Origin of the sequence: Bradyrhizobium sp. SUTN9-2 (genome assembly GCF_003122645.1) — a bacterium.
Lineage (GTDB): Bacteria > Pseudomonadota > Alphaproteobacteria > Rhizobiales > Xanthobacteraceae > Bradyrhizobium > Bradyrhizobium yuanmingense.
Window position 1 is genome coordinate 5468551 of record NZ_LAXE01000001.1, and the last position, 57270, is coordinate 5525820.

The 57270-nt window shown below is 64.6% G+C and carries 53 protein-coding genes and 1 pseudogene (1 of these 54 only partly in view); 27 read left to right on the forward strand and 27 right to left on the reverse strand.

Features of this window, described 5'->3' with window-relative positions; all coding sequences use genetic code 11:
- Both XF30_RS25370 and XF30_RS25375 read right to left on the reverse strand, forming a co-directional pair.
- Positions 1–673 (reverse strand): acyl-CoA dehydrogenase family protein (locus tag XF30_RS25370; protein WP_192893245.1); only part of this gene is annotated, 673 nt, incomplete at its 3' end.
- Positions 674–689: 16 nt separating this feature from the next.
- Entirely contained in the window at positions 690–3008 is a 2319-nt protein-coding gene (locus XF30_RS25375) for a bifunctional salicylyl-CoA 5-hydroxylase/oxidoreductase (protein ID WP_109144170.1), read from the reverse strand.
- Between the two features lie 281 nt (positions 3009–3289).
- Here XF30_RS25375 and XF30_RS25380 point away from each other — a divergent pair, with 281 nt between their 5' ends.
- On the forward strand, positions 3290–3796 hold the full coding sequence (locus XF30_RS25380; protein ID WP_036013463.1) for a MarR family winged helix-turn-helix transcriptional regulator: 507 nt from the start codon (positions 3290–3292) through the stop codon (positions 3794–3796).
- Positions 3797–3808: 12 nt separating this feature from the next.
- On the opposite strand, the gene XF30_RS25385 is transcribed toward XF30_RS25380, so the two are convergent.
- Genes XF30_RS25385 through XF30_RS25415 form a run of 7 tightly spaced genes read right to left on the reverse strand, consistent with a single transcriptional unit; the run spans position 3809 to position 11194 of the window.
- Positions 3809–5464 carry an ATP-dependent acyl-CoA ligase gene (locus tag XF30_RS25385; protein WP_192893445.1) on the reverse strand — a complete coding sequence of 552 codons (1656 nt, stop codon included), beginning with the start codon at positions 5462–5464 and terminating at the stop codon, positions 3809–3811.
- Between the two features lie 18 nt (positions 5465–5482).
- Complete coding sequence (locus XF30_RS25390) at positions 5483–6640, reverse strand: ABC transporter substrate-binding protein (protein WP_192893446.1); 1158 nt, start codon at positions 6638–6640, stop codon at positions 5483–5485.
- A 57-nt stretch (positions 6641–6697) separates the two neighbouring features.
- Positions 6698–7477, reverse strand: a complete 780-nt coding sequence (locus XF30_RS25395) for a cyclase family protein (RefSeq protein ID WP_109144173.1) — start codon at positions 7475–7477, stop codon at positions 6698–6700.
- A gap of 35 nt (positions 7478–7512) precedes the next feature.
- Complete coding sequence (locus XF30_RS25400) at positions 7513–8754, reverse strand: SDR family NAD(P)-dependent oxidoreductase (RefSeq protein WP_109144174.1); 1242 nt, start codon at positions 8752–8754, stop codon at positions 7513–7515.
- Positions 8751–9929 carry a thiolase family protein gene (locus XF30_RS25405; RefSeq protein WP_109144175.1) on the reverse strand — a complete coding sequence of 393 codons (1179 nt, stop codon included), beginning with the start codon at positions 9927–9929 and terminating at the stop codon, positions 8751–8753. The genes XF30_RS25400 and XF30_RS25405 overlap by 4 nt, the downstream gene beginning before the upstream one ends.
- 22 nt (positions 9930–9951) lie before the next feature.
- Positions 9952–10380 (reverse strand): Ohr family peroxiredoxin, encoded by a 429-nt coding sequence (locus tag XF30_RS25410; RefSeq protein ID WP_109144176.1) that lies wholly within the window; start codon positions 10378–10380, stop codon positions 9952–9954.
- Between the two features lie 31 nt (positions 10381–10411).
- On the reverse strand, positions 10412–11194 hold the full coding sequence (locus XF30_RS25415; RefSeq protein ID WP_057029858.1) for an aspartate/glutamate racemase family protein: 783 nt from the start codon (positions 11192–11194) through the stop codon (positions 10412–10414).
- Between the two features lie 635 nt (positions 11195–11829).
- Here XF30_RS25415 and XF30_RS25420 point away from each other — a divergent pair.
- The 4 genes from XF30_RS25420 to XF30_RS25435 are packed head-to-tail and all read left to right on the forward strand — an operon-like array spanning position 11830 to position 16540.
- The gene (locus tag XF30_RS25420) at positions 11830–12978 is read left to right on the forward strand and encodes an ABC transporter substrate-binding protein (protein WP_036023841.1); all 1149 of its coding nucleotides are present in this window, start codon (positions 11830–11832) and stop codon (positions 12976–12978) included.
- A gap of 42 nt (positions 12979–13020) precedes the next feature.
- Positions 13021–14064, forward strand: a complete 1044-nt coding sequence (locus XF30_RS25425) for a branched-chain amino acid ABC transporter permease (protein ID WP_036013420.1) — start codon at positions 13021–13023, stop codon at positions 14062–14064.
- Positions 14061–15830, forward strand: coding sequence for a branched-chain amino acid ABC transporter ATP-binding protein/permease (locus tag XF30_RS25430; protein ID WP_109144178.1), 1770 nt, complete (start codon positions 14061–14063; stop codon positions 15828–15830). The genes XF30_RS25425 and XF30_RS25430 overlap by 4 nt, the downstream gene beginning before the upstream one ends.
- Positions 15827–16540, forward strand: a complete 714-nt coding sequence (locus XF30_RS25435; protein ID WP_109144179.1) for an ABC transporter ATP-binding protein — start codon at positions 15827–15829, stop codon at positions 16538–16540. Before XF30_RS25430 ends, XF30_RS25435 begins: the two co-directional genes overlap by 4 nt.
- Before the next feature lie 320 nt (positions 16541–16860).
- Here the strand turns inward: XF30_RS25435 and XF30_RS25440 are convergent.
- Positions 16861–17005, reverse strand: a pseudogene (locus tag XF30_RS25440) (IS5/IS1182 family transposase); the annotation flags it as partial.
- A 130-nt stretch (positions 17006–17135) separates the two neighbouring features.
- Between XF30_RS25440 and XF30_RS25445 the strand changes: the two are divergent.
- The gene (locus XF30_RS25445; protein ID WP_146207748.1) at positions 17136–17375 is read left to right on the forward strand and encodes a hypothetical protein; all 240 of its coding nucleotides are present in this window, start codon (positions 17136–17138) and stop codon (positions 17373–17375) included.
- 93 nt (positions 17376–17468) lie between these two features.
- Here the strand turns inward: XF30_RS25445 and XF30_RS25450 are convergent, their stop codons facing one another.
- The 5 genes from XF30_RS25450 to XF30_RS25470 form a co-directional block, all read right to left on the reverse strand.
- Positions 17469–18140, reverse strand: a complete 672-nt coding sequence (locus XF30_RS25450; RefSeq protein ID WP_109144181.1) for an ABC transporter ATP-binding protein — start codon at positions 18138–18140, stop codon at positions 17469–17471.
- On the reverse strand, positions 18137–18880 hold the full coding sequence (locus tag XF30_RS25455; RefSeq protein WP_036013413.1) for an ABC transporter ATP-binding protein: 744 nt from the start codon (positions 18878–18880) through the stop codon (positions 18137–18139). Before XF30_RS25455 ends, XF30_RS25450 begins: the two co-directional genes overlap by 4 nt.
- The gene (locus XF30_RS25460) at positions 18880–19836 is read right to left on the reverse strand and encodes a branched-chain amino acid ABC transporter permease (protein WP_225125911.1); all 957 of its coding nucleotides are present in this window, start codon (positions 19834–19836) and stop codon (positions 18880–18882) included. Before XF30_RS25460 ends, XF30_RS25455 begins: the two co-directional genes overlap by 1 nt.
- Positions 19836–20735: a branched-chain amino acid ABC transporter permease gene (locus tag XF30_RS25465; RefSeq protein WP_036013410.1), complete on the reverse strand. Its 900-nt coding sequence runs from the start codon at positions 20733–20735 to the stop codon at positions 19836–19838. The genes XF30_RS25460 and XF30_RS25465 overlap by 1 nt, the downstream gene beginning before the upstream one ends.
- Positions 20736–20806: 71 nt before the next feature.
- Positions 20807–22501 (reverse strand): ABC transporter substrate-binding protein, encoded by a 1695-nt coding sequence (locus XF30_RS25470; protein WP_244609018.1) that lies wholly within the window; start codon positions 22499–22501, stop codon positions 20807–20809.
- Positions 22502–22613: 112 nt separating this feature from the next.
- On the opposite strand from XF30_RS25470, the gene XF30_RS25475 reads away from it, so the two are divergent.
- A complete protein-coding gene (locus XF30_RS25475; protein WP_158284414.1) occupies positions 22614–23135 on the forward strand; it encodes an HD domain-containing protein in 522 nt (173 codons plus the stop codon).
- A 126-nt stretch (positions 23136–23261) separates the two neighbouring features.
- Here XF30_RS25475 and XF30_RS25480 read toward each other — a convergent pair whose 3' ends face one another.
- From XF30_RS25480 to XF30_RS25505, 6 genes are all read right to left on the reverse strand, one after another.
- Positions 23262–23801 (reverse strand): GNAT family N-acetyltransferase, encoded by a 540-nt coding sequence (locus tag XF30_RS25480; RefSeq protein ID WP_109144185.1) that lies wholly within the window; start codon positions 23799–23801, stop codon positions 23262–23264.
- A 143-nt stretch (positions 23802–23944) separates the two neighbouring features.
- Positions 23945–24652 (reverse strand): hypothetical protein, encoded by a 708-nt coding sequence (locus tag XF30_RS25485; protein WP_109144186.1) that lies wholly within the window; start codon positions 24650–24652, stop codon positions 23945–23947.
- Positions 24649–25086, reverse strand: coding sequence for an acyl-CoA thioesterase (locus XF30_RS25490; protein ID WP_109144187.1), 438 nt, complete (start codon positions 25084–25086; stop codon positions 24649–24651). Before XF30_RS25490 ends, XF30_RS25485 begins: the two co-directional genes overlap by 4 nt.
- The gene (locus tag XF30_RS25495) at positions 25086–25994 is read right to left on the reverse strand and encodes a fumarylacetoacetate hydrolase family protein (protein WP_109144188.1); all 909 of its coding nucleotides are present in this window, start codon (positions 25992–25994) and stop codon (positions 25086–25088) included. The genes XF30_RS25490 and XF30_RS25495 overlap by 1 nt, the downstream gene beginning before the upstream one ends.
- Before the next feature lie 45 nt (positions 25995–26039).
- Positions 26040–27146 (reverse strand): cupin domain-containing protein, encoded by a 1107-nt coding sequence (locus XF30_RS25500; protein WP_109144189.1) that lies wholly within the window; start codon positions 27144–27146, stop codon positions 26040–26042.
- Positions 27147–27199: 53 nt separating this feature from the next.
- Entirely contained in the window at positions 27200–28222 is a 1023-nt protein-coding gene (locus XF30_RS25505; RefSeq protein ID WP_109144190.1) for a carbon-nitrogen hydrolase family protein, read from the reverse strand.
- A 127-nt stretch (positions 28223–28349) separates the two neighbouring features.
- Here XF30_RS25505 and XF30_RS25510 point away from each other — a divergent pair, with 127 nt between their 5' ends.
- From XF30_RS25510 to XF30_RS25525, 4 genes are all read left to right on the forward strand, one after another.
- Complete coding sequence (locus XF30_RS25510; protein ID WP_109144191.1) at positions 28350–30509, forward strand: thiamine pyrophosphate-dependent enzyme; 2160 nt, start codon at positions 28350–28352, stop codon at positions 30507–30509.
- A complete protein-coding gene (locus tag XF30_RS25515) occupies positions 30506–32071 on the forward strand; it encodes an indolepyruvate oxidoreductase subunit beta family protein (RefSeq protein ID WP_109144192.1) in 1566 nt (521 codons plus the stop codon). Before XF30_RS25510 ends, XF30_RS25515 begins: the two co-directional genes overlap by 4 nt.
- 156 nt (positions 32072–32227) lie before the next feature.
- Entirely contained in the window at positions 32228–32722 is a 495-nt protein-coding gene (locus XF30_RS25520; protein WP_036023818.1) for a MarR family winged helix-turn-helix transcriptional regulator, read from the forward strand.
- The gene (locus XF30_RS25525; protein ID WP_057029875.1) at positions 32722–33204 is read left to right on the forward strand and encodes a MarR family winged helix-turn-helix transcriptional regulator; all 483 of its coding nucleotides are present in this window, start codon (positions 32722–32724) and stop codon (positions 33202–33204) included. The genes XF30_RS25520 and XF30_RS25525 overlap by 1 nt, the downstream gene beginning before the upstream one ends.
- Before the next feature lie 10 nt (positions 33205–33214).
- Here the strand turns inward: XF30_RS25525 and XF30_RS25530 are convergent, their stop codons facing one another.
- The 6 genes from XF30_RS25530 to XF30_RS25555 all read right to left on the reverse strand — a co-directional run bounded on the left by XF30_RS25530 (position 33215) and on the right by XF30_RS25555 (position 39721).
- The gene (locus tag XF30_RS25530) at positions 33215–33943 is read right to left on the reverse strand and encodes an SDR family NAD(P)-dependent oxidoreductase (protein WP_109145844.1); all 729 of its coding nucleotides are present in this window, start codon (positions 33941–33943) and stop codon (positions 33215–33217) included.
- A gap of 31 nt (positions 33944–33974) precedes the next feature.
- Complete coding sequence (locus tag XF30_RS25535; protein WP_204524527.1) at positions 33975–35591, reverse strand: ATP-dependent acyl-CoA ligase; 1617 nt, start codon at positions 35589–35591, stop codon at positions 33975–33977.
- Positions 35592–35598: 7 nt separating this feature from the next.
- Positions 35599–36075: an aromatic-ring-hydroxylating dioxygenase subunit beta gene (locus tag XF30_RS25540; RefSeq protein WP_109144193.1), complete on the reverse strand. Its 477-nt coding sequence runs from the start codon at positions 36073–36075 to the stop codon at positions 35599–35601.
- Entirely contained in the window at positions 36072–37412 is a 1341-nt protein-coding gene (locus XF30_RS25545) for an aromatic ring-hydroxylating dioxygenase subunit alpha (RefSeq protein WP_109144194.1), read from the reverse strand. The genes XF30_RS25540 and XF30_RS25545 overlap by 4 nt, the downstream gene beginning before the upstream one ends.
- Positions 37413–37429: 17 nt before the next feature.
- On the reverse strand, positions 37430–38380 hold the full coding sequence (locus XF30_RS25550) for a PDR/VanB family oxidoreductase (RefSeq protein WP_109144195.1): 951 nt from the start codon (positions 38378–38380) through the stop codon (positions 37430–37432).
- Between the two features lie 396 nt (positions 38381–38776).
- Positions 38777–39721: a LysR family transcriptional regulator gene (locus XF30_RS25555; RefSeq protein ID WP_109145846.1), complete on the reverse strand. Its 945-nt coding sequence runs from the start codon at positions 39719–39721 to the stop codon at positions 38777–38779.
- Positions 39722–39950: 229 nt separating this feature from the next.
- Here XF30_RS25555 and XF30_RS25560 point away from each other — a divergent pair, with 229 nt between their 5' ends.
- The 16 genes from XF30_RS25560 to XF30_RS25635 form a co-directional block, all read left to right on the forward strand.
- On the forward strand, positions 39951–40886 hold the full coding sequence (locus XF30_RS25560) for an MBL fold metallo-hydrolase (protein WP_109144196.1): 936 nt from the start codon (positions 39951–39953) through the stop codon (positions 40884–40886).
- A 13-nt stretch (positions 40887–40899) separates the two neighbouring features.
- The gene (locus tag XF30_RS25565; RefSeq protein ID WP_109144197.1) at positions 40900–41895 is read left to right on the forward strand and encodes an alpha/beta hydrolase; all 996 of its coding nucleotides are present in this window, start codon (positions 40900–40902) and stop codon (positions 41893–41895) included.
- A gap of 196 nt (positions 41896–42091) precedes the next feature.
- Complete coding sequence (locus XF30_RS25570; RefSeq protein WP_109144198.1) at positions 42092–43342, forward strand: ABC transporter substrate-binding protein; 1251 nt, start codon at positions 42092–42094, stop codon at positions 43340–43342.
- A 124-nt stretch (positions 43343–43466) separates the two neighbouring features.
- On the forward strand, positions 43467–44294 hold the full coding sequence (locus XF30_RS25575) for a helix-turn-helix domain-containing protein (protein WP_109144199.1): 828 nt from the start codon (positions 43467–43469) through the stop codon (positions 44292–44294).
- A 286-nt stretch (positions 44295–44580) separates the two neighbouring features.
- On the forward strand, positions 44581–45591 hold the full coding sequence (locus XF30_RS25580) for a branched-chain amino acid ABC transporter permease (protein ID WP_036013352.1): 1011 nt from the start codon (positions 44581–44583) through the stop codon (positions 45589–45591).
- 1 nt (position 45592) lies between these two features.
- Positions 45593–46675 (forward strand): branched-chain amino acid ABC transporter permease, encoded by a 1083-nt coding sequence (locus XF30_RS25585; RefSeq protein ID WP_109144200.1) that lies wholly within the window; start codon positions 45593–45595, stop codon positions 46673–46675.
- Positions 46668–47450: an ABC transporter ATP-binding protein gene (locus XF30_RS25590; protein WP_057030084.1), complete on the forward strand. Its 783-nt coding sequence runs from the start codon at positions 46668–46670 to the stop codon at positions 47448–47450. The genes XF30_RS25585 and XF30_RS25590 overlap by 8 nt, the downstream gene beginning before the upstream one ends.
- Positions 47443–49656, forward strand: coding sequence for an ABC transporter permease (locus XF30_RS25595; protein ID WP_109144201.1), 2214 nt, complete (start codon positions 47443–47445; stop codon positions 49654–49656). Before XF30_RS25590 ends, XF30_RS25595 begins: the two co-directional genes overlap by 8 nt.
- 3 nt (positions 49657–49659) lie before the next feature.
- Positions 49660–50493, forward strand: a complete 834-nt coding sequence (locus XF30_RS25600) for a phosphoenolpyruvate hydrolase family protein (RefSeq protein ID WP_109144202.1) — start codon at positions 49660–49662, stop codon at positions 50491–50493.
- A 27-nt stretch (positions 50494–50520) separates the two neighbouring features.
- The gene (locus tag XF30_RS25605; protein WP_109144203.1) at positions 50521–53439 is read left to right on the forward strand and encodes a flotillin family protein; all 2919 of its coding nucleotides are present in this window, start codon (positions 50521–50523) and stop codon (positions 53437–53439) included.
- Positions 53440–53449: 10 nt separating this feature from the next.
- Entirely contained in the window at positions 53450–53887 is a 438-nt protein-coding gene (locus tag XF30_RS25610) for an SRPBCC family protein (protein ID WP_011086163.1), read from the forward strand.
- A 2-nt stretch (positions 53888–53889) separates the two neighbouring features.
- Positions 53890–54333, forward strand: coding sequence for an SRPBCC family protein (locus XF30_RS25615; protein ID WP_109144204.1), 444 nt, complete (start codon positions 53890–53892; stop codon positions 54331–54333).
- A gap of 1 nt (position 54334) precedes the next feature.
- The gene (locus XF30_RS25620; RefSeq protein WP_109144205.1) at positions 54335–55153 is read left to right on the forward strand and encodes an FAD binding domain-containing protein; all 819 of its coding nucleotides are present in this window, start codon (positions 54335–54337) and stop codon (positions 55151–55153) included.
- 6 nt (positions 55154–55159) lie between these two features.
- On the forward strand, positions 55160–55636 hold the full coding sequence (locus tag XF30_RS25625) for a (2Fe-2S)-binding protein (protein ID WP_109144206.1): 477 nt from the start codon (positions 55160–55162) through the stop codon (positions 55634–55636).
- 9 nt (positions 55637–55645) lie between these two features.
- Positions 55646–57238, forward strand: a complete 1593-nt coding sequence (locus XF30_RS25630) for a xanthine dehydrogenase family protein molybdopterin-binding subunit (protein WP_109144207.1) — start codon at positions 55646–55648, stop codon at positions 57236–57238.
- Between the two features lies 1 nt (position 57239).
- Positions 57240–57270: the 5' end (the start) of a xanthine dehydrogenase family protein molybdopterin-binding subunit gene (locus XF30_RS25635; protein WP_109144208.1), read on the forward strand. Its footprint extends 992 nt past the window's final position; 31 of the gene's 1023 nt are visible here — the first part of the coding sequence; it begins with the start codon at positions 57240–57242; its stop codon lies off the right edge, out of view.

The following is a 57270-nucleotide window of genomic DNA, read 5'->3' on the forward strand; positions in this document are numbered from 1 at the left end:
TAAAGCGCAACGTCGCCAGCGGGTGCGGCGCAATGACGTCGATGCGCTCGGCAATGCTAAAACCGGGATCATCCGGAAAGACGACGAAGGCCGAAATGCCGCGGGCGCCCGGCGCCTCGCCCGTTCGCGCAAACAGCGTATAGACGTCGGCAATGCCGCCGTTCGAGATCCAGGTCTTCTCGCCGTCGATGACGTAGGTGTCGCCGTCGGCCCGCGCCGTGCAGGACATCGCCGCGACGTCCGACCCCGCCTCCTTCTCGGAGAGCGCGAAGGCCGCGAGCCATTCGCCGGAACGCACCTTCGGCAGCACGGCCTTGCGCAACTCCGCCGAGCCACCCAGTGCAATCGCTCCGGAGCCAAGCCCCTGCATGGCGAAAGCAAAATCGGCGAGGCCATCGGCATAGGCCAGCGACTCGCGCGACAGGCAGATCGAGCGGGAATCGATCGACGTCGCATCGCCATCGGGCGCCGCGACCGCGCAATCGAGCAACCCCGCCGCGCCCATCGCGCGCACAAGCTTGCGACAGGCACCATCCACATCATTGTGATCGATCTTGTCGAGGGCTCCCGACTGCACGAAGCGATCGAGCGCCTCGCCGATCGCAAGATGGCGGGGCTCGAAGAACGGCCAGTCCAGCCATTCGCGCCGGATCATCTTTACCACGGAGTTCATCCGATCCCTCCTTCGCTCACTGCGCGGCCACGGCAGCGGCACGCGCCAGATTGGTTTCGTATTGTCCCTTGGCGGACAGATACTGCTTCGGCCAGTTGACCGCTGTGATGCCGATGCGCGCGGCTTCGTGCAGCGTCCAGGCCGGGTCGGCGAGATGCGGCCGCGCAATCGCGCAGAGATCCGCGCGGCCAGCCGCGAGAATCGAGTTGGCGTGATCGGCCTCGGAGATCGCACCGACTGCTATCGTCTCGATGCCGACTTCGTTGCGGATCAGATCGGCGAATGGCGTCTGGAACAGGCGGCCGTAGATCGGCCGTTCCTCCTTCCAGACCTGTCCCGAGGAGCAATCGATCACGTCTGCTCCCGCCTCCTTGAACATCGCAGCGAAGATCGCGGCGTCGGCCGGCGTGTTGCCGCCTTCGGTCCAGTCATGGCAGGACAGCCGCACCGACATCGGCCGATCGGATGGCCACGCCGCGCGCATCGCCCTGAAGACCTCCAGCGGAAAGCGCGCACGATTTTCGTGGTTGCCGCCATATTCGTCAGTCCGCCGGTTGGTCAGCGGCGAGAGGAAGCTCGACAGCAAGTAGCCATGGGCGCAATGAAGCTCGAGCCAATCGACACCGGCGCCGGCAGCACGACGCGTTGCGGCAACGAAATCGTCGCGGACGCGGTCCATGTCGCTGCGGTTCATTTCCCGCGGCAACTGGCTGTGCGGCAGATAGGGCAGCGCGGAAGCCGAGATCAGAGGCCAATTGCCTGAAGCCAGCGGTTGGTCAATCCCCTCCCAGGCGAGCCGGGTCGATCCCTTCCGCCCGGCATGGCCGAGCTGGATGCCGACCTTGGCATGTCCGAGGCTATGGACCAGATCGACCAGCCGGCGCCATTGTGCCGCTTGCTCATCATTCCAGAGCCCGAGACAGCCCGGCGTAATCCTGGCATCCGGTGAGACGCAGGTCATCTCGGCAAAGATCAACGCGGCGCCGCCCATGGCGCGCGCTCCGAGGTGGGCGATGTGGAAGTCGTTGATCAGCCCGTCCTTCGCCGAATACATCGCCATCGGCGAGACCATGATGCGGTTCGCCAGCGTGAGGCCGCGCACGCGGTGCGGCGTCAGCATCGGCGGCGGTACCCGTTCGCCGTCCTCGACGGCGATGCCCGAGCGCGCGGCAAACCATCGCTCGAATCCTTCCAACCAGGCACGGTCGCGCAGGCGCAGGTTTTCATGGCTGATGCGCTGGGAACGCGTCAGCATCGAATAGAAGAATTGCGGCGGTTCGAGCGTATCAGCATAGCGCCGGCCGACCACCTCGAACCATTCCATCGCATTGCGCGCGGCGTTCTGGATGCGCGCCACGTCGACGCGGCGTACTTCCTCGTAGGCCTCCAGCACGGTCTGGATGCGGTCGCGCCCGTGACCATGGCGATCGAACTGGTTGGCGAGCTCGATGGCGTCGTCGAGCGCGAGCTTGGTGCCCGACCCGATGGCGAAATGCGCAGTGTGCGCGGCGTCTCCCATCAGCACGACATGGGAGCGGCCGTTGAACACGCTCCATTTGCCGCAGATCAGGCGGCTGAAATTGAGCCAGGCCGAGCCGCGCAGATGGCGGGCGTTGGTCAAGAGCTTCGCACCGTCGAGCGTCTCGGCGAAGATCTTCTCGCAGAAGTCGATTGACCCTTGCTGATCGAGCTCGCCCAGCCCGTGAGCATTGTAGGTCTCTTCCGTGGTCTCGACGATGAAGGTCGAGGTCTCCGCGTCGAACTTGTAAATGTGTGCCTGGAACCAGCCGTGCTCGGTCCTCTGGAAATCGAACGTGAAGGCGTCGAACGCCTTCTTGGTGCCGAGCCAGATGTAGCGGTTCGGCCGGATCACCATGTCCGGCTGGAACTGTTCGGCATAGCGGGCGCGAATCCTGGAATTCACACCGTCGGTGGCCACGATCAGGTCGGCGTCGGGGAATTCAAGATCGGACTCCACCTCACGCTCGAAGGCGAGCTCGACACCCAGAGCCTCGCAGCGCCTCTGGAGAATGTTGAGCAGATGCTTGCGACCAATGCCGATGAAGCCGTGGCCGGTCGTGCGCTGCCGCGTCCCCTTGAAGACCAGCTCGATGTCGTCCCAATGATTGAAGGCGTCCTCGATCTCGGCCGCGCTTTCGGGGTCGGCAAGACGCATCGCAGACATCATGGCATCGGAGAATACCACCCCCCAGCCAAACGTATCGTAGGGCTTGTTGCGCTCGACGACCGTGACGACATGTTCCGGATGTCGACGCTTCATCAGGAGGCCCAGATAGAGGCCGGCCGGCCCGCCGCCGATACAGACTATGCGCATGATCCCTCGCTTTCGCGCGTTGCGCCGAGCTCTCACCCAATTATTTTAAGTATAAAATATTTCCTCGACGCGTGCCTTGTCAAGGCGGTTCTGCAAAGGCCCTGGAGGGCACGCCCCTCGCCGCAGCGTCGATCTGAATTTTAGTGTAAATCGGATGCACGGCGGCGCCGATTCCGGATCCCTCGGACCCAGCCTTGAATTTACTTTTGGCACGAACTATCTTGCCAATGTCCACGAGAGCTGCGCCAGCTTTCGTAAGCCACGAAGCCCGGGAGATTCGATTGGCACTCGCGAAGGAGTCCACCCCTGTTTCGGCCAAGAACGAGACGGATCAGGAGGCTGAGTACAGGGCTCAAACACGCCTTTGGCTCCGACTGCTCGCCTGCACGTCCCTCATCGAAAGCGAGTTGCGGCGCCGGTTTCGCGAAGAGTTCGACTTCACGATGCCCCGCTTCGACGTTCTCGCCCAGCTCGACCGCGAACCAAGCGGACTTGTGCTGGGAGAGCTGCCCAAGCGCCTGATGGTCTCCGCCGGGAACCTCACGCCAATCGTCGACCGCCTGGTCGCAGATGGATACATCACCCGCACGGCGTCGAACCTCGACCGGCGGGTGCAGATCGTCTGTATGACGGTCGAAGGCCGCAAGATCTTCAGGCGAATGGCCAAGAGCCACGGCGCGTGGCTTGCCGAGCTCCTGGCGGATTTCCCGGCAGATCGGTTCGATGGATTGATCGGCGAGCTCGACGAACTCAAGGCCGCCGTCAGGGACGCCTTGCAAAAACCTTGAGCGGATACGACGTCAGCGTCGTACCTTCACTCCGGCCGCTTCGCGATCCCATGTATCCGTCGTGACACCGGCATCGCGCAGCACGCCCTTCTTGATCTTGCCGTTCTCCGTCAGCGGCATCTGACCGAGGATTCGCACATAACGCGGAATAGCGAAATAGGCGATCCGTCCTTCGCAATGCCTGACGATGTCGACGGGCTGTAGCAAGTGGCCCGGTTCCAGCAGAATCGCAGCAGCAACTTCATCCTCACCCAACTCCGACGGCAGCGGGTAGACCGCGCAGGCAGCGACCGCGTGGTGCACCTGGATCGCCTGCTCGACCTCCCACGAGGACACGTTCTCGCCGCGCCTGCGGATGGAATCCTTCATGCGATCGATGAAGCGATAATGCCCGTCGGAATCGCGAACGACCCGATCGCCTGAGTGGAACCACAGATTTCGCCAGGCCTCCACGGTCTTCTCCGGCATGCCGAAATAGCCGGACGCGAACGCAAAGGGTTCTCTCGCGCGAAGCACGAGCTCGCCGGCCTCTCCATCAGGCAGCGCGGAATCATTCTCGTCGACGATCCGCGCCTCAATGCCATCGGCCAGGTACCCCATCGTCCCCGCCCGATCCGACGGAATCGTGCCGGCGAACACGAAATTCGTCTCCGTCGACCCGTAGCCGTCGACCAGCGGTACGCCGAAGCGCTCGCGGAACGGGCCGTGGATTTGCGGCGGCACGCCGCCGCCAAGAGCGACACGAAGACGATGCATTGACTCGTCTGCGCTCTTCGGCTGTGCCAGGAGCATCGACGCCATCGCACCGAGCAGATAGCCGACCGTCGCATTGTGCTGTCGCGCGGCAGCCCAAAAGCCGGAAGCCGAGAACTTCGGCTCGAGCACGTACGTGCATCCGTTCAGCAGCGCCTGATAGAACGCATTCAGCGCGTTGGTGTGGAACAGCGGCAGCGTGGTGAACAGCACATCGCCCTCGCGGATTCCGAGCGCGCGCGCCGAATAGACGCCCCACCAGAACAGCTGCGCCTGCGGACAGCACACACCCTTCGCAGGCCCCGTGGTGCCCGACGTATAGAGGATCGCAACGGTGTCACCGGGACGCACGGCGCCGGCCGGGGCTGCGGCGCCAAGAGGCGGCAGCGGGACCGCGGAAAGCCTGGCACCGATTGCGTCGGCGGCAGCTCCGATGATCCAGGTCCGAGGCGGCAGCTCGACATCCGCCTCGACACTCTCGACCGCGCTGGCGAACTGAGCCTCGATGACGAGCAGCGCGGGACGCGAGTTGCGGAAAATGTGAGACAGCTGGAAGCCGCGCAAGGCGGTATTGATCGGGACCGCAATCGCCCCCAGCCACGCACAGCCGAGATAGACCTGCAAGAACTCCGGACGGTTCGAGCACATCAGCGCGACCCGGTCGCCCGGCTTGATCCCGGCATCGACCAGCGTCTGGGCCGACGCAGCCGCAATCGTCGCAGCCTGCGTAAAGCTCCAACGCGCCTCTCCGGCAACGAGCAGAAGGCGATCGCCGTAACGCTCCGCCTGGCGCGTGAGCATCGTCGAGAGGATGCGCTCAGACGGCGGAAACGACGCCATCGCGCGCGCCCAGGCAGGCGTCACGTCCTCACCGCCGACCACCTCGGTGATGTTCGCCAGCGCATCTTTCTCCATTGCGACCATGCTCGCACCTCAAGGCAACAGCTTGTACTTGCCGTCCTCGATCTGAACCATGATGCGCGAGCGATCGTCGACTCCATGCCGGTCCGCCGGCGTGTAGGTGTAGACGCCCTGCGTCCCGACGACCTCCTTGGTGGTGAACAGTGCCTGGCGAATCGCGGTACGGAACTCAGGTGAGCCTGGTTTGGCACCGGTTGCCAGCGCACGCTTGGCGGCGTCGGCGAAGATCAGCCAGCCGTCGAAGGAATAGGACGAGAATGAATCCGTCGGCGCCTCGCCGTTGGCCTTTTCGAAGGCCGCGCGGAAATCCAGGGCGACCTTCTGGATCGGATTGCTGGCCGGAAGCTGCTCCGCCGCGGTCACAGGTCCCGTCGGGCACATGATGCCGTTGGCGGCTTTGCCGGCCAGACGAAGGAAATCGGCGCTGATCAGCCCGTGATTGCCGTAGAGCGGTCCCTTATATCCCCGCTCGGACAGAGCGATGACCGGCAGCGCGCCTGGCGTGCCGGTGCCGCCGAGCATGATGGCGTCGGGACGCGCGGCGAGTGCGCGCAGCACCTGAGCCGTCACCGAGGAGTCCGACCGGGCATAGCGTTCGTTGGCGACGACCTTGATGCCGGCGGCCTTCGCACTCTGCTCGAGCGAATTGTACATGAGATCGCCGAACGCATCGGAGAAACCGATGAAGGCCACGGTCGTCAGGCTCTTCGCCTTCATGTGGTCCACGATTCCTTGCACCAGAAGCGGCGTCGGCTGCGGCGTCTGCACGACCCAGGGACCGCCGTCGCCTGACGCCACCGGTGCGATCGGCGACACCGCGATCATCGGAATCTTCATTTCGATGGCCGCGGTCGCCATCGCGAGCGTCTGGGGAGCGCCGGACGTGCCGATCAGGATATCGACCTTCTCCTGCTCCACCAGCTTGCGCGCATTGCGTGCCGACGCGGTCGGATCGGAGCCGTCGTCGAGCTGGATGACCCGCAGCTTTTCGCCGCCGATTTCGCCGATATAGGCCTGACCTGCCGCGATCCCCTTCGCGTTGGGAATACCGATCGATGACACCGGCCCACTGAGGCCGGTAACGAATCCAACGAGGATCTCGGCTCGCGCGAATTGCGGAACGGCAAGCAGCAATGCAGTGGAAGCCACCAGGCTCTTGATCAAGTTCATGGCACCTGTGTTTCGGGAGAATTTCTTGGTCTGATTGGCGAGCGCCATGGATTGGGCTCAGGTCGACGACACCAGAGCGATGACTCGAAGCGGGCTGCCAGAACCGTTCTGGATCTTCAGTGGCGAGGCCACGATGACGGCGCCGGTGGCCGGAAGCTGATCCAGGTTACACAGGCATTGCAGGCCGTAGCGGCCCGCGCCGTGCAGGAAGTGATGCGCCGGATAAGGCGGCTCGAAGTGTCCGGCCTGCCCTGCATCCGTGCCGATGGTTTCGGTGCCGAAACCGATGACACCGCGCTCCTCCACCAGCCACTTCATCACCGCCGGGTTCGGGCCCGGCGTATGCGCGCCGTCGTCCCTGAGATTGGAGTAGTCGCGCCACCCCTTCTTCGACCAGTCGGTCCTGAGCAGCACCCAATTCCGCTCGGGGATCCGGCCGTGCCTGGCTTCCCAAGCTTCGACAATCGGGACGGTCAGCAGGAAATCCGGATCCTGCGCCGCCTGCGCCGAGCAGTCGATGACACAGGCCGGCGCGATCATGTCCGTGGTGGGCATCGTGTCGACGGCATTGTTCGGCAGGTTCTTGCCGGTGAACCAGTGAATCGGCGCGTCGAAATGCGTGCCGGTGTGTTCGCCAAACGTAACGTTGTTCCAGTACCAGGCCGGGCCGCGACCATCGTATCGCGATATCTCCTGGATGCGGACAGGCGCAGCCTGACCGAATTCCGGCGGCAGGACGATGACCGGAAAGTCCGGACTGAGTGTGAAGGTCAGATCGACGACGCGCACCGCGCCGGAAGAAATCGCACTCGCTAGCTCCAGGAGATTGCTTTGCATCGTCAAGTCCTCCAGCTCGGTTGAAATCCCGCTTCTTATCGGTCGAGCTCGCGCTCGAGCGCTTTCGGATTGGCCGCGAGACGTTGCCGGATCTCTTCGGCGACATCTCCGACATACATCTCTTCGAGTCCGTTCTTGAGGCCCGACACGACCGCCTGCGCGATCACGCGCGGCGCGACCTTGGGCGGCGGCACGGTCTGGAACCATTCGGTGTCGACAGGGCCGGTGAACAGGTTCATCACCCGGACGCCGCCCGGCCGCAGCTCCGCGCGCAAGCAATGCGACAACGACAGGCAGGCGGCCTGCGAAGCCGAGTAGGCGCCGAAGGCGGGCCAGTTCGCCAGTGCATAGACCGAGAGAATATTGACCCATGCCGCGCTGCTGTTGATGCCGTCGGCACCGCGCATCCGCATGGCGGGGCCAAAGGCTTGAGCGAGATTGATGAAGCCGAGATAGGCCTGATCGATCTCGTCCCGTGCGATGCTCGTGCCCCTGCGGTCGAGCAGGCCGCCCGGCCGGACATACTCCGTCGTGTTGACGAGAATATCGACCTTGCCGCCGATGTCGGCCGCAAGATCGGTCGCCGATTTTTCGTCAGCCGCATCGAGAGTCACGATCTCGATCCCGTCCTGACCGCGCAGCCGCTCCTCGCCGGCGAACGGTCGCCATGGTTCGGCAATGCCGACGAACACCGTCTTGGCACCCGCCGCCTTCAATGCGGCGACGGCTTCCTGACCGATGACGCTGCGGCCATTGGTGACGAGCACGCGACGGAATTTCGGATCGGCCGTCATTTCCCGCCACTGCTTGTCGTCTGCCATGTTGGGAGTCTCCGCTTCGGGACGGGCAAAGGCCACCGCCTGGCCGCTCGTGTCGAGTTGCAACGACATGCCGACGGCCTCGCCCTCTGCGCAATCGGCATGAAGATGTGCGACGATCGTCGGACCGCAATCCATCTTGATGAGGCCGATCCGCCACGGCGCCCGTTCGCGGAAATAGACGTCGCTCGGCACCCGTGCCGTTGTCTCGGCAAGCAGTACACCTCGCCGCGGCGCATCGACGAAAACGAGGTCGGCCGAAAGACAGGACGGGCAGGCTTCGCGCGCCGGATAAGCAAAGGTGCCGCAAGCCTCGCAGCGCTGCAGCATAAAGCGGCCTTCGGCGGCCGCGCGCGTGAACCCGTGCGACATCCTGCTGCGCGGTCGCGGTGGCGAGGCCGGTAGCCGCGTCCGCAGCAGCGGGTTCTTGCGCCGGGGCGGCTTGATCTGCTCTATCATCGCGACGGTCCAGCAAGGATCGCGGCACCCGAGGCGAGACCACGATCATAGTTGATCATACCGAACCCCGAGGCCAGAGCGAGGCTCGCATTCCTGACCTGCGTGGGACCGGCACTGCCCAGAACCTGCCGCAACCCTTCAACGAGGCCGAGATAGGCGCCGGCGGCACCGGCCTGCCCGACCGAGAGCTGTCCGCCCGAGGTGTTGTGCGGGAAGTCGCCATCGATGGTGAGATCGTGTTGGCGCACGAACTCAGCGCCCTCGCCCTTCTTGCAGAATCCGAGATCCTCGAACTGCATCATCGTGATGACGGGATAGTCGTCATAGGTCTGCACGACATCGAGATCGTCAGGCTTGACGCCGGCCATCGCATAGAGCTCGTCGACATCCATCGCCCAGCCGCCGCGCACCTGCATCGGATCGTCGGCAAAGGCATTGTGCCGCTCGATCGTCGAAAGGAGTCGCGCGGCGGGCAGCTTCAGGGATGAAGCCGTCTCATCGCGCATCACGAGGAAAGCTTCCGCGCCCGCACAGGGCATCACGCAATCAAACAGGTGGATCGGATCGGAAATCGGCCGGGCCGCCAGGTATTGCTCGAGCGTGAGCGGAGCCTTCATGAGCGCATGCGGGTTGCGCAGGGCATTGGCGCGTTGGGCGACAGCGATCTTGCCGACGTCCTCGCGCGCGACGCCGAACATTCGCATATAGTTGCGCGCAATCAGCGCAAAGCTGGCATTGGCGCCGCCCGCGCCGTAAGGATAGACGGCGTCCTGATTGAACCGCGAGAAATTCTCCAGCGTCAGCCTGAACGAATCGACGTGATTGGTGTCGCCAGCGACGCACGCCACGATGTCGGCATCGCGCGCCTGAACCGCGCGCGCCGCCTTGCGCAGCGCCGCAATAGCGCTGGCGCCGCCGAGCGGGATCGTATCCAACCACCGGACGCAGAGCCCGAAATGCTGTGTCAATCCGATGCCACTGTCCGTGCCCATGGTGAAACTGGAGACGCACAGGCCGTCGATGTCGGAGGCCTTGATGCCGGCCTGCGCGACGAGCGCGCTCAGCGCCCGCCCGATCCACCACTGCGCGCTCTCGATGGAGTAGCGCACATAGGGAATCGTGACGGGAGCCGCGATCACCACGCCGTCATATGGTGCGCGCAAGGTGTTGGTCACCGACCGCCCTCGTTCATCCGCCTCAGACCACCGTCAGTTTCACGTCAATATTGCCGCGGGTTGCGTTCGAATAGGGGCAACGTTCATGCGCACCGGCAACGACCTCTTCGGCCACGGCCTTCTCGACACCGGGCAGGCTGACCTTCAGCTCGACAGCGAGCGCATATCCGACGGGCACCGGCCCCATCGCAACCTTCGCAGTCACGGACGGCTCGGCAGAGGGCACCACCTTCCGCGTGCGCGCGACGAGCTTGACCGCGCCGAGAAAGCAAGCGGCATAGCCGGCCGCAAAGAGCTGCTCGGGATTGGTGCCTTCGCCGCCGGGACCACCCATCGATTTCGGCAAGGACAGGGACACCGAGAGCAGACCGTCAGCGCTGACCGCCTTGCCATCCCGACCTCCGGTCGCCGTCACCTCGGTCTCGTACAGGATCTTTTCGGGAGTCATCATTATTTGTTCTCCATGAACGGTTTTTCGAGGACTAGCGGCTGTTACGGGCAAGTAGCGCGCGGAAGTCATCGCGGGCCTGGGCGCTGGCCCGCCTGAAGCTCGGCCCGCGGCTGGGCTCGGTGCCATTGAGCTTCCGGAGCTGTACCCACATCTCGGCACTCTTGAGCGCCACGGCCGCGCAGTTGACCACCGGAGCGTGGCCGACCTTCAGGCCATGCTCTCGCCCGATCAAGAGGCCTGGCAACACGCCGGCCGGGATCACGACATCCGCGCCGCGTTCCACCAGCGGGAGTGCGCAGGCGACGAAGTCCTTGATCATGCGGGCTTGGGCGGCGGCGTTTCCGGCGAACGCATCGGCGAAATCATCCGGCCTGCAGCCAAGGCCAGTCACATGGACGACGCGATCGCCGAGGCCGTAACGCTCAGCCTGCTCATAGTGCAAGACCTCGAAGACGGGATCGAGCGTCACAAGACCCAGCCGCCGCCCGAGTTGTGAGGCCGCCAGCAACGTCGCCTCGCCAGTCCCAATCACGGGAATGTCGAGCGCCGAGCGCAGCTCGTAGAGTCCGGGATCCTGAAAATGCCCCATGACGAAGGCGTCGAACCCACCCTCCTCCGCTGCAATACCGTTGTCGATTGCCTGGACCGCACAGCGCAATTCCGCGAGCCGTCCGAACTCGCGGTCCGGCGGACTGATGCCCTGGACGTGGACCGTCGTGCCTGGCGCAGCGATGTCGTTCAGGTATTCCGACAGCCGCGCCATGTAGGGCGCATTCACGCTCGCATCAACAAAGCTCTGCCAGAAGATGCGCATCGTCCTTCTCCTCAAGCGGTGATCGGAGGATCGGTCGTCGGCTGCCGATGAATATATTTCAACCATAAACTAATTGACGCGTCAAATGCGCGCGGCGGCGACGGCGACCAGTGCCGTCGGGGTCAAGGCGAGCACGGCGTTTTCTGTGGGTCGATGAGCGCAGGAGCGCCGCACACTGACGAAATTGTATGCAACAACATTTTTTTCTGACAGCCCCGTGACACGTGTTGACGGCGCCACCGGAGTTACTTTAGGCTTTAAGTAATTCCTCGCCGGTCAAAGACCGGTGGCCATGACAATGATGTTGCAGGGCACCGATTTTGAGAGACTCGATCGTGTGGACAGTCGCCGTGCTCGAACAGCCGGCCTTAGCAGCAGCATCGCCGTTCGCGCATCGCGGCGGCATCGACGACCTTTCATCGCTCCGGAAAAGGCCCGCTTGCATGTGCCGGTGGGCCTATCGTTCGCGCGGCACGCAACATCATGGCTGCTGAGCGCCGGGCGAGCACACTCTCTTCGGTCGCGCTCGGTATTTGGCGCCGCAGCAATGTTTTCAATCGGTCGGTTCGTCGTTCGGGGACCCCGTGCGGCAGCATCGAAGCATTCCTATCCAGCATCAACGGAGGAGAACGCATATGCGCAAGACTCTGAGTTTACTTGCACTTGCCGCCGGCATCGTCACAGCCCCCGCCGCGCGGGCCGATATCACCATCGGCTTCGTCACCTCGCTCAGCGGCAACGGCTCGTCGATCGGCATCCCCTACGGGCGTGGCATCAACGCGGCCTATGAATACAAGAAGACCGTCAACGGCGAGACCATCCGTCTGATCCAGCTCGACGACGGCTCCGACCCGTCGGCCGCGACCCGCAACGCGCGCAAGCTGGTGGAAGAAGAGAAGGTCGACCTCCTGATAGGCACCGCGACGGCGCCCTCGACCATCGCCATGGCGGCGGTGGCGAGCGAATTGAAAGTGCCGATGATCGCGGTCTCGCCGATCGGCAAACTGCCGGAAACACCCGAGCAGTGGGTGGTGTCGGTGCCGCAGCCTGCGTCCCTCCTCGTCAAGATCATCGCCGATCGCATGAAGCGCGATGGCATGAAGAACATCGGCTATATCGGCTTCTCCGACGCCTGGGGGGACCTCGTCTACAACGGCGCCAAGGCGGCGGAGGCCGCCGGCGATGTCAAGATCCAGACCAACGAGCGCTATGCGCGCACCGACACTTCGGTCACCGCGCAGATCCTCAAAGTGCTCGCGGCGCGGCCGGACGCCGTGCTGGACGGCGGCTCGGGGACCCAAGGCGCGCTGCCGCTCCTCAGCCTCGCGGAGCGCGGCTTCAAGGGAAACACCTACGGCACCGTGGCGCTCGTCAATCCGGACTTCGTGAACGTCGGCGGCAAGGCGGCCGAAGGCATCCAGGTCTCCGCCGGCCCGGTCATCGTGGCCGAGCAGCTGCCCGACGAACATTTCGCCAAGAAGATCGCGCTGGATTTCCGCAGCGTCTACCAGAAGGTCCATAACATCCCGACCACCGACGGCTTCTCGGCCTACTCCTTCGACGCCTGGCTGATCTTCGCCAACGCAGCGGAGCGCGCGCTCAAGACGGCGAAGCCCGGCACGGCGGAATTTCGCGCCGCCCTGCGGGACGCGATCCTCAGCACCAAGGAGCTGCCCGGCGTGCACGCCATCTACAACTTCAAGCCCGGCTCGGTGACCGGCGTCGATGAGCGCGCGCTGGTCGTGGTACGCCTGACGGGCGGCGCCTGGAAATACGCGCCGTAGTCGGACAGGGCAGGCCACCAGAACAAGGGGACGGCGTTCTCAATGACGAGCGACATCGCAGCCATTCTTGCGATCGACGGGATCGCCACCGGCGCAGTCTACGCGCTGGTGGCGATCGGGACCGTCCTCATCTTCACGGTGACACGGGTCATCTTCATTCCCTTTGGCGACATCGCGGCCTTCACGGCGCTGACGCTGGCGGCGCTCGACGCGAAGCGCTTTCCCGGCACGGGCGCGCTGGTCGTCATTCTTGCGTGCCTCGCAACCCTGATCGAAATCGTCTCGCTGCTGCGCAACGGCGAGCGTCGGCTGGTTCCGCGCGCTCTCTTCTTCTATCTCGCATTGCCGCTGGCCGTGGTTGGCCTCGCCTGGCTGACCATGCGCGCCGATCCGCCGCTCGCCATCAGGCTCGTGCTGGCCTTGATGCTGATCACCCCCATCTCCCCGCTGCTGGACCGGATCGTCTTCCGTCCCATTGCGGACGGAACGGTGCTGCTGCTCCTGACCGTCTCCGTCGCCCTGCACTTCGCGCTGGTCGGCCTTGGGCTGCTCTTCTTCGGTCCCGAGGGTGTCAGGACCGAGCCGCTGACGTCATTGTCGACCGAGTTTGCGGGCGTGCTGATCTCGGGCCAGACCATGCTGATCGTGATCGCAGCCCTCGTCTTCTCTGGCCTGCTCTATCTCTTCTTCGACTTCACGCTGGTCGGTAAATCGCTCCGCGCGACGGCCGTGAACCGGACCGGCTCCCGCCTGATGGGCATACGTCCCGCCCGCGCCGGCACCATCGCCTATCTCCTGGGCTCGCTGATGGCCGGCGTCTCCGGAATCCTGATCGCGCCCGTCAACACCATATTCTACGATTCCGGCTTCCTGCTCGGCCTCAAGGCCTTCGTCGGCGCCATCGTCGGCGGCATGACGAGCTATCCCGGCGCGGCCATCGGCGCCGTCGGCGTCGGTATCCTCGAAAGCTTCGCATCCTTCGAGAGCAGCGCGCTGAAGGACGTCATCGTGTTCTCGCTTCTGATCCCGATCCTGATCTGGCGATCCCTCGCCTCGCTGCATTCCGAGGAGGAGATCGAGGAATGACGCGCCTTCACGTTCAGCTCGCGGCGGTGGCGGCGGTAGCGTGCCTTGCGCTCGCGCCATTCGTCCTCAACCCCTTCAGCATCACGCTGATGAACTATATCGGCATCTATTCGCTGGTCGCGATCGGCCTTGCCCTGCTCACCGGCGTCGGCGGCATCGTCTCCTTCGGACAGGCCGCCTTCGTCGGCGTCGCGGCTTATGCCACGGCCTGGGTCTCTGCTCTGAATGGATATTCCCCGTGGCTCGGCCTCGTGTTCGGGGTGGCGCTGACCTGCGGTGTCGCGACCGTCCTCGGCGTCGTCACCTTGCGGCTCCAGGGGCATTTCCTGTCGCTCTCGACCGTCGCCTGGGGGCTCGCCATCGGCTTCCTGTTCGGCAATGTCGAGGGACTTGGGCGCTTCAACGGCATCTCGTCGATCCCGCCGATCAGTATCGGATCGTTCGCGCTCGTTTCGAGCGCCCAGATCTATTTCCTGATCTGGGGCATCGTCGTCGTGGTGCTTTTCCTCGGATACAATCTCCTGGACTCCCGGGTCGGCCGTGCCATGCGCGCGCTGCGCGGCGGCAATATCCTGGTCGAAAGCCTCGGCATCAACGCGTTCCGGATCAAGCTCGCGACCTTCGTGATCGCGGCCTTCCTCGCCTCGCTCTCCGGCTGGCTCTACGCCCATATGAGCCGCTTCATCAGCCCGGGCCCGTTCGAGGCCGGCATGGGCATCGAATATCTGATGATGTCGATGGTCGGCGGCGCCGGCAGCCTGCTCGGCGGCGTCGTAGGCGCCGCTATCGTCACCCTGCTCAAGAACAGCGTGCAGGACTATCTGCCGCTGATCGCCAAGGGCGCGTCCGGCCAGCTCGAGATCGTCGCCTTCTCCGCGCTGTTCATCCTGTTCCTGCAATGGGCGCGGCAGGGCATCGTGCCGTTCGTCGCGCGCTACTTGCCGAAAATCAAGCGCAAACGGCCGCCAGCCGCCCCGCCACTGCCCCGCCGTCCCCAGCCGAAACCGGGCGAACTGCTTCTGAAGGTCGACGGCGCCGAACGGCGGTTCGGCGGTCTTGTCGCCGTCAACAATGTCAGCTTCGAGGTCCGCTCCGGCGAGATCCTCGCCGTCATCGGCCCGAACGGCGCCGGCAAGAGCACGATGTTCAACTGCCTGACGGGCGCGCTCAGGGTCAACAAGGGCGAGATCGTCTTTGCCGGACGCGCCATCACGCGCGATCCACAATCCCGCATCGCGAGGGGCGGAATCGCCAGGACCTTCCAGCATGTGAAGCTGCGGCCGCGCATGAGCCTGCTCGAGAACGTCATGCTCGGCACCTACGCGCGCACCAGCACGGGCCTGTTCGCCGGCGCCCTGCGCCTCAACCAGCGCGAGGAAGCCAGCACCCGGCACGAGGCCTTGAAGCAGCTCGAACGCGTCGGGCTCGGCGACAAGCCGTTCGAGCTCGCGGGCAATCTGCCGCTCGGCAACCAGCGCATCCTGGAGATCGCGCGCGCTCTCGCCGCAGACCCGGCGCTGCTGGTGCTGGACGAGCCGGCCGCGGGCCTGCGCCGCCAGGAGAAGCTCAGGCTTGCGGAGCTGCTCCGCTCGCTGCGGTCGGACCATCTGACCATCCTGATCGTCGAACATGACATGGAGTTCGTGATGTCGCTGGTCGACCGCATCGTCGTGCTCGACTTCGGCTCCAAGCTCTGCGAGGGCGCGCCCGCCGCGATCCGGAGCGACGAACAGGTTCAAGAGGCCTATCTCGGAGGCGTCGCGTGAGCGAGATGTTTTCCATGACGGATGTGACCGTCTGCTACGACAATGTCGAAGCGGTCCGCAACGTCTCGCTGTCGGTCGAGGAAGGCCAGATCGTCACCGTGATCGGCCCGAACGGCGCCGGCAAGACCACGCTGCTGATGGCCGCGATCGGGTTGCTCGCCTCCCGCGGCCGCCTCGTGTTTCAAGGCAACGACATCGGCAGGATGTCCGTCGAGGACCGCGTCGAGCGTCGGCTGTGCCTCGTGCCGGAGAAGCGCGAGCTGTTCTCCGACATGTCGGTCGCCGACAATCTCCTGCTCGGCTCCTACAGCCTGCGCGACCGCTCGGGCGTCCAGAAGACGCTGGACGAGGTCTATGATCGCTTTCCGCGCCTGAAGGAGCGGCAGCGCCAGGCCGCGGGCACCCTCTCCGGCGGCGAGCGCCAGATGCTGGCGCTCGGGCGCGCGCTGATGGCCAAGCCGAAGCTGCTCATGCTCGACGAGCCGAGCCTCGGCCTCGCACCGCTGATCGTGCGCGAGATCTTCCGCACCATCGCCTCGCTGCGCGATCTCGGCGTCTCGATCCTGCTGGTCGAGCAAAACGCCCGCGCCGCGCTGGAGACGGCCGACTACGGCTATGTGCTCGAGACCGGCGAGATCGTGCAGTCCGGCCCCGCCAAGGATCTCATCCACGATCCCCGGCTGATCACGGCCTATCTCGGCGGACACTAGCGCCGGCCTGGATCAGGCCCCGCTCGCTGAAAACACAAAACGTCGAAAACAACCCCATGCACAGTAGCCGCTGACAGCGTTTTCAATGACTTGCAGAGAGCCTTACGGATTTTACGAAAACAGGTTGTTCCGTCGGGCAAAACAGGGGCATAATGCCATCATCGCCGCTCCGGATGCCGACGGCTCAACCGCCAACCTGGACTTCCGTTTTCATTAGGTACACTGCAAGACGCGCGACCGTCTGAATCCGTGCGACGCCAATTCTCCAACGCTCTCGCCAATCTAGCGCGTGGACTCGTAACGCGCGGTCAGCCATAGCCGTGGATTTCACTCGTCAAGCCACCGCGTGACCTTTCGATCGATTGGTCCCAGTTCCTAGTGACACAGCGCCATGCTGATGGACGCGGACAATCGAGGTGTCGATCTCTGGACAGCGGCATCATGGGCAGCAGCAAGTGCGTCTAGAGTGACTTACATCACCTTATTCAAGTAACCCCCTCCGATCGTGCGCCGCACGTCGCGCTGATTTTGAACTCCCCCGCTTTGCGTGGCCACCAACGGCTACTCTGAACTCGAACTCCATAGGGAGGAAACCATGATGACCAAGACGCTGTTCGTCGGACTTCTTACAGCCGGATTTCTCTCTGCATCCTTCGCAGTTGATGCAGAAGCAGAACCAACTCGTTCCCAGCAAGTGAAAAACGTGGGAAGTAGCCAGAGTGGTCCCCGGGCGGGCTCCATGGATAGCTGGCCGCAGACGATGGACGAACTGAACAACGCCTACAACTGTGGTCCGTATGCGGACAAAGAGTCGGCCAAGAAGTGCAAGAAATAAGCGTGTTTTTTGATCGCTCAAGTGCTGCTGAAGGGGTCAGCTACACGCTGGCCCTTTCTCTTCGGGCAATAACTCCGTGGCGGCCGCACGGCGCTACGCAAGGACCCGGCTTTCGATTTCGCCGCGCTCGATCGTCAGCGTCACGTCTGCGAAGGTCTCGAGCAGCTTCGGGTTCGACTCTGTGATCAGCAGGGTAATGTCCCGGTCCTGCGAACGAAGCCGACGCAGCGCCTCGGCGTACCTCTGCGCCAGCACAGGGGCGAGGCCCTGGAACGGCTCGTCCAGAATGACGAGGCGGGTGCCCAGCATCAGGGCGCGCCCGAGGGCGACCATCTTGCCTTGGCCGCCCGAGACGGAGCCCGCCGGGCGATCCGCCAGTTCCTCGAGCTCCGGCAGGACGGAGTAGGCTCGCTCCAGCCGCCGGCGCGCCTCTTCCGCGCTAAGTTTCGCCACGCGAGCGGGCAAAAGAATGTTTTCTTCCACCGTAAAGGCCGAGAAGAGACGACGGTCCTCGGGGGCGTAGCCGATGCCCAGGAAGGGCCGTCGGTGCGGAGGAACATGCCCCAGGTCCTGACCGCCCAGGCGCACGGTACCGCTCGCCTTCGTGAAGCCCATGATGGTCCGTACCGTCGTGGTTTTGCCGGCGCCGTTTCGCCCGATGAGCGCGGCGGTCGCGCCCGGCGGCAGCGAGAAACTGACGCTGCGCAGCACCGGCGCATCGGCGATCGCGACGTTGACGTTCTCGAAGTCCAGCATCGCCGTCATATGCCGATCACCTGTTCGCGGACCTTGGGATCGGCCAGAACCTCCGCGGGCGTGCCGACCTTTTGGATCTTCCCGACGTTCCACACCGCGACTCGGTGGGCATAGCGCTCCACCATGTCCATGTCGTGCTCGACGAAGACCGAGGTCACCTTCTCCTTGGCGAGCGCGGACGTCAGGATGTCCATGATCTCCAGCTTCTCTGCGGAGGCGACGCCCGAGGTGGGCTCGTCCATCAGCAGCAGTCTGGGCTTCAGCGCGAGCGCCAGAGCGATGTCGACCAGCTTGCGTTGTCCCTCGGGAAGCTCCCTCGCTTTGCGAGATGCGTACAGCTTGACGCCGACGAGATCCAGGAGGCGCTCCATTTCAGACAGCTCAGGCAGGGCGGAAAGAGCCCTAAAGCCGGAAGGGCTTCCCAGCCGCGAGGCTGCGGCGATCAGCATGTTCTCCATCACGGTCTGATCGAGAAAAAGCTGCGGTATCTGAAAGGCCCGCGCGATGCCGAGTTTGGTGATCGTGCGCGGGAGCTGCGCCGTGATTTCCTGGCCTAGAAAGGTGATGCTTCCGGCCTGCGGCCGCAGATAACCCGTCGAGATGTTGAGGAAGGTGGTCTTTCCGGCGCCGTTCGGTCCGATGATCGCGAGGTTCTCGCCTTGGAGCACGTCCAGATCGATACCGTCGGCGGCGACGACGCCACCGAACCGGATTTTGATGCCCTTCGCGGAAAGGAGGACGTTGGTCATCAATGTCCTCCCTGCTTCGCCTGGCCGTAGCGCTGCCTGAGACCTATCAGTCCGTTAGGCGCATAGAGAATGATGACGATCAAGACCACGCCGAGGATCAGTTGCCAGGTGTCGGCCAGGTGGGCCGCCGCATAGAAGCGCACGCACTCGAACATCGCCGCGCCGGCGAACGCTCCGAAGGCGTGGGCGCTGCCGCCGAGGATCGCGATAAAGACGAACTCGCCCGACTTCGTCCAGAACCCGAACTCGGGCGTGGCGATCTGCTGGATGATCGCCACCAGCGTGCCGCCGATGCCGCCGAGAAAAGCCGAGATCACGTAGCCTATCAGAAGCACGCGCCGTGCGGACGTCCCGAGGTACTCGAGCCGCGTCTCGTTCGATTTGATGGCACGCAGCATGTGTCCGAGCGGGCTATCGAGATAGCGTTGCACGCCGTAGAAGGCGACGACCGCGATCAAGAGGCTCACGTAAAGAATGACGTACTGGAAGGTTTCGGGCGTAAACGACAGCCCCAACAGGGCCGGACGAGGGACCCGGATGCCGTCGGCGCCGTTGGTGTAATGAAACATCTTCTCCAGCAGCGACCACAGCACCATCGAAAACGCCAGATTCAGCATTCCAAAAAAGATCTCCCGGTAGCGCACGACGAAGAGCCCGACGATGAGGCCGAAGACGGCGGAGGTTATGCCGCCCAGCGCGATGAAGAGCACGATGTCGCCGCCACCGACGTACTTGCCCCAGAACGCTGCGGTATATGCCCCGGTAGCGAAGAACATTGCATGTCCGAACGACACCTGTCCCGCCTGCAGCAGAAGAATGATACCGAGGACGACGATGCCCTTCGCGAGGATCAACGCGAACAAGGTTGCCCAGCTCGCTACAAAAAGGGGCGCGACGGCGCTGGCCAGAAAGAAGATGGTCGCGATCGTGGTGACCGGCTTAATGCGACCGCTCATCATATTTTCCTTACCTGCACGGCGCCGAACAGGCCGAACGGACGCACCAGAAGCACCAGCACCATCAGCAGATAGGGAACGAGAACTTCGAATTCCGGCTGGAGATAGATTACGAAGGCACGGGTCAGGCCGATCATCAGCGCGGTGAGCGCGGTGCCCTCGATCTGGCCGAGACCCGCGGTCGCAGCGACGGCAAAGGAAAGCACGATCATATCGGCGCCCATTCCAGGGACCAGCGAGGTGGTCGGCGAGGCCAGCGCTCCTCCCAACGCGGCCAGACTCGCGCCGATGACGAAGGTGACGAAATATACGCGTTTTGCGTCAATCCCGATGGCCGTCGAAGCTTCGCGATCCTCCGTGACCGCAAGGATCACCGCTCCCGACAGCGTCCTGCGCAGGAAGTAGCGGAGCCCGAACAGCGTCGCCAAGGCGACTCCGGGCAGCAGAATGACCTGGTACGACGTGTAGCTGACGCCGAACACGGCGATGTTGGGAAGTAGTCTCAATGGCTCCGCGGCGAAGATGGGCTGCACGCCCCAGATCAGACGCTGCAGGTTGTCCATGATCATGAAGGCGGCGAAAGTGATCAGAAGCTGGAGGACGTCCTCCTGTCCGGAGAGCGGTCGCAGCAGAAACCGTTCGATGAAACCGCCGCACACGACGCCGATCACGATGGAAGCGGCCAGCAGCGCGGGATAGGTGAGCCAAGGCGAGATCGGCGCGATTGCAAGGCTGAACGTCGCAGCCAGGTAGGCGCCGAACGCGTACAGCGAACCGTGCGCGACGTTGACCACGCGCAACACGCCGAAAATCAGGCTGAGCCCGACCGAGACCAAAAACACCAGTGCGGCGTAGCTGATCCCATCGAGGATCGCCAAGATAGCGAGTGTCGAGTTCATGATGGCCTTCGGAAAAGGTCCGTCCTCCGGGACGAGGCACGGAGGACGGGGATCAAAAGTCGAGCGTGCCGTTACTGAGCTTTGAAGGTCGGCACGTCCATCTTGACGAAGTCCGGCTTGAGCGTCTTGAGCCACTCAACCGACCGTACGCCAGCGGGGTTGGTGATCATCTTCGGATCGAAGATCATCATGTTATCGAGCAGCTTGAAGTCGTACCCCGGAACGGACTTGGTGACGCCGACCAGCTGAGCTTCGAGACCCTGGTTGTCCTCGGGCCGCAGCGTAATCGGACGGCCGAAGCCGGTGGCGAACTCGATGCCCGCCGTCGCATCGACGACCTGTTCGCGGGTGGGCCAGTTGCCGCCGTTGGACTTGATCGCCTTGTCGTAGGCCGTCTGCAGGGCCTTGAATGCCTGCGCCATGTGATAGACCGGGTAGATCGGCCATGCACCGGTCTTCGCCTTGAAGGCTTCATTGAACGCCTTGAAGGCGGCGTCGTTCTTCTTCTCGGGATGCAGGAACCAGTGGTCTCCGCGCGCGCCGACGATCAGGCCTTCAGGCAAGTCCTTGCCCAACCGCTGGATCGATGATTCGCCGATCCCGAGCACGAAGGTCGACTGCTGCAACAGGCCGCGCTGACCGGCCTGGCGGACCAGCGTGTCGAGATCTCCGCCCCAAGACGTGGTCAGAACCACATCCGGCCGCAGCGCCAACAGACGGGAAACCTCAGTGGAGTAGTCCGGTGCGCCGAACTTCGGGAAGAGCTCCGCGACGACTTGCACGTCCGGCTTCATCGCCTTGAGCGCAGTCGAAAAGATCTCCCAGCTCTCCCGACCCCATGCATAATCCTGATTGACCACCGCGATCGTCTTGAAGTCGGGCTTGGTCTTGAGCAGGTAAAGGAGCACGGCCAGCATTTCCGGCGTGCCGTTCGCCTGAGTCCGGAAATTGTAGCGGTACTTCTTGGTTTCGAGGATGGAGGCCGCACCGCAGTCCCACATGAAATTCATGACTTTGAGGTCTTCGGCGACGGGCACCAACTGGGTGCAGCTGCCCGACGAGATCGAAGCAAACGTGGCATCGACCTTTTCGTCCTGCACCACGCGTCGGTAGTTCGAGACGAGCGCTTCGCCTCCCGCGCCTTCGTCGATGAAGGAGAGCTTGACCGGCACGCCGCCGATGCCGCCCTTCTTGTTGAGGTCCTCCGCGATCATCTCCGCCGCGGCCTTCGCCGGCACACCAAAGACTGACGCAGGGCCCGACAGGAACGTCGTGATGCCGATTTTGAGCTCCGACGGCTTGCTCTGCGCAAGCGAGTTGCCGGTAAAGGTCGCAATGACAAGCCCGGCCGCAACCGCAGCCTTGAGAAACTGCATCGAAAGTCCTCCCTGTTTTATTGTTGCGCCCGGTTTTAGCCGCCGTGCGCTTCTTCTTGCAACAACGCTACTATAATTGTCGCGTGTTGCCAGCCCCCTTGGCCGCCATTCGCAAGCCGACGAATTCAGTTCGACCCGCCGCCCATTTGTCGGAAGTGCATCGATTGGAACGGACAAGTCCCCCAAAATGGTCGATGCCTTTAATTCCATGGTGCGATAAAAGCTCCGGCCAGAGCCCGCTGCGGGCCATTCGTGCCCGCTCTTCCTCTGCGGCGTTGGCGCTCTCGTTCCAGCAACAAACACCGACCGCGCTTCCGCTTGTGGCGCATCGCTTCCGCTAGGTCGTTGGGGCGAGATGTCCGGGGTCAGGGCAAAGCGGAAGCGCCCCACCGCCGCTCAAAACGGCGCTGTTGACCCACTGTGGACCTCGCTACCCCCTTGACGGATGGTAGTCGTCCTGACCCAAACTGGGGTGGAAACAACGTTCATTGGAATGGGCCGAATGCTAACAGTTCTTGATGCAGAAATGTTGGTCCGACAGCATTTGGGTGACACCCCAAGAGCCAATCACTCGCGGGTCGTGGCCCATATGATGCGGACGCTTGCGCCGGGCTTTTCCGCTTCTGCTGAGCTTTGGGAAGTCGTTGGCCTGTGCCATGATCTCGATTATTTTCACACATCGAGTAACTGGAGCCAGCACGGTCTGCTGACGGTTCGCTGGCTTGGAGACAACATCCCTGCTGAGGCTCAAGATGCAATCGCTGCGCACGATCATCGCACGGGCATCCAGGCGGATACGGTACTCGCCGACATGCTGAAGGCGGCGGATGCCATCGCAATCATTGACGAGAGACTGGGACGTACCACGCTCTGTGACTCGGACGGCGCGGAGCCTTACGCGGCGCTGCGCCGTCGGCTCGGTGATCGCTCCTATTTGAGCGATATTTTGCAGCGATACTCAGAAAGGCACGGAGTGCCTTTTGACCGCATGGTCGAGATCATTTCCCTAGCGCCGGGGCAATAAAGCTCGTGTCGGACAGGCAATGGCACGAGATGCACGACCTCTTCTGGCCCCTTAGCAGGCCAATTGCGACATTGTACGCAACGATAAGCTTCGGCCCAAGACGACCTCATAGGAGAACGAGAGGTGTTAACGGAGCGCGCGATCAAGCAGCCCCATCATGATGTCATCGTGCCATTGCGAGTTTACCCATGCTGCCTCTCGCTCATGACCTTCGATAACAAACCCGCACTTCTGGTAAGCGCGTATGGCTCTCAAATTGTAAGCAAGTACTCGCACCGATATACGATGCAGTTTGAGCTGCTCGAAGGCAAACCGCAGGACGAGGCGCATGGCCTCAGTTCCGATGCCTCGCCCTAGGCACTGCGGATCAAGAATGCCCACGGCGAACGATGCGCGCCGATCCTGCATATCAACACGGTCTAACCGGGTTTCGCCGATCACCCTTGATCCATGTTCAATCACCCATGCAAACGGATGACTCGATAACCGTTCAACCACGGCATCAGCGGCCTCCCGAGTCATGACGCGATAGGTGTCGCGGCTACCTCCAAACATTTCGTGTATTTCTGGATCGGTCTGGAGCGCGAAAAAGCCGTCGCGGTCGGCGGGACGAACCCTTCTGACTATGACGTTCGGACCTGAAAGAGGCGGCACTACTTGCTGCATGGGCCCTAGTATATCTTTGGAATGGGCCCGTGTCGCCTGTCGGCTCATCGCGACATACTGCGCCGCCGAACGAACTCGGTCGCTATAGGGGCCAAGCAGACATTGCTTTATTCGCATCACGCCGCCGGGTATGGGTACGCGGCCTAGGACCTCGCCCCAACCACTCTGGTCAGCATCGGAAAATGCTTGTTGCCGCCTGCGAATGGCGGGAATTTCACGAAATCCGCACGCATGTGCTTGATCACCTCGGAGCCGAGTGCGTGCGCGAGGGCTTGCGGGCTGTCGAACACCAGCTTGTTGCGTTGCATGTGCTCGACGCGCCGCGACGGCAGCCGGTCGACCCAGTCGATGCGGGTGTAGATCTCGATCTGGCGGACATCAGGGAAGGTCCGCATGATCGACGGGTGGTGCTCCAGATAATGCAGGTTCCAGGCGCTCATATCCTCGGCCGGGCCGGGATAGTGCACGAGGTAACTGCACGGAGTCGTCGTTCCCGCCGGATGCTCTGCGACATCGACGGGAAACGCGCGCGTCAGCATCACCTGGTGTGTGATAGCGAGTCCGGTGAGGCCGGAGAGACCGGCCCCTGTTGCGAGGCCGGCAAGCACGCCGCCGCGGTCCATCGCCGCCTCGCAGGCGAACAGGTCGGGAAACCGGAGTTGCAGCGCAAAGGCGGGGCCGGCGCCGTCGGCCTTGTAGGGATGGTCGACCGACTGTTCGAGCGGCGTGAACAGCAGGGCCTCGGTCATGCCGGGGATCGATCCGACGAGCTCCGCCACAGCGGCAACCTCATCAGGACGAACTCGCCGTTCGCCTGTGGAATCGGAGAATGCCATGAACAGCGAGATCATGCGGGCATAGCCTCGGTCCCCTCGCCCGCGCTCACATGCGCCATCAGTGCGAAGCGAATGTCATCGGGCCATGGGATCGCATGGTGATCGATCAGCGAGGTCGCAGCAAGGATCTGCCGCGCGCGCCAGCGCGGGCCATTCGCGCCGGAGATGATATGCTCGAGATGGAGAGATGACCCACCGACCCTGATGATGCGCAGGTTGAACGTCAGGAGATCGCCGAACATCGAGGGCCGGGAAAAATCGCAATCAAGGTGTACCGTGGGCGTTCCGATCTTCCGGACCGTGATCAGCTCCGGCCATGGAAAACCGATTCCAGCCCAGAAATCTTCGACGACGCCGTTGAGGATGTTCAAATAGGACGGGAAGTACGCGATCCCCGAGGGATCGCAGTCTCCGAACCTGAGCACGCGATCGAACGAAAAATTCGTCATCAGATCGCAACGACGGGGTGGCGAATGACGCCGACGCCGTCGACGCCGGCCTCGACCACGTCGCCCGGCCAAAGCCATTCCTGCGGGCTCATGCCGGCGCCGACGCCTTCGGGCGTACCCGTGGCGATGATGTCGCCCGGCTCGAGCGTCATGCCCGACGAAATGTCCGCTATCAGCACCGGAATGTCGAAGATCATGTATTTGGTGTTGGAGTCCTGCTTCATGACCCCGTTCTTGGTCAGCCACAGCCGCAGATCGTGTGGATCAGGAATCTCGTCCGCGGTCACGATGCACGGGCCGAACGGCGCATAAGTGTCCATGCCCTTGGAGAAAATCCACTGTCCGGCGCGGCGATTGTCGCGCGCGGAAATGTCGATCATCACCGAATAGCCGAAGACGTGGTCCATCGCCTTGTCGGCCGCGATGCGCGTTGCAGTCTTGCCGATGATGACGGCGAGCTCGACTTCCCAGTCGAGCTGCTGCGTCATCTTCGCATTGTGCTGGATCGCCGCGCCCGGGCCGATCACGGAGGTCGGCGGCTTGGAGAAGACGACCGGCTGCTTCGGCAGGTCCTTGTCCGTATCCAGGCTTTTGGCGGATTCCGCCACATGCGCCCGATAGTTCAGCCCGATGCCGAAGATGTTTTTCCGCGGCCGCGGGATCGGCGCCTGCAGCTTTACATCCTCGACCGCGACCGCCGAGCCAGCCGGGAAGCGGCCATTGGCGTCCGCCAGTGCACGCTTAAGCGCAGGCAGCAGGGTCACGCTGTTGTCGATGAACGACAGCATGTCACCCGGCCATGTCACGCCGCTGGACGCACCAAGGTGCTCGACATCGACGACCAGTCCATTGACTAGGGCTCCAAGACGGGCACCGCTGGAGCCCAAGGTGTAGGTGACGAGACGCATGAAAGCTTCTATCCGGCTGTTCTGGTTGAATTCTGCAAGGGCCTATCAGGCCGCAACCGACTGGTAACCGCCGTTGTCGCCATAGGCCTCTTCCCGATAGAGCCCGAGGCCTTCGATGACGGGCAGGTCGTTGAAGCAGAACAGGCAGGCATCCTCGCTCGCTGATGCATTGCCGTGCTCGTGCCAGGCCCAGGAGGGAACGCAGAAGATGTCGCGCTCTTCCCATTCGAGCCGCTTGCCGCCAATGATCGAATAGCCGCGCCCCTTGGCGACCTGGTAGATGAAGCTGCCGGTGTGCCGGTGCGACTTGGTCTTCTCGCCGGGGCGCAGCAGCTGCATGCTCGCACCGATCGTCTGCATCACGTGCCCGCCGGTGACCGGGTTGACGTAGTTCATGAGGATGCCGTCATAGGGCGAGCCATCGGTCGCGGCCGCATATTTCTGCAAGGACTCGTAGGTCGGCTCCCACTCATATTTGAACATCGGCGAATAACCCTTCGACCAGCGCGAGTCCGCCGGCCGAAGACCGGGATTGCCCCAGGTCCGGGTCATGTCGTCCACGGGATAGCCGGACGGCTCCTGCTGGATGTTCGGATGCACGACGAAGAAATTGGCTTCCAGCGCGTTGACGAGCGGGATGTCCAGGCCATCCTGCCAGATGCAGACCGAGCCGTTGCCTTCGACGCCATGCTCGTGCCAGGTGCCGTTCGGCGTCAGCACGAAATCCCGCGCGCCCAGCGTCATCTTGTGACCGTCGACGATGGTGTAGGCGCCCGCGCCCTCCATGATGAAGCGTAGCGCCGAGGCCGAGTGGGCATGGGCCGTGGCGACCTCGCCGGGATGCATCACCTGCAATCCGGAATAGAGCCAGCCGACCGCGGCCGACACGTCGCGCCGCCCGGGATTGTTGAGATAGATCACGCGCCGGCCGGCTTTCTCGGGCGAGACCAGCTCGACCGAGCGCAGCACGTGCTCACGCAGATCCTTGTAGCGCCAGAGCACGGGAACCGAGGCCGATTGCGGCGCCCACGGCTCGATCTTGTTGGCGACGGTCCAGAGCGCTCCGGCTTCGTACCTTTCGAGATCCTTGTAATAGGCCTCGAGCTCGGGGGTGTCCTCGACATTGGCCCGGCCGATCACGTTCTCGCGCATCCTATCCTCCAAGTCCTGTCTTATGATCCCGCACCCTCAAGCGAACCGGCCCGTCATTCCGCTCGACCTGGAATCGACGCGAAGCCCGCCTGCTCCGGTCCGCCGACGGCTTCCGCCTCTGCCAGACCGAGCGGCGTCTGTGGACGACGGTTGACCCGCAGATCGAAAATGTCGAACCGGTTATAGTGCCCGACGATGTCGTGCATCTGCTTCGGCTGGATGCAGCGATCGAGGTCGATGTCGGCATAGACGATGCCTTCGTCGTCGATCAAGGGATCGCCGACCACGCGCCCGTCCGGACCGATGATACCGGAGAATGCGCTCGACTTCCGTTGCAAACGCGCGCGTGCGTCGGGAACGACGGTCTCCATCGCCGCGATGATTTCCTCCGACACGGTCGAGCAGGAGACGATCGTGAAGATCTTGCCTTCGAAGGAGTGGGCAATCGCGCGCAATTTGATCGCCTCCGCCATGTCATAGTCGGGGGGCGCGACGGGAAGCGAGATATAGCTGGCGACGTGCACGAGCTCGCCCTGCCCGAGCAGCGCAAAGCGCGCGAGCGTGTTGGTGTTCTCGCCGCAGGCCAGGCCTCCGAGACGCCCGATCTCGGTATCATAGACGCGCAGGCTCGACCCGTCACCGCCGGTCCAGGTCAGCTTCTCTGCCCAGGTCGGCACCAGCTTGCGATGCTTGCCGAGCAAGGCGCCGTCAGGACCGATGAAAACCAGCGTATTGTAGATCGCGCCGAGCGAGACCGGGCTGCGCTCGTTCACGCCGAGCACGACGTGGCATCCCGTATCGCGCGCGGCCTTGCAGACGATGTCGACCTCCGGCCCCGGCACCAGCACCGACGCCTTGGCGAGCTTCTCGAACCATGCACTGCCGGTGACGGGATCGGTGATCCAGTTCCAATAAGGATAGCCGGGAACGAACACTTCGGGGAACGCGACGAGCTTCGCCCCGTTGGCTGCGGCCTCACGGACCAGTGAAGCCGCCTTCTCCGCGGTCGCGCTTGCGTTGAGATAGACTGGTGAAGCCTGGACGGCGGCAGCTTTAAAGCGAGGCAGCTTCAGCATCGGCCCTACCCTGTCGCTGGCTCATGACCGCCTTGTCGGAGAGAGCATCCGCAAGCGTGATAGCATGGCGCGGCGTTGACTTACTTCACATGTAAACGTATGCTATCGCATATTTCTGGAGGGTGCAATGGCTGAACGGTCTTTTGCTCGCGAGGTCGAGGATCTCAGGCTCGGCGATGGCGACACGTTCCGCGGCGAAGGCATCCTCGCCATCACCAAGGCGCTGCTGCAATCGGGGGTCGCCTATGTCGGCGGCTATCAGGGCTCGCCGATCTCGCACCTGATGGACGTGCTGGCCGACGCCAAGGACGTGCTCGACGATCTCGGCGTCGTATTCCAGAGCTCGGCCAACGAAGCAGCCGCCGCGGCGATGCTGTCGGCATCGGTGATGTATCCCCTGCGCGGCGCGGTGGCGTGGAAGTCGACCGTCGGGACCAACGTCGCCTCCGACGCCCTTGCCAACCTCGCCTCGGGCGGTGTCACCGGCGGCACCATGGTCATTGTCGGCGAGGACTATGGCGAAGGCTCCTCCATCATGCAGGAGCGTACCCACGCCTTCGCGATGAAGTCGCAGATGTGGCTGCTCGATCCCCGCCCCGAGCATGAATGCATCGTCAATCTGATCGAGAAAGGCTTCGAGCTCTCCGAAGTCTCCAACACGCCGGTCATGCTGGAGGTGCGCGTGCGCGCCTGCCACATGCACGGCAGCTTCGCCTGCAAGGACAATGTCAGGCCGGCGCACACCATCAAGGACGCGCTCAACAATCCCAAGCGTGACGTCAACCGCATCGTGCTGCCGCCGGCGGCCTATGAGCACGAGCAGGAGAAGATCAAGACGCGGATGCCCGCGGCCATCGGATTCATTCGGGACAACAAGCTGAATGAGTTGATGGGGCCGAAGCAGGGCAAGGTCGGCATCATCATGCAGGGCGGCATGTACAACAACGTCATCCGCGCGCTGCAATATCTCGGGCTGTCGGATGCCTATGGCAACACCCAGATCCCGCTCTACATCATGAACGTCACCTACCCCGTGATCGATACCGAGGTTGCGGAATTCTGCATCGATAAGGAGGCCATTCTCATCGTCGAGGAAGGCCAGCCGGAATATCTGGAGCAGGCGATCAATACGGTCTTGCGCCGCAAGGACATCCAGGCGCGCGTCCACGGCAAGGACGTGCTGCCGATGGGCGGCGACTACACCGCTCAGGTGCTGCTCGGCGGCGTCAGGGAATTCCTGGAGAAGACCGAGCCGCGGCTGCTCGGCAACCGTCCGCCGGCGCCGGACGCAGCGCCCGTGCTCAATCACCCCGCGGTCGAGAAGCTCAAGCAGGTGGTGCCGGCGCGCCCGCCCGGGCTTTGCACCGGCTGCCCGGAACGGCCGATCTTCGCCGCCATGAAGCTGGTCGAGGAAGAGCTCGGCCAGCACCACGTCTCCGCAGACATCGGCTGCCATCTGTTCTCGATCCTGCCGCCCTTCAACATCGGCGCGACCACGATGGGCTTCGGCCTCGGCCCGGCCTCGACCTCGGCCTTCAACGTCAAGGCGGACAAGCGGTCGATCGCGGTGATGGGCGACGGCGGCTTCTGGCACAATGGACTGACCAGCGGCATCGGCAATGCCGTGTTCAACAAGCATGACGGCGTGTTCGTCATCGTCGACAATTACTACACTTCTGCCACGGGCGGTCAGGACATCCTGTCCTCGCGCGCGGTCAACAAGCGCCGCAAGACCAACAACTCGATCGTGCAGGCGGTGAAGGGCATCGGCGGCCAGTGGGTGCGCCAGCTCGACCGCACCTACGACGTCGGCAAGATGCGCGACACGCTGAAGGAAGCGCTGACGACGAAAGAGGAAGGCCCGAAGGTCATCGTCGCGTCCTCCGAATGCATGCTGAACAAGCAGCGGCGCGTGAAGCCGCAGATCAACAAGGCGATCAAGGACGGGACGCGCATCGTCAAGGAGCGCTTTGGCGTCGACGAAGACGTCTGCACCGGCGACCATGCCTGCATCCGCCTCTCCGGCTGCCCGTCACTGTCGGTGAAGCAGCTCGACGACCCCTTGCGCGACGATCCGGTCGCGGCGATCGATAATTCCTGCGTCGGCTGCGGCAATTGCGGCGAGGTTTCCGAGGCCGCCGTGCTCTGCCCCTCGTTCTATCGAGCCGACGTCATCCATAATCCGACGCGCTGGGACATGTTCAAATCCAGGGTCGCCTTGAGCGTGATCGGCTGGCTGCAGCGTCGGCGCGACCGCCGTCGGCCGGCGCTCGAGGCACTGGCATGAGGGACGAGACGGTCCGGCTGGCCCTCCCCGCCGCAGGCGAAGCGACGGAGCGGCCGATCTCGATCGCGATTGTCGCGATGGGGGGCCAGGGCGGCGGCGTCCTGACGGACTGGATCGTTCAGCTCGCCGAGAACCATGGCTGGGTCGCGCAGTCCACCTCCGTGCCCGGCGTCGCCCAGCGCACCGGCGCCACCATCTACTATATCGAGGCGATGCCGCCGCTCGACGGCCGCAAGCCGATCCTGTCGCTGATGCCCACCCCGGGCGACGTCGACGTGGTGATGGCGGCGGAATTCATGGAGGCCGGGCGATCGATCCTGCGCGGCCTCGTGACGCCGGATCGCACCACGTTGATCGCGTCCAACCACCGCTCGTTTGCGATCGGCGAGAAGATCGCGCCGGGCAACGGCATCGCCGACGGCGGCGCCGTGACCGGCGCCATCGGAATTGCGGCAAAGACCGAGATCATCTTCGATCTGAACGCGCTGGCGATCGCGCATGGCAGCGTCATCTCGGCCGCGATGTTCGGCGCGCTCGCAGGCGCCGGCGTCTTGCCGTTCAGCCGCGACAGCTATCTCGACGTCATCCGCACCGGCGGCAAAGGCGCCAAGGCCAGCGTCGAGACGTTCGAGGCCGCCTTCGAGCGGGTCAAGACCGGCCCGACCGAAGTTGCGGCGCCCGCGCCAGCCAAACCGGCCGACGATACCCCCTCTTCCGCGGCGCCCGATCCGCAGCTTGGCGAGCTCGTCGCAAGATTGAATGGGGAGCTGCCCCAGCCTGCACTCGGCATGGCTCGTGCAGGCTTGCGGAAGGTCATCGACTTCCAGGACCTCGCCTATGGCGGCGAATATCTCGACATCCTCAAGAGGTTGCACGCAGCCGACCGAAACGCCGGCGGTGACGCACATGCCTATGCCTTCACGGAAGCCGCGGCAAAGTACCTCGCCAACGCCATGACCTATGACGACGTCATCCGCGTCGCCGACCTCAAGACGCGCGCCGGCCGCCGCGCGCGCATCGAGAGCGAGCTCGAGATGTCGAACGGACAGGTGCTCCAGACCACCGAGTTCATGCATCCCCGCATGGAGGAAGTGATGGGCATGCTGCCGGCAGGCTTCGGCCGCTGGCTCGGCGCGCGTCCGCGCCTGCTCGGCTGGCTCGATCGCCGCGTCAACCGGGGACGCCGGGTGCGAACCTACTCGCTGCCCTGGTTCCTGGCCCTCTATGTCGTCGGCGGGATGCGCGGCCTGCGCCGCCGCTCGCTGCGTCACGCCATCGAGACGGCGCACCGGGATTCATGGCTCAAGGCCGCGACCGAGGCGGTCGGCACCAATTACCAGCTCGGCATCGAGATCCTGCAATGCCGACGCCTCGTCAAAGGCTATTCAGATACCCACAGCCGGGGGCTGTCGAAATTCGACAGGACGCTCGCGGCGATCAAGCTGGTGGAGCGCCGCGAGGATGCCGCCGACTGGGCGCGCCGCCTGCGGGAGGCCGCGCTGAAGGACAGCGCCGGAACGGCGCTCGACGGCGTGATCCAGACCATCAAGACTTTCGCATGATTCCACGGGCGCCGGACGTAGGATTGGATTGCCGTTCGCCCCTCAGGAGGTCAGGATCGGACGGCTTGACTACGATTCTCAGGTTGTTAATCGGAGCGAACGACCCGCAGTAATTCCCTTCACTCGACGAGACATTCTGTACTCGATGGTCATGCGATGCCGGCAGCACTCAAGGAGAACGTTGTTCCCGTCCCTGGGCAGATCGAAACCCGGCTCTGGCTCCAATTGCTGTCGCTGCATGGTGAGCTGTTCGCCTCGCTCAATTCGATGCTGAGTTCGGAGTTCGGCCTGTCGCTGGCAAAATTCGACGTGCTGGCCCAGCTCGATCGTTACCAGGAGGGCCTCGCGCTCGGGCAATTGTCGCAAAATCTGAAGGTGACCGGCGGCAATGTCTCGGGGCTGGTGCAACGTCTTCTCGCCGACGACCTCATCAGCAGGGAGATGTCGAGCGAGGACCGGCGGTCCTTCATCGTGCGCCTGACGCCGAAAGGCGAAGCGCTGTTCCGGCAGGCGGCCGAAATCCACAAGAAGCATCTCGCCAGACGGCTCGAGAACGTCCCGGCCCGGGAGCTGGACACCGCGCTGTCCGTGCTGAAATCGCTTTCCTCGAAACTTCATACCGAGAGCAAGAAGCAAAGTCGCAAGAGATAATGGCCAGAGAATCCAAGAGCAGATGGAAGTCGGGTCCGCCGAGGACGAGGGACCAGCTGCAAACCTATATTCCGTATCTGTTCAACCGGCTCGCCAATCGCTGGAACCTGGATCAGAACCGTGATTTGAGCGAGCACGGCATCAACAATGTCGTGTTCCGGACGCTGTCGGTGCTGTTCATCTACAGGACGCTCACGGTCAACGAGGTCGCCGTTCTCGCGGTGACCGAGCAGTCGACGGCAAGCCGCATGGTGGAGTCCATGGTGTCGTCGGGCCTCGTCAAGCGCGAGATCGCCGAGGAGGACCAGCGCCGCCGCGTCGTCGCCCTGACGCCGGAGGGCGAAGCGCTGCTGCGCAAGATCTGGCCGATCATGGCGAACAATTACGACAGGCTGGTCGCGGGCATCGAGCCCGACGACATCGAGGTCTGCGCGCGCGTGCTGGCCAAGATGGTCGAGAATATCCGCCAGAACCAGATCTAGAACGCGCGCGTCAAGGCCCGAGGCCGACGAGGCTGGTACCGCCGCAGACATAGAGCACCTGGCCGGTGACGAAATCGGAGTGCTCGTCGAGGAAGAACGAGATTGCGTGCGCGACGTCCTCGCGCGAGCCGAGCCGCCCGACCGGAACGTTGCGCGCCATCCGCTCCTGCTGCTCGGAGCCGTTCGGGATGATGCCCCAGAAATTATCGGTCAGGATCGGCCCCGGGGCGACGACATTCACGGTGATGCCGCTCGGGGCAAGCTCCAGCGCCCAGGTCCTTGCCATGCCGTGCACGCCGGCCTTGGTGGCCGAATAGGCCGAGCGCGTCACTGCCCCCATCGCGGCGCGCGAAGAGACGAACACGATGCGCCCGAAGCGGCGCGCACGCATCCCTTCCAGCGCCACCTGGGTCAGGAGCATCGGCGCGCCCAGATGCAACTGCGCCAGCATCAATATGTCTTCCGGCTTGGCGTCGGGCAGCAGGTTCGGCAGGATGATTCCGGCATTGTGGACCAGGCTGTCGACGGCGTGATCCCGGCAGATCTCCTGCGCGATCGCACGCGTCTGTTCGATATTGGTGAGGTCGGCGCGATAGGCCGCGAGCAGATCATGGGTCCAGCCGGGCTGCTCCAGCCCGACCGAGACCACGCGCTGCCCGCGCTCGACGAGCTTCTTCGCCAGGGCCTCGCCGATCCCCGAATTGCCGCCGGTGATGAGAGTGGTGCGGATCTCGCTCATGATCAGACCTTCTTTGATCAGACCTTCTTGATCAGACTTGCCGCTTCTTGAGGTCACGCAGATCGAAGAACGCGCCCTCGCCCATCAGCTTCCCGACGAAATCCTTCAACCCGCCGCGCTGGATCTTCTCGGTCGCGGTCAGCGGCAGGCTGTCGGCGAAGCAGATCCAGCCCGGCGCCTTGTAATAGGCCATCTGCTCGAGGCTCCAGCGCACGATCTCTTCGGCGAGCGCGCGGTCCGCGCCGGCCTTCTCAGTGATGATGACCGCCGCAACCTCGTCGCCGCGCATCTGGTCCGGCGTCGCCGCAACCGCGGCTTGCCGGATCGCGGGATGCCGGTTGAGGACGGATTCGACCTCGACCGCGGCGATGTTCTCGCCGGAGCGACGGATCACGTTCTTCTTGCGATCGACGAAGTGCAGGTCGCCGTCCGCATCGCGCGACACGATATCGCCGGTGTGCAGCCAGCCGCCGGCCCACGCCTCGGTGGTGGCAGCCTCGTTCTTGAGATATTCGCGGAAGAAGCCGTAGCGCGGATCGGCGCCGGCGCGCCGCACCAACAGCTCGCCGGGCACATCGACCGGGGCATCATTGCCGCCGTCATCGACGATCCGAACCTCGATCTCGGGGGCCGGGCGGCCAAAACAGCTGGTGCCGACCTTGCGCGGCTCGACATTGGCGGCGATGACGCCGCCGCTGCCGGTCTCGGTCATCGCCCAGGCCTCCAGCAGCGGAAAGCCGAAGCGCTGCTCGAACGTGGCATGCAGCAGCTTGTCGACGCCGGCGCCGAAGCCGAAGCGCACGCTGTGCGCGCGGTCCAGCTCCGACGGCGGCGCGCTCATCAGCATCGAGGGCATCACGCCGAGATAATGCAGGCAGGTGGCACGGCTGTCGCGCACCGAGGCCCACCAGCTGCGCGGGTGGAAGCGATCGAGCATGGTCAGGCAGCCGCCGACCGACAGCATCGCCATCAGAGACACCGCCATCGCGTTCATGTGGAACAGCGGCAGCGGCGTGATCATACGCTCGCCGTCTGGCTTGAGGTCGATCAGCCCGCCGACGTCGCGATACCAGTTTCCGCAATGCAGGAAATAGGTGTTGGTGAGCACGCAGCCCTTGGGCTGGCCCGTCGTCCCCGACGTATAGAGCAGCGCGCATTCGCTTCCCTCGCTTGCCGCGGTCAAGGGCCGCGCACCGCCGAAGGGCGCGGGAACGTCGTCCTGATCGGCCACGACAGGGATCGGCCGGCCGGCCTGACGCGCGGCCAGCCCCACCTCCTCGCGCCGTTCGGTGAGGACGAACGCGGCATTCATCTCGGAATGCCCGATGATGTATTCGAGCTCGCTGAGACGGAGGTCCGGATTGATCGGCACCACCGAGACGCCGAGCGCATTGAGCGCGAACCACAGCTCGATGAAGACAGGCCTGTTCTGGAGCAGCAGCCCGACCCGGTGGCCTTCGCCGTAGCCGCGGCTCGCAAACGCCGCGCGACGGTGCTCGACCCGGTCGAGCATCGCGCGGTAGGAAATCTCGCCCGCCGCTATGCCGTAGATGCCTGCGGTCTCCGGCAGCACGTTGAGGAAACCCGCCTCGCCGCGGCGGAGCGCGGTCTCTTGAAAACGGGCATGGACAGTGGTCGCAGCGGTCAAGGCAGTCTCACATGAAAAGCTGGATGTTGCCGAACGGCGCATCGAAATTGACGAGATCGACGCGCTTGAGCTTGATCTTCAGGGCATCGCCGACCTGCACGAGCTCGTGCGAGGCCCATCCCGAATAGCGCTCCAGCATATCGCCGCGCGTCTCGGTGTAGATGTAGGAGGTTCGTGCCTTGAACATTCCGGCAGCAGGATCGCACGCGACGATCCGCGGTGCCTGGAGCAGGTGATGGCAACGGCTCTTCGGCTTCTGGCTGAAGGTGCGCTCGCCGGCGAGCCGCTCGACCCGCACCTTCAGGAGCAGCAGATCCTCGTACATCAGAGACGGCTGCAGCACCGGATCCTGCTGCTGCCATTCGAGCGGCATCCAGTAACGCCCTTCGGGGTGAAACAGATCGAGCCAGGCCTGCCACTGCATCGTGTCGAGCAGCTCGGCCTCGCGATAGATAAAGTCCGTGATGGTGTTCTCGTCGCTCATTCCGCGGCCTCGATGCGCTCGTCCATGCCCATGGTGATGAATTTCGCCCAGGCGTGAAACTGGTTCCGCATCTGCCGCTCGGACGTGCCGTTGATCACTGCCGTGACGTCCTGTTCCTCATGGCCATCGTAGAGCCGACGCAGATTGACCCATTGATTGCCGTTGGACTTCAGTCCTTCCTGCGCCCGCTCGTACATCTCGAGGTCGTCGTGGCCGACGATCGAGGTCGGCGCGTTGATGAACCGGTTGTACATCAATGCGCGCTCGTAGAGCTTGTCGGGCGCGCCGACCAGGCGATAGACCCAGCTCTCGACCAGCGTCTTATCGACCGCGATGGGGATGAAATTGCGTAGGATCTGGACAGCGCCCTTCACCATGATGTTCGGGAAGTAGACGGTGTTGTGCCTGACTTCGCCGAGAATCTCGTGCGCACGCTGCTCGCCATAGGCCGCGACCATCTGGTCGAGATAGCCCGGGATATCCGAATAGTTCGAATGGATAGAGTTAGCGACGCCGGTGTGGCCGTGGCCGTTCGGCCAGATCCGGATGCCGCTCTGCTCGTAGAACTCGTACGGGCTCATGAAGGGACCGTAGAGCTGCACCGCCATCGGTGTTTCCGTGGAATCGCCCTGCTCGCGCTTCCAGACCTTGACCGCGGTGCCGGCCGAGCTCTCGTGCGCCACCATCGGATGGCAGGTGTCGGTCTGGTTCTCGACCAGCATCTTCCAATTGCACGTGTGCATGTAGCGGATCGGCGTCGCCTGGACCGCGAGCTTCCCCTCCGGCGAGCGGTCGACCATGTTGTCGATGGTCGAGAGACTTTCGCCGAAATAATCCTCGAAGGAGACGCCCTCATCGCTCAGGCGAGCGAAGATGAAATCACGGTAGATGACGACGTTCCTGACCCTCGACAAGCCCTCATTGGCCTGGGTGTCGCCGAAGCCGGTGCCCTCGTAGCCCTTCTTCAGCGGGATCGCGAGCAGGGAGCCGTCGGTCTTGAAAGACCATGCGTGATAGGGGCAGCGGAAGAACTTTCCGGTGTTGCCGCAGGGTTCGGACGCGATCTTCACGCCTTTGTGCGGGCAGCGATTGTAGAACACATGGATGGACCCGCCGGTATGGCGGCTGGCCATGACCGGCTGCCGGCCGATATTGGCCGTGATGAAATCGCCGGGTTTTGCAAGTTGACTGGCATGACCGACATAGACCCAGCTGTTGGGAAACAGGTGCTCCATCTCGAGCTCGAAGATCTCGGCATCGACATAGACGTCGCGATGCACCTCGGCCTCGCGCACCAGCGCCGCAATCGCGTGGGCATTCCCGCCGTATCTTTTCATGGCGTCCCTCGTCTCCCCTAGAGATCCAGCACCAGTCGTTCCGACTTCGCGCGTGACACGCAGATCTGCATGACCTTGTTGGACGCCCTCTCCTCGTCGCTGAGGATGACGTCGCGATGATCGGGGACTCCCGCGATCACGCCGCACTGGCAAATGCCGCAATCGCCGCGCCGGCAGTCGTAGAGCACGTCGAAACCGGCCGCCTCCAGCGCCTCGATGATGGTCTGCCCCGCAGCAACGCCGACAACCTGCCCGGTCGACTTGATCTCGACCTCGAACGGCCGGTCAGGCGATGACGGCTGCTCGGACTTGAAGAGCTCGTAATGAACGCGATCGGCTGCCACCCCGGCGGCGGCCGCACCGGCCTTCACCGCCTCGATCATGCCCGAAGGGCCACAGACATAGACGTGGGCGTTTGCTGCGGCATCGCCGAGCGCCGCGGCAATGTCGAGGCGGGATTCATCGCTGTCGTAGTGGACGGACAGCCCTCCGGCGCAGATCTCCTGCAATTGCGGCAGGAACGCCAGCAATCCTTGCGTGCGCCCGGCATAGTGCAGGCGATATGAGCTTCCCCGCGCCGCCAGTTCCGCCGCCATCGACAGAACGGGCGTGATGCCGATGCCGCCGGCGAACAGCAGCGCCGGCGCTGCTCCCTCGTGCAGTCGGAAATTGTTGACCGGCGCGCTCGCCTTCACGACGTCGCCGACCTTGAGCGCGTGCATGAACTGCGAGCCGCCGCTCGAAGCCTCCTCGCGCAGGACACCAAGCGCCAGCGCATCTTCAGGAAGTCCCGGCAACGCCATCAGCGAGTACGGCCGGTCTCCGCCATTCGGGAGCGCGACGCGGAGATGCGCGCCTGCCTGCCATTGCGGCAGGACGCCGTCCTCCACACCAAACACAAGGCTCCGTATGAACGGCGTCTCCGCGACATACGACCTGACCTTGAGCTTGAGCGGATGCACGTCCATTCAGGCATCTCACGGATTATATGAATTTGCATATTTTTAGACATGTAATAATTCGCTTGTCAATCGTCAGCGTGGGGCAGGTCCGGATGATGCAATCAATGGATCGCCAGCTGGCGTCTCGGGCGATCGCCCGCCGGCAACGTCAGTGGCCAGCCGGGGGGCTCGCTACCGGCTTGCCGCCGGTCGTCAGGCCCGGCGCATCATGCGCTCTCCTGCGCTCGGCACGAGCAAGGATACAAGGGGCGAAAGCCGGCGGTAATGGCGATCCGGTGATACTTCGAGGCACCTGCCCATCTCGGCACGCAGCTCACGAATGCAAGCTGGCCGACCTCATTCCAGAAATCAGAGCTTACAACTTGACAGCGCCGCTCGTCCCCACGTGAGGGCACGTCGCCATCAAGCGGCAGCCGCCTGGTACAGGCACTCGCGAAGCCAGGCGTGGCCTTTGTCCTCCTGATTGCGCGGATGCCACAGCGCGACGATGCGAGCGGGCGGCAGATCGAGCGGCGGGGGCGTGAGATCGAGCTCGTGGGCGAAGCGGATCAGGAAGCGCCGCGGAAGAGTGCAGATGCAGTCACTGTGCGCAAGGATGACCGGCGCCAGCGCATAGGTCTGGATCGAGACGGCAACGCGCCGGGAGCGGCCGAGCGCGGCAAGCGCGTCGTCGACGAGGCCCGAGAAGCCGCCACCATCGGCGGAGATCAGCAGATGGTCGAGCGCGCAAAAGCTGTCGAGATCGAGCGGACCGATGCCGCGGGGATGACCCTTGCGCTGCGCGGACAGGAAGCTGTCTTCGAACAGCGGCCGCTGCATCAGTTCGCCATGTGCGCGGTCGGCTCCCGTCACCAGGATGTCGATCTCTCCCCTTTCGAGCTGATCCACGACATCGCGCGCGGGGTGAATAAGGGCGAGCCGCGCCCGCTCGGCCATCGCGGTCAAGCGCGCGACCAGGCCGGGCGCCAGCGTCACGGCCGGATTCTCGTGGATGGCAACGACGAAGGTACGCTGGCTCTTGGCGGGGTCGAACTCAGCCGGCCCCTCCACCATGCGACGAAGCTTGCCGAGCACGTCCGCAAGCGCCGTCTGCAACTCCACCGCCCGCGTCGTCGGCACGACGCCGCGCCCGCTCGCGGCGGGTACGAACAGCGGATCGGCAAAGATCTGCCGCAGCCGGTTCAGCCGCGCCGAGAGCGCAGGCTGCCCGATATTGAGCCGGGAGGCCGCGCGCGTCACGTTCCGCTCGCGCAGGAGAGCCTCCAGAGCCAGCAACAGACCGAGGTCGATCTCGGCGAGATCGTTATCATCGGCCGGCCGACCCCGGCCGTGTTCCGCATCCTGCATCGGTGGCACCTCCGTCTGGGGCATGTCGCGACCGCGACGAGCCGCGATACGAGGGTTAGGGCCAAAACGCCGGCGTGAAAAGCTGGGCCAGCATCCTTTCCGATATCGACAATGTCGATGGGACCTATTGAGCCCGCGACTCTCCCCAAGGCCTGGCGCGCTTCGTACCTCATTGTCACCGCGGCCCGGGCAACCAGCCCTACGCCGCGGTCCAGTGGAGGACATCTTGATGATTCACGCGGCCAAGACCTATCAGGTCGGCGAAGCATCCGTCACGCGGATCGACGAGTTGCGGCTTGCCGCATTCAAGTTCGACGCGCTCTATCCGGGAGGCGAGCCAGAGGCGCTGGAGCGCAATCGCGACGAGTTGGAAGCGGGCTCGTTCGATGCTGCGACCGGCACCTTCATCCAGAGCATTCACAGCTGGCTGGTCAGGACACCGCACCACACGATCCTGATCGACACGGCCACCGGCAACGACAAGAACCGGCCGGAGATTCCGCCGCTTCACCGGCTCAACGAACCGTTCCTGGCGCGGCTGGCCGCAGCGGGCGTCACGCCGGAGCAGGTCGACTACGTGCTGCTCACCCACGTGCACGCCGATCACGTCGGCTGGAACACCCGTCTCGTCGAGGGACGCTGGGTCCCGACCTTCCCGAATGCGACCTACGTCTTCTCCGCGATCGAGCAGGCCTATGGCGAGAGCCTCGCGACGGGCACAGAGCCGACCGGAGCGGCCCGCCCGGCCCCGGCCCTCGGCCCCGCGCTGCGCAAGCCGGCCGACCATGTCTATGACGACAGCGTCCGGCCGGTGATCGAGGCCGGACTTGCCAGGCTCATCGCAGTGGACGGGAGCGAGGCCATCGAGGGCATCTCGTTCGTCCCGACGCCCGGCCACAGCGTCGATCACGCCTCCATCCGCCTCGTCTCACGCGGCGAGGAGGCGCTGTTCGCCGGAGACGTGATGCACCATCCGCTCCAGGTCTATGAGCCTTCGCTCAATTCCTGCTTCTGCGAATTCCCGGAAGCCGCGTTGCGCTCGCGCGCCTTCGTGCTGGAGGACGCCGCCGAGCGGGGCTCAACCATCTTCACCACCCATTTTGCACAGTCATCGGTCGGCCGCGTCAGCCGGACCGGAGGACGCTTCACCTGGCAATTCATCTGAACGGAGAGCGATCATGAGCCAGCACGCCAGCGCGCGCGTCGACAGGCACGAGATCGTGGTCGAGGATCTCATGATCCCGAGCGACACGGCCGGAATTTCGCTTCACCTGCGCAACAAGCGCCCCGCGGCGCTCGAGACCTTCTCCGCCGAGCGAACCATCCTGATGATGCACGGCGCGACCTATTCATCGGGAAGCCTTTTCGACACGCCACTCGGCGGCGTCTCGTTCATGGACTATCTCGCCGGCCATGGCTACGACGTCTTCGCGCTTGACGTGCGCGGCTATGGCCAATCGACCCGCCCGTCCGAGATGGACGCGCCGCCGGAGCAGTCCGAACCGCTCGTGCGCACCGAGGCCGGCGTGCGCGACCTCGCCAGCGCCGTCGCGCACATCCTGAAGCAGCGCAGGATCGCTCGCCTCAATCTGGTTGCAATGTCCTGGGGCGGCTCGGTGGCCGGCGCTTACACCGCAGGCAACAACGACAAGGTCGTCAAGCTCGCGCTGGTCGCGCCGCTTTGGGTGCTGCAGGGCCCAGCTCCGATCGATGCTGGCGGGCGCCTCGGCGGCTATCGCAACGTTCCGGTGCTGGACTTCAGGGAGCGCTGGCTTTCGGCTGCGCCGGAAGCAGCACGATCGAGCTTGATCCCGGCGGGCGGCTTCGAGCGCTGGGCCAATATCTCGCTCGCCACCGACCCGCTAGGCAGCGCGCAAGCGCCTGCCATCATGCGTGCAGTCAACGGCCCGATCCTGGACATCCGCGAATACTGGGCCGCGGGCAAGAGGCTCTATGACGCCACCGACATTCGCGTGCCCGTGCTCCTGGTCCACGCGGAATGGGACCAGGACGTTCCTATCGACTCGGCGCAGAACTTCTTCCTTTCGTTGAAGCATGCGCCATACCGGCGATGGGTCGAGATTGGCGAAGGCACGCACATGGTTCTGCTGGAGAAAAACCGTCTGCAGGCGTTCGATGCGATCAACCAGTTTCTCGGCGAAGATTACAGCTAGCGCGGCGTCCTGCTGCACCGCGAAAATCACTCGCGCCGCAACATTCAAAAATGAGACTACCGGTCAAGCCGAACGAGGCCGCGATGGGTGCAGCGCATCCGACTTCGGTTAGCTTTCCTCCAAAGCCGCGGGCTTCGAGAGCCACGGGCATCATACGGTTCGTCGCGGCAACAAGCGATGACACAGGGAGGAGCACATGTCGAAATGCAGCATCGGACTGCTCGCGTTGAGCAGCCTGTTTCTTTCGGGCGCGGCGATCGCCCAGGAAAAGATCAAGGTGGGCGTGACCGCAACGCTCGAGGGCACCTACACGGTGCTCGGCGAGGACGGCATGCGCGGCCATCAGACCGCGCTCAACGTGCTCGGCAAGAAGGTCGGCGACAAGGAACTCGAATTCATCGTCGCTTCGACCGACGCAACGCCGGACTCCGCCGTGCGCGCCGTGCGCAAGCTGATCGAGCAGGACAAGGTGCAAATCCTGCTGTCGCCGCTCTCCGGCGACGAAGGCATCGCGGTCAAGAATTTTGCCAAGAGCCATCCCGGGCTGACGTTCATCAATGCCGCATCCGGTGCGCAGGAGACGACCTATGTCGACCCGGCACCGAACTTCTTCCGCTACAACATGGACGGCGCGCAGTGGCAGATCGGCCTCGGCAAATACGCCTATGAAGAGAAGAAGTATCGCAAGATCGCGACCGTCGGCGAGGACTATTCCTTCATCTATACCCAGGTGTTCGGGCTGGTGCTCGAGTTCTGCGGCATGGGCGGACAGATCACCAACCGGCAATGGGTGCCGCTGGGAACGAAGGACTTCGCCTCCGTCATCGCCGCCCTGCCCGACGACGTCGACGCCATCTATCTCGGGCTTGGCGGCGCCGACGCCGTCAACTTCCTCAACCAGTATCAGCAGGCCGGCGGCAAGGCGCATCTGATGGGCGGTTCCATCATGATCGACCAGACCATCCTGTCGTCGAAGGGCAACGCCAAGAACGCGCTGATCGGAACCATCGCGGCGAGCGGACAGGCCGACACCTGGGAGGATCCGGGCTGGCAGAAATTCGTGAAGGCCTATCAAGACGCCTTCCCGCCCAACAAGCGCTTCCCGAGCCCGTCGCTGCTCGCCACCAACTACTATAATTCAACCATGGCGCTGATCCTCGCACTGCGTCAGGTCAACGGCGATCTCTCCAACAACCAGGCCAAGTACAAGGAAGCACTGGCGAAGATCGAGCTCGACGCACCGAACGGCAAGATCAAGCTCGACTCCAACCGCCAGGCGATCGGCACCAACTTCGTCACCGAAGTCGTCGACGACGGCAAGGGCGCGCTGTTCAGCAAGGTCGTGAAGGTGATCCCGAACGTGAACCAGACGCTCGGCTACGACCCGGCCGTGTTCTCCAAGATCGGGCTGCCGAGCCGCACCGTGCCGGAATGTAAGAAGTACTGACGCATCACGTCAGACAGACGCAACCGGGGAGCGACTCGCTGACGCGGTCGCTCTCCGCTCTTGCAATCTCGGCGGTGTTGTTGAAGGCTGGCCGAAAAGACAAGAACATTCGGGAGAGGAAGGCATGAGCCGTGCGCTCGCCGTCTTCCATGGCCGCTTCGGCCGGGCGACGGTTTATCAGTTGAACCGGCCTTTCAATATCCACGCCCATCGCGAAGGTCATCTGATCTTCCATGTCGGCGGCATGTCGGCATGCATCGATGTCTCCGACGGGCATTACGATCTCACCGAGACGTCGGTCGTCGCCGTCAATCCCTGGGAACCGCACAACTTCCTGCCGACCGATCTCGACGGCGGCGCGATCTTCTTCGTGCTCTACGTCAACGCCGAATGGTTCGCGCCGGATGCCTCCGGCTCCGACCGGTTGCGCTTCGGGCGCACCCAGTTCAGGCGCACGCCCGCACTCGACAAGCACATCAGGCGGACCGCCGCGCTCGTGTGCGGCGCACCATCGCTCTCCAGTCTCGATTCCGAGCTGAGGCGGCTGATCGACATCTGCTACGACGAAAGCTGGCAGCAGGCCGAGATCGCGCGCGATCCGCGCGCAGGCGGCGCCGTCACCGACTTTCGCGTGCGCAAGTGCATCAAGATGATGTCGGAGAGCCCCGGCGCTGAAATCGAGCTCGACACCATCGCGCGCGAATCCGGCCTGTCGCGACCGCATTTCTACCGGCTGTTCCGCGTGCAGACCGGCGTCACGCCGAACCTCTATCTCAACACGCTGATCATGGAACAGGCGCTCGAAGCGCTGGTGGCGAGCGAGACACCGATCGCCGACATCGGCTTCGATCTCGGCTTCTCCTCACAGAGCGGTTTCACGCGCTTTTTTGCCGCCAATGTCGGGATGGCCCCGACCGATTATCGTCGCGCCGCCAAGGTTTTGCGCGCCTGAGCGCAGGCCACGAAAAGATACTCACGATCAAATGTCGCCCTCGCCGCTTGGCTAGGATGCCGGCAACGCGATCCCGGAAAAGAGGATCGCGCGTGACGGGAGGACGTTCGCTCATGGCAGGGCCAGCAGCCGGCAACGGCTTGCATGCCCCCTCGCCCCGCTTGCGGGGAGAGGGTCTGGGTGAGGAGGAGTCTCCGCAAGTGCGGCGGCAGTTTGGCTTGCGGAGAGTCCCCCTCACCCGGCGCTACGCGTCGACCTCTCCCCGCAAGCGGGGCGAGGTGAAGCCATGAGCCGCTTCGTCGAACGCCATCCGGCTTGGGCGCTGATTACGATCATCGTGATCGCGGTCGCGCTCTGGCTGATCTTCGCAGTCTGGCCGCCGGGGCTGGAAGAGGCGATCGGCCGCAAGCGCGTCTTCCTCAACGCGGTGTTCAACGGCATCACGCTCGGGGGCCTCTATTTTCTGGTCGCCAGCGGCTTCACGCTGATCTTCGGCCTGATGCGCAACGTCAACCTCGCGCACGGTTCGCTCTATCTGTTCGGCGGCTATATCGGTTATGCCATCAGCACATCGTCCGGCTCGTGGATCCTCGGCTTCATCGTCGCCTTTGTCCTGACCGCCTTTGTCGGCGTGCTGCTGCAGGTGATCGTGTTCCGCCGGATGGAGGGCCAGGATCTCAGGCAAACAATGGTGACGATCGGGCTCTCGATCGTGTTTGCCGATCTCATGCTGTGGGCCTGCGGCGGCGACTTCTACCAGATCCAGACCCCGAAATGGCTGATCGGTCCCATCGAGCTGCCGCTGGTGACTGCGATCAAATCCTCGGGCGATCCGGTCTACCTCAGATATCCACTCGTCAGGCTCGTGATCTTCGTGGCCTCCGTGGTGATCGGCGTCGCGATGTGGCTCGCGCTCAACCGCACCCGGATCGGCATGATCATCCGCGCCGGCGTCGACGACCGCGATATTCTCGCCGCGACGGGCGTGCGCATCCAGCTCGTCTTCGTCGGGGTGTTCGCCTTCGGCGCGGGGCTTGCCGGCATCGCTGGCGTCGTCGGCGGCACCTTCCAGTCATTGTCGCCCGGCGAAGACATCCGTTTCCTGCTGGCGTCCCTCGTCGTCGTGATCGTGGGCGGCATGGGCTCGATCCCGGGCGCTGCGCTCGGCGCGCTGATCATCGGCCTCGCCGAGCAGCTCGGCTCGGTCTACATCCCGACCTACGCCATCGTCGTGACCTTCCTGATCATGGTGCTGGTGCTGGCTATCCGGCCGCAAGGCCTGTTGGCGAGGCGCTGAGATGTCGCTCGCCCACGATGCCCCAGTTGCCGTAGGCCGCGCCACCAAGGCGCAGCCCCCCGCCCGGACATGGCCGGAGATCAACAACCCCGCTGCCTGGGCCGTCGCGGCCATTCTCCTGATCATGCCGCTGATCGCGAGCAGCTTTTTTCTGATCGAGATCTTCGCGACCACGCTGATCCTCGGCACCGTGGCGCTGAGCCTCATGTTTCTTGCCGGCTATGGCGGCATGGTCAGCCTGATGCAGCTCACCATCGCGGGCTTCTCAGCCTACATGGTCGCGGTGTTCGGCGTCAGCGGCAACCCCAATATCAGCCTGGGCTGGCCGTGGTGGCTCGCGGTGCCGATGGCGCTGGCGCTGGCGACCGCCTTCGGCACGCTCGGCGGCGCGCTCGCGGTGCGCACCGAAGGCATCTACACCATCATGATCACGCTCGCGATCGGAGCGGCCTTCTACTATTTCACCAACCAGAACTGGGCGATCTTCAACGGTCATACCGGCATCAACACCGTGGCCACGCCACACTTCTGGGGCGTGAACTGGCGCGCCGACATTCCCTTCTATTACATCGTGCTCGCGGTCGCCGCGCTCTGCTATTTTGCCGTCGAGTATCTCTCGCGCGCCCCGTTCGGCCTTGCGCTCCAGGGCGTGCGCGACAATCCGCGGCGCATGGCGGCGCTCGGCTTCAACGTCAATGCGCATCGTGTCGCGGCCTATGCCTTCGCGTCTTTCGTCGCCGCGCTGGCCGGCGTGCTCCAGGTCTGGAACTATCGCCAGATCTCGCCGGGCTCGGTCAGCGTCGGCGCCTGCATCGACGTGCTGATCATCGCCGTCGTCGGCGGCATCACGCGCCCGATCGGGCCCTTCATCGGCGCGCTGATCTTCGTGCTGCTGCGCACCTTCGCGCTCGACTTCCTGGTCCGACTCGGACTCGACGGCAACCGCTTCCGCCTGCTGATCGGGCTCGGCTTCCTCGCCATCGTGTTCTGGTCCTCGGACGGCGTCATCGGCCTCTGGCAGCGCTGGCGTCAGCATCAACGGCGCGAGGTGAGCCGCACCAGTGGAGGGCGCGGCCATGGATAGCGTCGCCCAACGCCTCTCCGCAGTCGGTGCCGGCGCTGCGCTGGAGCTGCGCGGCGTGACGCGGCTGTTCGGCGCGCTCGCCGCGCTGACCGACGTCACCATCACCGTGCGGCCGGGCGAGCGGCGCGCCGTGCTCGGCTCGAACGGTGCCGGCAAGACCACGCTGTTCAACTGCATCACGGGCGACTTCCCACCCTCCTCCGGCACCATCCGCTTCTTCGGCGAGGACGTGACGCACTTCCCGCCCTATGAGCGCATCCGCCGCGGGCTGCGCCGCACCTACCAGATTTCGGCGCTGTTCCCCGGCCTCACCGTGCAGGACAACGTCTATCTCGCCTGCCGCGGCGTCTCGCGCGGACGCTTCTCGTTTCTGCGTCCGGGACAAAACGATGCATTGATGCATGCGGCCGACAACCTGATCCAGGCCGTGCATCTGTCCGCCGTGAAGGACCAGCGCGTGGCCGAGCTCGCCCACGGCCAGCAGCGCCAGCTCGAGATCGCGCTCGCGCTCGCCGGTGCGCCGCGCTTCGTGCTGTTCGACGAGCCGGCCGCGGGTCTGTCGCCGACGGAACGGGCCGAGCTGATCGAGATCCTGACCTCCCTGCCGGCCCATATCGGCTACATCATCATCGAACACGACATGGACGTTGCGCTGCGCGTCGTGGAGAGCGTCACGATGATGCACAACGGCCGCGTCTTCAAGGAAGGCCTGCCGGAGGAGATCCAGTCCGACCCCGAGGTGCAGGAGCTCTATCTCGGAGGCGGCCATGAATGAGGTCCGCCGCAGCAATCCGGCGCTCGAGGTTCGGGGCCTCGACGTCTACTACGGCCACTCGCATGCGCTGCAAGGCGTCGATCTCGTGCTTGATAGCGGCGTGTTCTCCGTCGTCGGCCGCAACGGCATGGGCAAGACCACGCTGTGCAAGGCGATCATGGGGCTCGTCGGCGTGAGCGGCGGCTCGATCCGCGTGCGCGGCGAGGATGTCACGCGGCGGCCGCCGGCCCAGATCGCCCGGCTCGGCGTCGGCTACGTGCCGCAAGGACGCCGCCTCTGGCGCTCGCTCAGCGTCGACGAGCATCTGCAGCTCGCCGGCGGCCTGCGTTCGGGCGCCTGGACCGTCGAGCGGATCTACGACACATTCCCGCGCCTCGCCGAGCGCAAGGGCCACGGCGGCGGCCAGCTCTCCGGCGGCGAGCAGCAGATGCTGGCGATCTCGCGCGCGCTGCTCACCAATCCGCATCTCCTCGTCATGGACGAGCCGACCGAAGGCCTCGCACCCGTCATCGTCGCGCAGGTCGAGGAGATGCTGCTGCGGCTGGGCGACGACGGCGACATGTCCGTGCTCGTGATCGAGCAGAACATCGGCGTCGCCACCGCGATCTCGCGCAACGTCGCGATCATGGTCAACGGCCGCATCAACCGCATCATCGACTCCGCGCGCCTTGCCGCGGACCGCGAGCTACAGCAGCGCCTGCTCGGCGTCGGGCTTCATGCGGAGCTCGAACCGGATATCGAAATCGCCGCATCCGGCGCCGAAACGAAGCCGGCGCCGGCGCCACGGCGCGACGGGCCGGTGCGCATCTACATCTCCAATCCGACGCTGCCGACGCGATGGTCGCAACCGGTGCCGATCGCCCGCATCGAGGCCGCGGCGCGGACGCTCTCGACGCAGGTCGCCCGGCTCGACGAGACGGCGCGGCGCAAGCACGAACCGGTGGCGGCGCAGGCTTCGGGCCCGCCGGTGGTGCTGGTCGTCGGCACGCTCGATACCAAGGGCCAGGAGCTGCGCTACATCCGCGACATCATAGCCGAAAGCGGCCTGCGCACGCGGTTGGTCGACGTCTCGACCAGCGGCAAGCATTCCTCCTGCGATGTCTCCGCGCAGGAGATCGCCCTGAATCACGGCCGCGGCGGCTCCGCCGTGTTCGGCACCGATCGCGGAGCCGCCGTGACCGCGATGGCAGATGCGTTTGCCAATTGGCTGCGGCGCCAAGGCAATGTCGCCGGCGCGATCTCGGCAGGCGGTTCCGGCGCGGCCTCGCTGGTCGCCCCGGGGATGCGGGCCCTGCCCGTCGGCGTTCCCAAGCTGATCATCTCATCCGTCGCCTCGGGCGATGTCGGCCCCTATGTCGGCCCGGCCGACATCACCATGATGTACTCCGTCACCGACGTGCAGGGGCTCAATTCGATCTCACGCGCGGTGCTGGCCAACGGCGCCAACGCGCTCGCCGGCATGGTCAAGGCGCGGCTCGAGGACCGCGAGGCAAAAGAGCGAACCGCCGGCGCCGGGCTGCCTTCGGTCGGCATCACCATGTTCGGCGTTACCACGCCGGCCGTGCAGAAGATCGCGGCCGAGCTGCGCGATGATTTCGAATGCCTGGTCTTTCACGCCACCGGCATCGGCGGCCGGTCCATGGAGAAGCTCGTCGAATCCGGTCAGCTCGCCGGCGTCATCGACCTCACCACGACCGAGATCTGTGACCTCATGATGGGCGGCGTATTTCCCGCCGCCGAGGACCGCTTTGGCGCGATCATCCGCAGCCGCCTGCCCTATGTCGGCTCGGTGGGCGCGCTCGACATGGTCAATTTCGGCGCGCCTGACACCATTCCCGAGCGCTATCGCGGCCGCAAATTCCACGTCCACAATCCACAGGTGACGTTGATGCGGACGACGGCGGAAGAGAACGAGCGCATGGGCCGCTGGATCGGCGAGCGGCTCAACCAGATGGATGGCCCGGTGCGTTTCTTCCTGCCCGAGGGCGGCGTCTCGGCCCTCGACGCGCGAGGTCAGCCGTTCTGGGATCGGGATGCCGACGCCGCGCTGTTCCGCACATTGGAGCGGACCGTGCGGCAGACCGGCAACCGCCAGCTCATTCGCATCCCCAAGAACATCAACGATCCCGATTTCGCCGCCGCCATCGTCAGTGCGTTCCGAAACCTGTTCGGGCGGACCGGTGTGCGGCGGAGACTCGCGAGGTGACCGATGGCCAGGTTTGAACGCGCGGCGCTGCTGAAGAGGTTTCGCGACATGGCAAGGCGCGGCGAGCCGATCGTCGGCGGCGGCGCCGGCACGGGGCTGTCAGCCAAATGCGAGGAAGCCGGCGGCGTCGACCTCATCGTCATCTACAATTCCGGCCGCTACCGCATGGCCGGGCGCGGCTCGCTCGCGGGCCTGATGGCGTATGGCGATGCCAACGCCATCGTGCTGGAAATGGCGAACGAAGTGCTCCCCGTGGTCGGCCAGACCCCGGTGCTGGCGGGCGTCAACGGCACCGATCCCTTCCGCGACATGGACGTCTTTCTCGACCAGCTGAAGGCACTTGGCTTCGCAGGCGTCCAGAACTTTCCGACCGTCGGCCTGATCGACGGCACCTTCCGCGCCAATCTCGAAGAGACCGGCATGTCCTACGCGCTCGAGATCGACATGATCGCCAAGGCGCACGACAAGGACATGCTGACCACGCCCTACGTGTTCAGCGAGAAGGAAGCCGCGGCGATGGCAATCGCCGGCGCCGACATCATCGTCTGCCACATGGGCCTGACGACCGGCGGCACGATCGGTGCGCAAACCGCCTTGAGGCTCAAGGACTGCCCGGCGCGGATCGACACCTGGGCCAGTGCCGCGCTCAGCGTCAATCCGGACATCCTGGTGCTGGCGCATGGCGGCCCGATCGCAGATCCCGCCGACGCTGATTTCATCATGAAGAACACCCGTCATTGCCACGGCTTCTACGGGGCGTCCTCGATGGAGCGGCTGCCGGTGGAGCGGGCGCTGACGGAACAGGTGCGGCAATTCAAGGCGATCGGCGCGCGATAACGCCTGATAGGTTCGAGGGAGGGAAAGATGTCAGGGATGTTGGTCGGTGAATTGATCCTCTGGCTGATCGTCGCGATCATCGTGATCGTGGTTGGCGTCTATATCGTGAACTGGCTCTACCACCGCTCCTCCAAGGAGACCTCGTTCGTCCGCACCGGCTTCCTCGGCGAACGCGTGGTGATCAATGGCGGCGCCTTCGTGCTGCCGTTCATCCACGACTACACGCCCGTCAACATGAACGTGCTGCCGATGGGCATCGTGCGTTCGAAGCAGGATGCCGTGATCACCCGCGACCGCATGCGCGTCGACATCGAGGCCGACTTCTATGTCCGCGTGCAGCCGACCCGGGAGGCCGTCTCGATTGCCGCGGCGACACTCGGCCGCCGCACCCTGGAACCCGGGCAGCTCCACGCGCTTCTCGCCGGCAAGTTCATCTCCGCGATCCGCTCGGTCGCCTCCGAGATGACCATGGAGGAAATGCACGAGCGTCGCGGCGACTACGTCGCGCGGGTCAAGACCGAAGCGGCGGAAGCTCTTGCCCAGAACGGCCTCGAGCTGGAATCGGTCGCGATCACCGATCTCGACCAGACTGACCTCGAGTTCTTCAACCCTTCGAACCGGTTCGACGCCGAAGGCCTGACCCGGTTGATGGAGGACATCGAGGCCAGACGCAAGCTGCGCAACGACATCGAGCAGGATTCGATGATCAAGATCCGCTCGCGCAACCTGGAAGCCGAGCGGCAGGCGCTCGAGATCGAGCGCGAGAGCGAGACCGCGCGCCTGGAGCAGGAACGCGACATCGAGATGCGCCGCGCGCTTCAGCGCACCGAAGTCGCGCGAGAGCGGGCCCTGCGCGAGACCGAGGCCGAACAGGCGCAGATTTCCGCCCGTGAGGCCATCGAGCGCGCCCGCATCGCCAATGAGCAGGCGATCGCCGAGGCCCGCATCGCCTCCGAGCGCGAGACCCGCCAGAAAGAGATCGAGCGAACCCGCACCATCGAGGAAAAGGAGCTGCTGGCGCGCGAGGAGATCGAGAAGACCCGGATCGCCAACCAGCGCTCGATCGACACCACACGCATCGCCTCGGAACGCGAAGTCCGCCAGCGCGAGATCGAGCGGATGCGCACGGTCGAGGAAGCCGAGATCGCCGCGCGCGAGGCAATCGAAAAGGCCCGCATCCAGCAGGACCGCGTCGTCACCGACGCCCGCATCGCGAACGAGGAAGAGACGCGGCGCCGCGAGATCGAGCGGACGCGCGCGGTCGACGAGGCCGAGATTGCCGCACGCGAGGCCACCGAAAAGGCGCGCATCGCCCAGACGCTGATCGTCAATGTCGAGCGCATCTCGTCCGACGAGCGCACCCGCGCGCTGGAGATCCAGCAGGTGCGGACCATCCAGGAGGCCGAGATCGAGGCTCAGCGCGCGGTCGAGGCCGCCCGCATCGCCCGAGAGCGGACGCTCGCCGCCGAGCGCATCGCCGCCGAGCAGAACACACGGCAGCTTGAGATCGACCGCAACCAGGCGCTCGACGTCGCCGGCATCGCCGCGCGCGAGACCACTGAGGCGACGCGCATCGCCCAGGAGGAGCGCGTGCGCTCGCTGGAGATCGCCCGCAACCGCGCCGTCGAGGAAGCCGACATCGCCTCGCGCGAGGCGATCGAGGCGGCCCGCATCGCCCAGGAAAAGGCGGTTGCGGCCGAGCGCATCCAGGCCGAACGGGAGACGCGCGCGCTCGAAATCGAGCGGACCGGCGTCCTCGAGGCGGCCGAGCTGAAGCGGCGCGACGCCATCGAGCGGCAGCGCATCACGGTCGACCTGGCGCTCGAGGCCGAGCGCATCAATTCCTCCAAGAAGCGCGAAGTGCTCAACATCGAGCAGAAGAAGGCGATCGAGATCGCGGACGAGGACCGCGTCATCGCGCTGTCGACCAAGAAGTCCGAGCGGATCGACGCCGACCGCCAGGTCCGGCAGGCCGAGATCGTGGCGCGCAAGGAGGTCGAGACCACCGACGTTTCGCGCGAGCAGACGCTGGAGGCCGCCCGCATCGAGCGGCGCCGCGCCATCGAGCAGCTCGAGGTCGCCCGCGTCCAGTCGCTCCAGGAGGCCGAGATTGCTGCGCGCGAGGAAGTCGAGCGTGCCCGCATCGCCTCCGACCGCGGCCTCGACGAGGCCCGCATCGGCCGCGAGCGCGAGCTGCGCAAGCTCGAGGTCAATCGTGAGAAGGACGTCGAGACGGTGCTGATGGAGAAGGCCATCGCCATCCATCAGAAGTCGCTGGAGGAGTCGGCCGCGCGCGCAGCCGCCGAGGAGGCGCGGATCCGGGCGACCGAAGCCGCCGAGCGCGTCGTCACCGCCCGCGAGAGCGAGATCGCCAAACGGCGCAAGACCGTCGAGGTTCTGCTGGCGGAGAAGCAGGCCGAAGAGACCCGCATCGCCGCCGAAGCCGAGCGCGTGCGCGCCGCGGTCGAAGCCGAAGCGCAACGCATGCTGAACGAAGCCGAGAACGTGCTGACCGACCAGGCACGCTACTCGCTGTTCCGCAGAAAGCTGCTCGACCGCATCGAGGGCATCGTGCGCGAGAGCGTCAAGCCGATGGAGAAGATCGAAGGCATCCGCATCCTCCAGGTCGACGGCCTCAACGGCAACGGCCACGGCAACGGCAATGGCGGCCGCAGCGCCACCGACGAGGTGATCGACTCGGCGCTGCGCTACCGCGTCCAGGCGCCGCTGATCGACTCCATCCTGTCCGACATCGGCGTCGAAGGCGGCAGCCTGGCCAAGATGCCGGGACTGATCCGCGAGGCCCGTGACATGCAGGGCATCAAGGAGGCCGCGCGAAAGAGCGGCGGAGGTGCTGGCGGCGGCGGCGGTAAGCCCGCGACCGCTCCGCCTGCGGCCGAGGGCGGCGAGCCACCGGCCGAGCGCGAGCCGCGGAAGAAGAGCTGAGGTTTGAGCGATGGCCCGCGTCTACGTCTCCACCGTCGTCAACGCCCGCAACGACCGCGTCTGGGCGCGGGTGCGCGATTTCAATGGCCTGCCGAACTGGCATCCGGCCATCGCCGAAAGCCGGATCGAGGGCGGCGAGCCCTCTGACAAGATCGGCTGTGTCAGGGATTTCCGCCTGCGCAATGGCGACCGCATCCGCGAGAAGCTGCTCGGCCTCTCCGATTACGACATGTTCTGCACCTACTCGATCCTGGAATCGCCGATGGGCGTCGAGAACTACGTCGCCACCCTGCGCCTGACGCCCGTCACCGACGGCGACCAGACGTTCATGGAATGGACCGCGGAATTCGACTGCGCGCCGGAACGGGAGACCGAGCTCGTCAACAACATCGGCGGCGGCGTGTTCCAGGGCGGCTTCGACGCCCTGAAGCGCGTGTTCGGAGGCTAGCCGTGCCGCATATCGTCAAGAGCACGATCCTGAACGCACCGACGGACGCGGTGTGGGACGTGCTGCGCGATTTCAACGGGCACGACCGCTGGCACCCGGCAGTTGCGACCTCCTCCATCGAACGCGCGCAATCCGCCGACAAGATCGGCTGCGTCAGGCGGTTCAAGCTGAAGGACGGCTCGGAGCTGCGCGAGCAGCTGCTGGCGCTGTCCGACCTCGAGCAGACCTTCAGCTATTGCCTGCTCGATACGCCGGTCCCGATGTTCAATTACGTCGCCCATGTCCGCTTGCTGCCGGTGACCGACGGTGACCGCACCTTCTGGCACTGGGAATCGCGGTTCACGACGAAGCCGGAGGACAGGGATCGCATCACCTATATGGTCGCCGAGGACATCTATCAGGCCGGATTCGAAGCGATCCGCCGCCATCTGAAGGAGGCCGCATAGCATGGCCATAACGGTAAAGACTTTTGCGAATGCGAGCGAGGCGGCTGACGCGCTGTCTTCGGACCGGAGCGCGCGCTATCTCGGCGGCGGCACGCTGGTGATGCGTGCGTTGAACGAAGGCGACGTCTCGATCTCGACGATTGTCCGCGCGCAAGACCAGGCGCTGGCCCGGATCGACGCCTCAGGTCCGCGCATCACGCTGGGCGCCGGCGTCACCTTCGCACGCGTGCTCGCCGAGCGCGATCTCGCCTTCCTGCATGCCCCTGCCCGCTCGATCGGCGGTCCCGCCGTGCGCAACATGGGCACGGTCGGCGGCAATCTGTTCGCGCCGAACCCTTACGGCGATTTCACCGTGGCGCTGCTGGCGCTCGACGCCACCATTGCGGTTCAAGGCGGCTTCGGCTCGCGCGATATTCCGATCGAGGAGTTTCTGCAGGGGCGCGAGCGTCAGGCCGGAACTTTGGTGCTGTCGGTGTCCTGCACGCGGCCGGCAAGCAGTGAGGCGTTCCGATATCGCAAGATCGCGCGCATCAAGCCGAAGGGCGGCTCGGTGATCACGCTTGCCGCGCATCTGCCGGTCAGCGGCGGACGGATCGCGGGTGCGCGGATTGCGCTGGGCTCGATGGCGCCGACCCAGATCCGCGCTCGCGCCGCCGAGCGCGCGCTGGAGGGCCGCTCGCTGGATGCGGCGACCATCGCAGCTGCGGCCTCTGCCGCCACAGAAGGAACTTCGCCCTCAGACAACGCGCTCGGCAGCGCCTGGTATCGCCGCGAGATCGTCGGTGTGCATTTGCGGCGCCTGCTGTCGGGACAGGAATAGCTCGCCATGACAAAAATCCCCCTGCAGTTTCGCCACAACGGCCGCGACGTCGCGATCTTCGTCGACGGCGGTACCAACCTGCTCGTCGCGCTGCGCGAGCTAATCGGCGACATGACGCCGAAATTCGGCTGCGGCCAGGGTGGCTGCGGCACGTGCAGCGTGCTGATCGACGGCGAGCTTCACCTCTCCTGCCTGACGCTCGCCGAGACCGTCGCGGGCCGCTCGGTCGAGACGCTCGACGGCATGAAGCAAGGCCCGAACCTGCATCCGCTGCAACGCGCCTTCGCCGACAACTTCGCCGCCCAGTGCGGCTATTGCACGCCCGGCATGCTGATGGCCGCAAAGGCGCTGCTCGACCGCAATCCCGCCCCGAGCCGGACTGAGGTGATCGAGGCGATCTCCGGCAACATCTGCCGCTGCACCGGCTACGAGCCGATCATCAATGCCATCCTCGCCGCCGCGGGCGGCCGGGCCAGCGCCTGAGGTCAGACCATGCTGGAACTGCGCAAGGACATCTTCGCCGACGAGCGTGACGATAATTTGAAGGAAATCGGCAAGGGCACGCAGCGGCAGGACATGCTCGGCCACATCACGGGCACGTCCAGCTATTTCAACGACCACAAGCTGCAGGGCATGCTGCACCTGAAGGTCGTTCGGTCGACCCAGGCCCATGCAAGGCTGCGCCGCATCGATACCACCGAGGCCGAGCGCTCGGCAGGCGTGCGCCGGATCATCCGTGGCGCGGACGTGCCACGCAACCTCAACACGCTGCTCAGCCTGATCAACTTCGGCAAGGACGACGAGCCGTCGCTGGCGGTCGACAAGGTCCGCTACAAGGGCGAACCGATCCTCGCTATCGTCGCCGACAGCGAGCGCGAGGCGTTCGAGGCGATCGCAAAAGTCAGGATCGATTACGAGCCGCTGCCGGCCGTGTTCGACGTCGAAGATGCGCTGAAGCCGGGTGCGCCCGTCGTCAACGAGACCTATCCGAAGAACGCCTTCATCTATCATGACGTCTACGACCACCAGCGCCTGCGCTTTGGCGATGCCGATGCCGCGCTCGCAACCGCCGACCACGTGCTCGAGCAGCGCTACCAGATGTCGCCGATCGAGCACGCGCCGACCGAGACCAACGGCGCGATCGCCGCGCCCGATACCAACGGCCGCTACGTCGTCTATACCTCGACGCAAGCGCTGTTCTTTTCGGTCGACACCTGCGCGAAGATTTTGGACGTGCCTTCCAACACCTTCCACTTCATCGGCGGCACGGTCGGCGGCGGCTTCGGCGGCAAGGTCGATACCTTGACCGAACCGCTCGCGATCCTCGGCGCCATGCTGACAGGGCGCCCGGTGCGCTACGTGTTCGGCCGCGAGGAGGAGATGCAGTACGGCCCGCCGCGCGGCGCCGAACGCATCTACATCAAGGACGGCGTGATGCGCGACGGCCGCATCGTCGCGCGCAAGATCCGCGCCTATTTCGACAGCGGCGCCTATACGCGGCTATCGAGCTATGCCGCGGTGAAATGCGCCGCGCATCTACCGGGCCCCTACACCATCCCGAACGTCTATGGCGACGTCTATTGCGTCTTCACCAACCGCACGCCGGCCACGGCCATGCGCGGCTTCGGCGTCACCGCGATGGATTTTGCCATCGAATGCCAGATGGACAAGCTCGCAAACCTCGTCGGCATGGACCCGATGGAGTTCCGGATCCTGAACGCCTATCGGGACGGCGACATGAAGGCGCACCGGCGCGAGGCCAAGAACACCGCGCTGATCGAATGCGTGCAGGTTGCCGCCGAGAAGGCCAAATGGCCGATCCGCGACGAGTTCAGGCGCGCCTCCTCGCGCAAGGACGGCGGCGGCAGCCGCGCCGTGATCCCGCCAACACCGACGGATTCGCGCAGCCGGCCCGCTGCGCCGGCGCAGCAGCGCACGACCTACGACCGCGCGCCGGTGACGGCGACAAGAGAGCCGCCGCGCGAACCACCTCCGCCGGCGCCGCCGCCTCCCCCGCCCCGCCCGGCCGCGCCATCGCACGGCGCGACCCGATTCTCCTCCGTGTTCGGCACCAGGAGACGCTGAGATGACCCGGCATCGTGGACGCGGCATGGCGT

Excerpts from the sequence above, each read along its gene's own strand:
- XF30_RS25425 (WP_036013420.1), top strand. The coding sequence starts at position 13,021 with ATGACGAGCGACATCGCAGCCATTCTTGCGATCGACGGGATCGCCACC.
- XF30_RS25580 (WP_036013352.1), top strand. The coding sequence starts at position 44,581 with ATGAGCCGCTTCGTCGAACGCCATCCGGCTTGGGCGCTGATTACGATC.
- XF30_RS25375 (WP_109144170.1), bottom strand. The coding sequence starts at position 3,008 with ATGCGCATAGTCTGTATCGGCGGCGGGCCGGCCGGCCTCTATCTGGGC.
- XF30_RS25475 (WP_158284414.1), top strand. The coding sequence starts at position 22,614 with ATGCTAACAGTTCTTGATGCAGAAATGTTGGTCCGACAGCATTTGGGT.
- XF30_RS25490 (WP_109144187.1), bottom strand. The coding sequence starts at position 25,086 with ATGACGAATTTTTCGTTCGATCGCGTGCTCAGGTTCGGAGACTGCGAT.
- XF30_RS25385 (WP_192893445.1), bottom strand. The coding sequence starts at position 5,464 with ATGGAGAAAGATGCGCTGGCGAACATCACCGAGGTGGTCGGCGGTGAG.
- XF30_RS25450 (WP_109144181.1), bottom strand. The coding sequence starts at position 18,140 with ATGACGGCGATGCTGGACTTCGAGAACGTCAACGTCGCGATCGCCGAT.
- XF30_RS25410 (WP_109144176.1), bottom strand. The coding sequence starts at position 10,380 with ATGATGACTCCCGAAAAGATCCTGTACGAGACCGAGGTGACGGCGACC.
- XF30_RS25625 (WP_109144206.1), top strand. The coding sequence starts at position 55,160 with ATGACAAAAATCCCCCTGCAGTTTCGCCACAACGGCCGCGACGTCGCG.
- XF30_RS25600 (WP_109144202.1), top strand. The coding sequence starts at position 49,660 with ATGGCCAGGTTTGAACGCGCGGCGCTGCTGAAGAGGTTTCGCGACATG.
- XF30_RS25575 (WP_109144199.1), top strand. The coding sequence starts at position 43,467 with ATGAGCCGTGCGCTCGCCGTCTTCCATGGCCGCTTCGGCCGGGCGACG.
- XF30_RS25500 (WP_109144189.1), bottom strand. The coding sequence starts at position 27,146 with ATGCGCGAGAACGTGATCGGCCGGGCCAATGTCGAGGACACCCCCGAG.
- XF30_RS25415 (WP_057029858.1), bottom strand. The coding sequence starts at position 11,194 with ATGCGCATCTTCTGGCAGAGCTTTGTTGATGCGAGCGTGAATGCGCCC.
- XF30_RS25465 (WP_036013410.1), bottom strand. The coding sequence starts at position 20,735 with ATGAACTCGACACTCGCTATCTTGGCGATCCTCGATGGGATCAGCTAC.
- XF30_RS25565 (WP_109144197.1), top strand. The coding sequence starts at position 40,900 with ATGAGCCAGCACGCCAGCGCGCGCGTCGACAGGCACGAGATCGTGGTC.
- XF30_RS25395 (WP_109144173.1), bottom strand. The coding sequence starts at position 7,477 with ATGCAAAGCAATCTCCTGGAGCTAGCGAGTGCGATTTCTTCCGGCGCG.
- XF30_RS25530 (WP_109145844.1), bottom strand. The coding sequence starts at position 33,943 with ATGAGCGAGATCCGCACCACTCTCATCACCGGCGGCAATTCGGGGATC.
- XF30_RS25595 (WP_109144201.1), top strand. The coding sequence starts at position 47,443 with ATGAATGAGGTCCGCCGCAGCAATCCGGCGCTCGAGGTTCGGGGCCTC.
- XF30_RS25545 (WP_109144194.1), bottom strand. The coding sequence starts at position 37,412 with ATGAAAAGATACGGCGGGAATGCCCACGCGATTGCGGCGCTGGTGCGC.
- XF30_RS25455 (WP_036013413.1), bottom strand. The coding sequence starts at position 18,880 with ATGACCAACGTCCTCCTTTCCGCGAAGGGCATCAAAATCCGGTTCGGT.
- XF30_RS25620 (WP_109144205.1), top strand. The coding sequence starts at position 54,335 with ATGGCCATAACGGTAAAGACTTTTGCGAATGCGAGCGAGGCGGCTGAC.
- XF30_RS25590 (WP_057030084.1), top strand. The coding sequence starts at position 46,668 with ATGGATAGCGTCGCCCAACGCCTCTCCGCAGTCGGTGCCGGCGCTGCG.
- XF30_RS25630 (WP_109144207.1), top strand. The coding sequence starts at position 55,646 with ATGCTGGAACTGCGCAAGGACATCTTCGCCGACGAGCGTGACGATAAT.
- XF30_RS25400 (WP_109144174.1), bottom strand. The coding sequence starts at position 8,754 with ATGATAGAGCAGATCAAGCCGCCCCGGCGCAAGAACCCGCTGCTGCGG.
- XF30_RS25460 (WP_225125911.1), bottom strand. The coding sequence starts at position 19,836 with ATGAGCGGTCGCATTAAGCCGGTCACCACGATCGCGACCATCTTCTTT.
- XF30_RS25520 (WP_036023818.1), top strand. The coding sequence starts at position 32,228 with ATGCCGGCAGCACTCAAGGAGAACGTTGTTCCCGTCCCTGGGCAGATC.
- XF30_RS25610 (WP_011086163.1), top strand. The coding sequence starts at position 53,450 with ATGGCCCGCGTCTACGTCTCCACCGTCGTCAACGCCCGCAACGACCGC.
- XF30_RS25560 (WP_109144196.1), top strand. The coding sequence starts at position 39,951 with ATGATTCACGCGGCCAAGACCTATCAGGTCGGCGAAGCATCCGTCACG.
- XF30_RS25430 (WP_109144178.1), top strand. The coding sequence starts at position 14,061 with ATGACGCGCCTTCACGTTCAGCTCGCGGCGGTGGCGGCGGTAGCGTGC.
- XF30_RS25550 (WP_109144195.1), bottom strand. The coding sequence starts at position 38,380 with ATGGACGTGCATCCGCTCAAGCTCAAGGTCAGGTCGTATGTCGCGGAG.
- XF30_RS25585 (WP_109144200.1), top strand. The coding sequence starts at position 45,593 with ATGTCGCTCGCCCACGATGCCCCAGTTGCCGTAGGCCGCGCCACCAAG.
- XF30_RS25515 (WP_109144192.1), top strand. The coding sequence starts at position 30,506 with ATGAGGGACGAGACGGTCCGGCTGGCCCTCCCCGCCGCAGGCGAAGCG.
- XF30_RS25570 (WP_109144198.1), top strand. The coding sequence starts at position 42,092 with ATGTCGAAATGCAGCATCGGACTGCTCGCGTTGAGCAGCCTGTTTCTT.
- XF30_RS25420 (WP_036023841.1), top strand. The coding sequence starts at position 11,830 with ATGCGCAAGACTCTGAGTTTACTTGCACTTGCCGCCGGCATCGTCACA.
- XF30_RS25540 (WP_109144193.1), bottom strand. The coding sequence starts at position 36,075 with ATGAGCGACGAGAACACCATCACGGACTTTATCTATCGCGAGGCCGAG.
- XF30_RS25525 (WP_057029875.1), top strand. The coding sequence starts at position 32,722 with ATGGCCAGAGAATCCAAGAGCAGATGGAAGTCGGGTCCGCCGAGGACG.
- XF30_RS25485 (WP_109144186.1), bottom strand. The coding sequence starts at position 24,652 with ATGATCTCGCTGTTCATGGCATTCTCCGATTCCACAGGCGAACGGCGA.
- XF30_RS25555 (WP_109145846.1), bottom strand. The coding sequence starts at position 39,721 with ATGCAGGATGCGGAACACGGCCGGGGTCGGCCGGCCGATGATAACGAT.
- XF30_RS25505 (WP_109144190.1), bottom strand. The coding sequence starts at position 28,222 with ATGCTGAAGCTGCCTCGCTTTAAAGCTGCCGCCGTCCAGGCTTCACCA.
- XF30_RS25445 (WP_146207748.1), top strand. The coding sequence starts at position 17,136 with ATGATGACCAAGACGCTGTTCGTCGGACTTCTTACAGCCGGATTTCTC.
- XF30_RS25495 (WP_109144188.1), bottom strand. The coding sequence starts at position 25,994 with ATGCGTCTCGTCACCTACACCTTGGGCTCCAGCGGTGCCCGTCTTGGA.
- XF30_RS25510 (WP_109144191.1), top strand. The coding sequence starts at position 28,350 with ATGGCTGAACGGTCTTTTGCTCGCGAGGTCGAGGATCTCAGGCTCGGC.
- XF30_RS25390 (WP_192893446.1), bottom strand. The coding sequence starts at position 6,640 with ATGAACTTGATCAAGAGCCTGGTGGCTTCCACTGCATTGCTGCTTGCC.
- XF30_RS25480 (WP_109144185.1), bottom strand. The coding sequence starts at position 23,801 with ATGCAGCAAGTAGTGCCGCCTCTTTCAGGTCCGAACGTCATAGTCAGA.
- XF30_RS25605 (WP_109144203.1), top strand. The coding sequence starts at position 50,521 with ATGTCAGGGATGTTGGTCGGTGAATTGATCCTCTGGCTGATCGTCGCG.